We start from the raw sequence: 56,810 nt of genomic DNA, 5'->3' as shown, positions 1-56,810 counted from the left end.
GAGGGGCGCGTCCCCGCCGAGGCCCAGGGCCGCGAGGAGCGCATCGGCCGTCGCGGCGTCGAGGGTGGGCCCCGCGAACACGTCGGCGGGAAGTGATCCGAGCGCATCCGCGGCAGAAGCCGGCCCCACCCCTCGCACCAGGTCAGCCGCCTCGGCGAGAGTCCCCGCGAGGTCCGGCAGCACCGACTCCGTCACGGGCGTCACCGTCAGGTGGGTGGTGGAGGGCAGGCGCGAGCCGTTCGACTGGACGTACGAGGGCTGCGGCTGCAGGACCCATCCGAGGTCGCGCGCCTCGTCCGCCCAGTGGTGAGGATCGACGCGCCGATCCGCGGCGACGGACTCGTCGGTCGCCACCGCGAGGAGCGGTCCTGTCGGTCTGCCGACCACGCGGAGTCCCTCGATCCCCTCGATCAGGTGGACGAGTGATCCGGTGGCTCGGCGGCATCGTTCCGCGAGCCGGGCGAAGCCGTCCGGACCGAGTCGCTGCGTGATCGCCCAGGTCGCCGCGAGCGGAGCGGCCGAGCGGGAGCCCAGCATCGTGGGGTTCACGACCGGGTACCCGGGCCAGTCCGTCGTCGCGAAGAACTGTGCGGCCTGCCGGTCCCTGCCGCGGTGCAGGAGGATGGACGCGCCCTTCGGGGCGTAGCCGTACTTATGGGCGTCGGCCGAGATGCTCGTGACACCGGGGACGCGGAAGTCCCACGGCGCCACCTCGTGGCCCCACCAGGGCAGGACCCACCCGCCGATACAGGCATCGACGTGACAGGGGAGGCCGTGATCGGTGGCGATGCGTGCCACGTCAGTGACCGGATCCATCGCGGCGAACGGATAGGACGGCGCGGACACGACGACGAGCGCGGTGCGATCGTCGATGGCGTCGGCGATCGCGTCGGCCGAGACGACCCCGTCCGGACCCACGGGAACCCGCACGAGCTCGAGCCCGAAATAGTGCGCCGCCTTCCCGAACGCCGCGTGCACTGTGCTCGGCGCGACGATCGTGGGCGTTCCGGCGTGCCTGCCCGCTGCGTTCCGCAGGTCCCGTGCGGTCTTGACGGCCAGGAGACAGCTCTCGGTGCCGCCCGAGGTGACGGACCCCACGACGTCGTCGTCGCCGTGCAGCATCGTCCGCGCGAAGCCGACGACGTCCCGTTCCATCGAGGCGATGGACGGGAAGGTCGTCGGATCGAGGGCATTGAGCGACTGCACGGCCGCCGCCGCCTCGCGGGCGAGCGCGTCGAGTTCCGCGAGACCCGAGTCGTACACGTACGACAGCACGTGTCCACCGTGGGTCGGCGCATCGGAGCGCCGCAGATCCGTGAGCTTCTCGAGGACGGCGCGCGATCGCTCGTCGAGCTCGTGGTTCATCGCGCGCTCTCGTGAGGTTCGACCGTTTCGAGCTCGCCGTCGATATCGGCTCGGCGCAACGGGTAGCTGCGCAAGGTCAGGAGACTCAGCGCCACGAGGGCGGCCGGCACGATGCTGAAGGCCACGACGATGCCCGTGATCGCGGTCGCCGGCTGGTCGACGACCATGTCAGCGGTCGACTCCGCGTACCCCGTCGCGGCGAGCACCACGGTCAGGAGGATCGCGCCGAACCCCATGCCCGCCGTCTCGCCGGCGGTCCAGAGACCGCCGATCACGCCGGCATGCCCGGAACCGTGGCGACGCGCGTCGTCCGAGATGACATCGGGCAGCATCGCGAGGGGGAGCGCCTGCATCCCGGCGTACGCAGCGCCTGCGAGCGCGATCGGGGCGTACACCCACGGTCCCGGCTCCCAGAGCAGCCCGAGCAGAAGGAGCGCCGCGACGGTGAAACCGGTGCTCGCGAGCACGAACGCACGTTCCTTGCCGATCCGGCGGGCCAACCGGCCCCAGGCGGGCGCGAGGAGCACAGCCGGCGCGATGAGCGCAACGAACAGCAGGGTGACGGCGAGCTCGGAGCGGAGCACCCACGTGGCCACGAACTGCGCCCCTGCGAGCATGAGGCCCGTCGCGAGCCCTTGCAGCATGAACGTCGCGAGCAGGGAGCGGAAGGCGCGGCTCCGCCGCAGGGCGTCGATGCCGCCGGAGTAGTTCTGGGCGAGGGACGCCGTGGCCCGCACGCTCGCCCGGGGGATGTCCGTCGGGGCCACCCGCGAGGCCACGAACATTCCCACTCCGATCAGGACCCCGGCGACGGCGCCCATCAGGAGATACCCGGAGCCCTGATCGTCCGGGAGGGCTCGGAGAGCCGGCCCACCGGCGCCGAAGAGGAGGATCGCCACGGCCAGGACGACGACACGCCAGGTGAGCAGGCGCGTGCGTTCGTCGTACCGCTTCACGAGCTCGGCCGGCAGCGCCACGTATGCGACCTGGAACAGGCTGAACGCCGTCGCCGTGAGCAGGAACGCCACGAGCACCCATGCGCCGCTCGCGAGCGGGCCGAGACTCGCCGGCGCGGCGAACGTCACGGCGAACAGGATGGGGAGGGAGATGGCGCCCCACACCATGTAGCGGCGACGCGAACCGGTACGAGCGAGGCTCTGGTCGCTCCGAGCGCCGATGATGGGATCGATCAGGACGTCCCACACCTTCACGACCGTGACGATCGCGCCGGCGGCGAGGGCCGCGACGCCGAGGGTGTCGGTGAGGAAGTAGACGAGCACGAGGCCCGGAAGCGTCGCGAAGCCTCCGGTTGCGAGGGAGCCGGCGGCGTAGGCCGCGACCGTGCGGCGCTCCAGCGTCCGCGACAGGGCATCCATGGCCCGATCCTAGTCCCGGGGTGCCGCCGATTCCCCGTCGTCGGCGGACGCGAGGGCGGCGGTGATGCGCTCGAGACCGAACCGCCACGCGTCCTCGAGGTCTCCGCCGAGACGGAAGCTGCCGCCCAGTTCCATCGTGATGAATCCCGCGGTCCAAGCCGTGAGTGTGCGCGCTGCCTCGAGCGCGCGGGTGTCGCCGACGAGGTCGCGCGAGACGCGCAGGATCGATGCCGACGCCGCGACCCGGAACGGATCGCCGGCCACCGGGGTGCCGGGGCTCGGTGTCATGACGAGTTGGAACGCCGCCGGTCGACGGTGTCCGAACGCGCGCATCGTATTCGCGAGGTCGGCCGGCCCTTCGGCGTCCGCGGTGAGGCGGCCGACCTCCGTGAGCGTCGCCTCGGCGACGAGCTGAATGAGTCGCTCGCGGTTCTCCACGCGCTTGTACAGCGACGGTGGGCGTACTCCGACGCGGTCGGCCACGGCCTGCATCGTCACGCCCACGAGTCCCGTCTCCTCCAGCAGATCGGAGGCGGCGGTGACGATCGCGTCGAGGGAGGTCCGTTCGGGGGTGGGCATGCTCCGAGTATAGCTATTGACAATAGCCATGATGGCTACGTATCGTAGCCATCATGGAACTCGCCCCCTCCCTCCACCGTCTCGGCGACGACATCGTCGCCGCCTACCTCGTCGATACCGCCGAGGGTGTCACCGTCATCGACGCCGGCCTCCCCGGCCACTTCCGCGACCTCGTCGCCGAGCTGCGCACGATGGGCAGGTCGCTCGACGACGTGCGCGGGGTGATCCTCACGCACGGAGACTCCGACCACATCGGGTTCGCCGAGCGGCTCCGTCGCGATCACGGCGTACCCGTCTTCGTGCACCCGGCGGACGCCGGGCGCGCGAAGGGTGGGCCTCAGCCGAAGAACGCTCGACAGGCCCTACGCCTCGGACCCGTCCTCCGTTTCCTCGTCTCCACGATCCGCTCCGGCGGACTGCGTTCGACGCCGCTTCGGGAGACCGTCGATGTACGAGACGGCGACGTCCTCGATCTGCCGGGATCGCCGCGGATCATCGGGATGCCGGGCCATTCACCCGGCAGCGTCGCCGTGCGCGTCCCTGCCGTCGACGCCGTGTTCGTGGGCGACGCCCTCACGACGCGGGACGTCCTCACCGGACGCACCGGCCCGCGACCGGCCCCCTTCACGGACGAACCGGCCGAGGCGCTCCAGTCGCTGAAGCACCTCCTGCCGACGGGCGCCCGCTGGGTCCTGCCCGGTCACGGGGCGCCCTGGAGCGGAGGCGTCGGCGAGGCCGTACGCGCTGTCGAGGCGACGGCGGCCGACTGACCGAAGGACGACAGGCTTACTACCTGGACGCCTGCAACCAGGGGCGGATGAGCCGCGTCACCGCCGGGAGCACCCAGAAGGTCATGATCGGAGTGAGCACGAGCGTGGTGATGAGGACGCGCCAGAGAACTGCGACGTCCTCCCACCAGGGCAGGAAGAGCACGAGCAGGCTGAAGGCGAGATTCACGGGAAAGAATCCCAGCCAGATGCTCACCGCCTGCTTCCAGCGCGGCGGCACCGATGGCACGGTCGATACGGCGCCCGTCGGGGGCGTCGCCGTCGACCCGGTGTCCGGGGCGCCCACCTCCACCGTGCGGCCCACCGGCTGATCGAACCAGCCCTCGATCCCGGTGCGTCTCTCCACGCGGGACTCCGTCGCGAAGTCGCGGCCTGTACTCAGCCACCACTGCCGCTCGGGGGAGCCCTCCCAGGCGGTGAGCGTCGACTCGTCCGTGAACCGGTAGAGCATGTGCCACGTCCAGGAGTCGTCCCCCGCCCGTACCCATCCGGACCCGAGAAAACCCGGATGCTTGTTCGCGAGCTGGATGCCCGCCTGGACCCATGCGGTGGCCTCGGTGATGCGAGCGGGATCCACCGCGCGCTCGATCGAGACCGTGATCGGTTGTGCCATGCATCCAGCATCGTGCACGGACGTTTCCGCTCGGTAACGGGTCGAGCGGGTGGACCGTGTCCGGCGTGTCGAGTGTCGCCCGGGAGGCCGGCGAACCGTGCCGTTTCGGCGCGGCGCGCGCGGGGCCATACTCTGGGTTCATGACAGACGACGATGTCGATATCCGGGTTGAGGGCCGGCTCGGCCACATCACGCTCGACCGGCCGGAGAGACTCAACGCACTCACCCCCGGGATCCTCACCCGTATCTCCAATGCGCTCGCCTCGTGGCGCGACCGCGACGACGTCGAGACGGTCCTCATCGACGGAGCGGGGGACCGCGGTTTCTGCGCGGGTGGAGACGTACGGATGATCACCGAGGCCGGGCCGCAGGAGGCGCGGAGGTTCTGGGAACTCGAGTACGCGACGATCCTGGAGATCGCCCGCTACGCGAAGCCCGTCGTCGCCGTCATGGACGGCGTCACGATGGGCGGTGGCGTCGGCCTCTCGGGCCACGCGCGTCTTCGCGTCGTCACGGAGCGGTCGCGCGTCGCGATGCCCGAGGTCCGGATCGGTCTCGCTCCCGACGTCGGAGGCGCTCTGCTCCTCGCACGTGCGCCCGGTCTGCTCGGCCTCCACGTGGGCCTCACCGCCGCCACCATGACCGGTGCCGATGCCATCGCAGCGGGCTTCGCCGACTCCTACGTGCCCTCGAGCGATGTGCTGGAGCTCGTGGACGCACTCATCCTGCCCGGTGCCGAGGCCGCGGAGATCGTCGCGCGAGTGGCTCAGACGCCGCCCGAATCCGAGCTCCTCGCCGCACGGGCGTGGATCGACGCGGCGTACGACTCCGGTTCCGTGGGGGACATCCTCGCGGCGCTGCGGGCGCGACCCGAATCGGAGGCAGCGGAGGCTGCGGCCGCCATCGAGACGATGTCGCCGATGTCGCTCGCCGTCACCCTGCGTACCATCGAGCTCGCCGCGCTCGACGACGACCTCGAGCGGGTCCTCCATCGTGATCTCGCCGTATCGACGGCCCTCTTCGCGCGACCCGACTTCGCCGAGGGCGTGAGGGCCCAGGTCGTGGACAAGGACCGTTCGCCGCGATGGTCGCCTGCGCGCATCGGAGACGTCGATGCGGCCGAGGTGGAGGCGATCGCCGCCGCTCGGTGACGTGTCCTGTGCACGAAGAAGCCCCCTCGGTCGACACCGAGGGGGCTTCGTCGTGATGACGCTAGGTCAGGCGCGGCTGCCCTTGCGTCCCGTGAGGGCACCGTAGATCAGCAGCACGATGATCGCGCCACCGATCGCGAGGAGCCAGGTACCGAGGTCGAAGAACTCTTCGAGGCCGCGGCCGAAGAGCAGGCTGCCGATGAAACCACCGAGCAGCGCGCCAACGACACCGAGGACGAGCGTGATGATCCATCCGCCGCCCTGTCGTCCGGGAAGAATGAGCTTCGCGATCGCACCGGCGATCAGTCCGAGAAGGAGAAATCCGAGGAATCCCATGTGTCACACCTCCATGTAGGTGCGGCGGGCCGTCGTGGGGCACCACCGCGAGCGGCCGAACCTCGACCGCGGCACCAACGTTAGGGGTGGCTGGGAGTGAGCAGGGGGGCCTTGCGGAGTGGGTGAGAACCGAGGTAGTACGCACCCGCGTGCACGGATTCTGCTGATTCCGTGCGGTTTCGGAGCTAATGCTGTAACGTGGGCAGGTCGGTTTCTGGACGGCGCGGGACGTTCTTCCGCGTGCTTCACTGTTTGTCTAGAGGACCGGTTCCCAGCGAAAACGTTGGTGAGATCACATCGAGTGAACGGTCCCCGGCCACTGTCTCCGACAGTACCGTTTGGAACAGTACCGTTTCGAGCAGTTCTGTTCTTCAACGGATCTGTCTCCAACAGTCCTGTTCCCGACAATCAGGCGCGTGGGTATGCGAGCGCGACACCGTCGTGCCGTGAACGCTGTTTAACGCGAGTCACCCAGGAAGGCACCTGATGCCCAAGAACAACAAGCCAGGCGGCGGACGCCCGGCACGCAACTTCGACCCCGCGTACGCCCCGAAGCGCTCGTCCGGGCGACCGGGAAGCCGAAGCCCGAAGCACCGCGGATTCCGCGAGACGGAGCCGGTGGAGAAGAAGGCGAGATGGAACGCCGACGAGCGCGCCACCCGCGCAGGAGAGCGTGAAGCCCGCGGTGGAGACCGTGACGCGCGTGGCGGTCGTGACACCCGAGGCGGAGACCGCTTCTCGCGTGACGAGCGTCCTGCTCGGAACGGCCGTGAGGAGCGTCCTGCTCGTTCGGCTCGTTTCTCGCGCGATGAGCGTCCTGCTCGTTCGGACCGTTTTTCCCGTGACGAGCGTCCCGCTCGTAGTGACCGCTTCTCTCGCGACGAGCGTCCGGCGCGCAACGATCGCGACGACCGTCCCGCTCGGTTCTCCCGTGATGAGCGTCCCGCTCGGACCGATCGGTTCTCCCGTGATGAGCGTCCCGCTCGTTCGGACCGATTCTCCCGTGACGAGCGCTCGGGCCGCGACGCGCGTCCGGCTCGGACCGATCGTTTCTCTCGCGACGACCGTCCTGCCCGCGACGATCGGTTTTCGCGTGATGAGCGTCCTGCGCGCGGTGACCGGGACGACCGTCCCGCCCGGTTCTCGCGTGATGAGCGTCCGGCGCGCGGTGACCGTTTTTCTCGTGATGACCGTCCCTCTCGGAACGACCGAGACGACCGGGACGACCGACCCGCCCGGTTCTCCCGCGATGAGCGCCCGGCGCGCAGCGACCGGTTCTCGCGCGATGACCGTCCGCGCCGCGACGACCGTTCCGGCGGTCCGCGTTCCAGCGGCGGCTTCCCGCCGTCCCGTGACGCGGGGAGCCGGTACACGCCCACGGACGACGTCGTGCTCGAGCGCCTCGAGGCCGACGCCATCCAGGCGAAGGACGTCGAGGGTGTGACCTTCGGGGACCTCGGTCTCGGCGGCAACATCACGCGTGCCCTCGCGGAGCTCGGCGCCGAGAGCCCTTTCCCGATCCAGGCGGCGACGATCCCCGACGTTCTGGCCGGCCGCGACGTGCTCGGGCGAGGGCGTACGGGCAGCGGAAAGACCATCGCGTTCGGTGCGCCGCTCGTCGAGAAGCTCATGGAGAACGGCGGAGGCAAGAAGCGCCAGATGGGCCGCAAGCCCCGCGCCCTCGTCCTCGCTCCCACGCGCGAGCTCGCGTTGCAGATCGACGGCACGATCCAGCCGATCGCGCGGAGCGTCGGTCTGTTCACCACCCAGATCTACGGCGGTGTGCCGCAGGGCCGTCAGGTCGGAGCGCTGCAGCGCGGAGTGGACATCGTGATCGGCACTCCTGGCCGGATCGAGGACCTCATCGAGCAGGGGCGACTCGACCTGTCGGAGGTGGTCGTGACGGTGCTCGACGAGGCAGACCACATGTGCGACCTCGGCTTCCTCGAGCCGGTTCAGCGCATCCTGCGTAAGACGTCGGGCGGCGGGCAGAAGCTCCTCTTCTCGGCCACCCTCGACCGTGGCGTCGCGTCGCTCGTCGACGAGTTCCTGAAGAAGCCGGCCGTCCACGAGGTAGCCGGTGAGGACCAGGCATCGTCGACGATCGATCACCGCGTGCTCGTGATCGAGCACCGCGACAAGGACGAACTCATCGAGCGCCTCGCCAACCGCGATGAGAAGACGCTCATCTTCGCGCGCACTCGTGCGTACGCCGAGCGCCTCACCGATCAGCTCGAGGACGCGGGCATCCTCGCCGTCGCGCTGCACGGTGACCTCAACCAGGCCCGTCGCACCCGCAACCTCGAGAAGCTGACGTCGGGACGTGTGAACGTGCTCGTGGCGACGGATGTCGCGGCGCGAGGAATCCACGTCGACGACATCACCCTCGTCGTACAGGCCGACGCGCCGGACGAGTACAAGACGTACATGCACCGTTCCGGTCGCACCGGTCGCGCCGGGAAGGAGGGCACCGTCGTGACCCTCATCACGCGCAGCCGACAGCGTCGGATGGCCGAACTGCTGGAGCGCGCCGAGATCGACGCGGACTTCGTGGAGACGCATCCGAGCGACGACCTCGTCGTCGAGCTCGCCTCCCGCTGACCGTCCGCCGTGCTGCGGTGAACCCGCAACGGAACCGCCCCCGTCGACAGTGACGGGGGCGGTTCGCGTTCCGCGATCGTGTCAGCGCAGTCCGGCCGCGCGCTCTCGTTCCAGCTCTGCGATGGCGCGCTGGTGGGCGTGTTCGTGCGCCTCGGAGCGACCGAAGCACATGAGCAGGAAGCTCGCGATGGGCGCGAGGAAGATCGAGATGATGAACCAGTTGAGTCGCGAACGGCCGAGTGCGCCGGCCACTGCCGCGTTGAGGGAGACGATCGCGAGCCAGCTTCCGCCGGTGAGTGCCCAATCCATCTCGTCAGCCTAAGGGCCGTGTCGCCTGGAGCCCGTGTCGCCTGGAGCCCGTGTCAGAACAGTGTCGGGCCATCCGGGACCTCGAAGCGCACGACGGGCTTCGGCACGGTCTCCCGCGACGCTGGTGTCCGTCTGTCCTCGCTCGTGTGTCCGAGTGGTCGGCGCTCGCCGTCGGGCCCCCGGAACATGCCGAGTGCGCTCGATCGGATTCCGCCCGTCGCCGGATCTTCGCGCCCCTCATCGAGTCCGTGGGCGCGGATGAGGGGCCGTATCCGATTGGCCAACCACTGCCGGTACGCCTTGGGCGCATAGGAACCGGCCGAATACATCTCGCGATAGCGAGGGACGAGCTCGGGATGCGTGCGCTCGAGCCAGTGCATGAACCAGGGCTTCACGCCGGGTTTGAGGTACAGGGCCGAGTACAGCACGGAGGTGGCCCCTGCGGCTGCGATTCGGCGCATGGCCGCGTCGAGGTGCTCGGTGGTGTCGGTGAGCCAGGGAAGGACCGGCATGAGGAACACCGAGCAGTCGAAGCCGGCGTCTCGCGCGGCTGTCACGGTGCGCAGGCGCGCGTCGGCGCTCGGCGTTCCCGGCTCGATCGACTTCTGCAGCTCGTCGTCGTAGATCGCGATCGACATGGCGATATCGATCGGTACCTGCTCTGCCGCGTCTGCCAGCAGGGGGAGGTCTCGTCGGAGCAGCGTGCCTTTCGTGAGGATGGAGAGCGGAGTGCCCGAGGAGGCGAGCGCGGTGATGATTCCCGGCATGAGGGCGTACCGCCCCTCGGCTCGCTGATACGGATCCGTGTTGGTGCCGAGGGCCACTGCGTGATGCTGCCAGGTCGGCTTTGCGAGCTCCCTCTCGAGCACCTCGGCGACGTTGAGCTTGACGATCACTTGACTGTCGAAGTCGGTGCCGGCGTTGAGATCGAGGTAGGTGTGCGTGGGACGGGCGAAGCAGTAGACGCACGCGTGACTGCATCCGCGATACGGGTTGATGGTCCACCCGAAGGGCATGCCGGATCCTCGTGGCACCTTGTTGAGCGCCGACTTGGCGAGGATCTCGTGGAACGTGACACCTGCGAACTCCGGCGTGGTGACGCTGCGCACGATGGTGTTGATGCGCGCCAGGCCGGGCAGCGTCGAGGCCTCGTCCGCTCGGATCTCCTGCGTGCTCCATCTCATGTCACTCATTAGAACATATGTTCGAATGAATGACACCTGGTCTTTCGGGGATATGCGGGACGTTCTACGCCTTGGAGCCGGAGAGCGCCAAGGTTCCGCCGAGACCGATCATCATCACGCCTCCGCCCGCGGTGAGGCGCGAGAGGCGTCGGGGGCTACCGGCGAACCATGCGCGAGCCGTGCCGGCCGTGAGCGCCCACGCGCCGTCGCTTGCGAGGGCGATGGCGAAGAAGATGAGGCCGAGGGTGAGCATCTGCACGGGGATCGCGCCCGACTCGTAATGGACGAACTGGGGGAGCACCGCGACGAAGAACACGACTGTCTTCGGGTTCGTGATTCCTACGATGAACCCTTCGCGGACGAGGCGTAACGAGGATGGTCGGGTTCGAACCGTCGCTGCCCCATCGTCGCCGTGGTCGTGACGATGCCGGATGGCCTGGACGCCGAGGTAGATCACGTACGCCGCTCCGACGTACTTGATCACGGCGAAGAGGAGGACCGACTCCGCCACGATCGTTCCCACGCCGAATGCCACGAGGATGATCGCGGGCAGCATGCCGAGGGCATTGCCGAGCACGCTCAGGAAACCGCCACGTCGACCGAGCGCGAGCGATCGTCCGATCACGAAGAGCACGCTGGGCCCGGGGATGATGATGAGTGCGAAGGCGGCAAGGGCGAATGCCCCGGCGCTGGCTGCGGGAAGCATGGCGGCTCCGGTCTGCGAATGGTGGTGGATCGAATGTAGCGGTGCGCGCATGGGCGCCGCTCATCCGGTGCGGGTGAGGGGTGGTCCGGTGCGGGTTTTCGTGGTGTGGGTCCATTCGGGGTGTCCGGGTCCGCGGACGTGGGGGATCCCGTTCGGCATGGTGAGTCGCCAGGGTCCGCGGTCGATGTTCTGGTGGTGTCCCCAGCACAACAGGACTCCGTTGTCGGTGTGCGTCTGCCCGCCGTCACGCCATGGGACCACGTGGTGGACCTCGCACCATCCGGCGGAGGTGGTGCACCCGGGGATGACGCACCCGCCGTCCCGGGCGGTGATCGCCCTGCGTTGCGAGGAGGTGAAGCAGCGTTGCACCGATCCGAGGGCGAGGATGCGTCGGTGCGGGTTCATTGTGACGGTCTGGATGCCGCGGGAGTCGATCATCTTGTCGATCGCGTCGACGGAGATGGGGGTGTCGAGACCGTCGATCGACCCGACACCGTGACCGGAGTCGAGCGTGGTCTGTGTGACGGTGACGGTGATCGCGGGCGCTGCCCCGGCCAGTTCGGGGGCGTCCTTCACCCGGGTGGCGGCGCTGATGATGTCGGCGAGGGTGTCGTGGCGGCGCTGAGCGGGGGTGCGGTCATCGACGGACGAGACGAGCGCGTCCGAGTCGTCAAGCGGCCGAGTGTCCGGGTCGCTGACGGGGGTCGGAACGCCGCTGAACGCGACCCTGCGAACGTGCGCGTCGATGAGGCGCGTCAGCGACGCCCCGATCTCCAACGTCAGCAACCCGTGGACGGGAATGAGCCCATCCCGTGTCTCGGGTCCGATCGTGAACCGTCGTCTCCGTCGAGCCAGTTCTTCCCGCGGGCGGGTCCCGTCGGGGTCGATCGCTTCCACGAAGAGTTGCGCTTGTCCGCGCACGAGATCTGCGCGCAGGGGCGGGTGGTCCAGGGAGCCTTCGGCGAGGTCGACGAGAGCCTGCTCGGCCTCGGCCACGATCACGGGATCGACGCGCGGTGAGACGCCATCCAGAGCGTCGGTGAGGATGGTCGCGGCATCGATGCCAAGGTTCCCGGCGGACACGGCCTCGGCGATCAGGGGTGCGCTGACCCGGTCTCCGCGCCGGTCAGCGACACCCCGGCGTTGAGCGTCCCGCCCAGCCGGATTCTCCGTTTTGCGTCCCGATCCGCCAACCCCGTGAGCGTCGCGACAGCATCGACCGCGGACGCATACCCGAGGGCGGCAAGAGCTTCGATGGGGCCGCCGATGCGCTGCTCGGCTTCCCCGGCCAACGCGACGCGCGCCGCGTCGACGAGGCGGCCGAGACGCTCCACATCACGCAGCAACGTCACCCACTCGGGCGCCGACAACCGGCCGGGAACCAGGCCGGCGACAGGCGCGGCGAGGACTTCGGTCGCTACTGCGACCGCGTCCTGGAAAGCCGCGCCGTGGGTGGTCATGCGTCCAGTGAACACGACACCACCGACACTGACGACGGTATCCGTAAAAGGAGTCAGAAACTCCCGCAGATACTCCCTGTGGACGACAGGTCACGAACCGCGGACCGGCCCCTCGACAGGCTCGGCGACCGTGAGCGGGGTGCGCTCCGGAGAACGGGGAGCAACGACGGGGGGAGCGACCGTCGGCAGGCTCAGGGACCGCGCGGGGCGCTTTGCGGCTAGCGTTGTGGGGGACAGACCGGAGGACACCATGCGCGTAGCGCTCGCCCAGATCGTGAGCACCGACGACGTCGCTGCCAACCTGCGGATCGTCACGGAGACGGCCGAGCGGGCCGCCGGGCTGGGAGCCGAGCTCGTCGTGTTCCCCGAGGCGACGATGCGCGCCTTCGGCCACCCCCTGAGCGACATCGCGGAGCCGATCGACGGACCGTGGGCGTCGGAGGTCGCGTCGACGGCGAGCCGTCTCGGCCTCACGATCATCGTGGGGATGTTCACGCCGGGGGAGGGCGGACGCGTGCGCAACACGCTGCTCGTGACCGGACCGGACGGCACCACGTCCTACGACAAGGTCCACCTCTTCGATGCCTTCGGCTTCACCGAGTCGCGCACGGTACAGCCGGGCGATGGGGTGGTCACGGCCTCGGTCGCCGGTACGACGGTCGGACTCGCGACCTGCTACGACATCCGCTTCCCCGACCTCTTCGTCGCCTCGGCCCGGGCGGGTGCCGTCGTGCAGGTGGTCGCGGCATCGTGGGGCGCCGGCCCCGGCAAGGCCGAGCAGTGGGACCTCCTCGCCCGCGCGCGGGCCCTCGACTCGACGAGTTTCGTCCTCGCGGTGGGGCAGGGCGATCCGGAGGCAGCCGGCGTCGAGGCGCCCGCGGATGCTCCCACCGGCATCGGCCGCAGCGTCGTGGTCTCGCCGATGGGTGACGTGCTCCATCGGCTGGGGGCGGAACCCGATCTCCTTGTCGTCGACCTCGCTCTCGATGCGGTCGATCGGGCGCGGGGTGCCGTCCCCGTGCTCACCAACCGCGTCGCCGGTCTCGTCTGATCCCGTGTCCCGTCGTCGACGGCCCGGACAGGGCCGAGCGCGTTAGGGCGACAAGCCCTCTCGACGGACGGTGCGGTGACCGTGTCCGCTCGCTCAGGACGCGAGTCCCACAACCACGAGTACCACAGCAGTCGCCGCCCAGAAGGCAGCGACGAAGAAGCCGTCGCGAACACGCAGAGGGACGATGTGGCGCTCCGTCCGGGTGGGATGCGCACCGAACGCCCGTGCGTCCATCGCGAGAGCCACGCGTTCCGCATGTCGGATCGCCCCGGCGAGGAGGGGAACGATCGACCCCGTGAACCGGCCGACCGCGGCGCCGGGCCCGCGGCGCCCGCCGGTTCCGCGCACACGGTGCGCTTGGCGGATCAGGTCGATGTCGCGCCGGAACCGGGGTACGAAGCGGTAGGCGGCGAGCGCCGTGTAGCCGATCCGGTACGGCACGCGGAGGTACTGCACGGTCGAGCGGACGAAGTCGGCGCCGTCCGTCGTGAGTCCCGCGATGAGGGCGAGGGTGAGTAGCGCGGCGAGCCGCAGGGACGCCGCGAGGCCGACGGCGAGCGAGCCGAGGTAGAACCTGTAGGCACCGAGCTCGACGAGGATGACCGACCGATCGACCGCCGCAGGATTCGACCAGGCGCCGAAGCCGAGCGCGCCAACGACGACCGCGAGTGGCAGGCCCAGAACGAGGATCAGCGTCATCCGAGCAGACGGGCGAGCGCCCACGACGAGCACGAGGAGCGTGAGCACCACGACGGCGAGAGGCGTCGCCGGATCCCGGGAGACGAGGACACCGATCATCGCCGGAAGGGGCGCCGCGACCTTCACAAGCGGATTGAGTCCGTGGAGAAACCCCCGCGCTCGTCCGCTGGCGGCGCTCACGAGCCGTCCCCTCCGGGTACCTGCGACATCCGAGTGACTCCTCGCCAATCCGGGTGCCGCTCGAGACCACGGAGCGCTCGCCGGAGCGGCGGCGTCCGCAGTCCCGCCCTCGCGAGGAGGTCGTCGTCCGTAAGCACGGCGTCGGCCGGACGGTGGGCGAGGAGCCGCCCGTCGTCGAGCACCGCGATGCTCGTCGACGCCTCGGCCACGAGCTGCATGTCGTGCGTCACGACCACGATGGTGGTTCCCGCGCGGTGCAGATCGGCGAGGATGCTCACGAGCTCGTCGGCGCGTGCACGGTCCTGACCGAACGTCGGCTCGTCGAGGATGAGGATGTCGGCTCCGCCGATGAGCGCCGTCCCCACCGAGAGGCGCCGCTTCTGGCCGCCCGAGAGGAGGAACGGGTTCACGTCCCGCGAATCGGAGAGACCGAAACGGTCGAGGAGTTCGTCGACCCGGGAGCGGATGGCTGCTTCGTCCGCGCCGTTCGAGCGCGGACCGTGCGCGAGCTCGTCGAACACCGTGTGAGTCACGAACTGGTGCTCCGGGTTCTGGAAGACGAAACCGATGCGTTCCGAGATGGCGGGGGCGGACGCTGTGGCGGGGTCCAATCCACCGACGGTGATCGTCCCTCTCGGTGGCCGGATCAGTCCGGCGATGGCGTGAACGAGGGTCGTCTTGCCCGCGCCGTTCGTCCCGACGATCGACAGGAATTCGCCGGAGCCGACGGTCAGGTCGATGCCGTCCACGACGGTGCGGCGACGGCGTCCGCGACCGCGCGCGATCGTGAGCGAGCGGACGACGATGGCGGGAGGTGCGCTCGACACGAGCGCGAGATCCGCTCGCGCGGACGGGGACGGGAGCCCCGGGACGGCGTCGAGGGTCGCGGCGAGGTCGCCGGAGGTGACGGGCAGACGGTCGAAGGAGATGCCCGCGCGCTTCAGTCGCAACGCCACGATCGTGGCCGTCGGCAGCCAGACGCCCAGGCGTTCGAGGTCGGCAGCACGGTCTCCGAACACGACGGAGGGAGGACCGTCGAGCACGGATGCGCCCCGATGGTCGAGGACGACGACGCGGTCGACGAGGGAGACGGCCGCGTCGAGATTGTGTTCGATGAGGACGACGGATCGCGAGCCGTCGGCGACGATCTCGCTCAATGCGGCGTACACGTCGTCCAATCCCGCGGCGTCGAGGTTCGCCGTCGGCTCGTCGAGCACGAGGACGTCGGAGCTCGACGCGAGCGCCGCGGCGATGGCGAGGCGCTGCTTGCCTCCGCCGGACAGCACGTCCGGATCCTCGTCGCGTCGCTCCCAGAGACCGACCCGGCGCAGCGCCGACTCGGCCCCCGCGAGGACGGCGTCGACGGGGACGAGCCGGTTCTCCGCCGCGAAGCAGACCTCGTCGAGAACGCTGCCCGTCACGATCTGCGCGTCCGGATCCTGGAACACCATCGCCACACGCTCGCTCAGCTCCGCGACCGGGTGGAGCCGGGTGTCGAGACCCGCGACTCGCACGGACCCCTCGACGTCGGCCGCCACGACATGTGGGACGAGCCCGTCGAGCGCGAGGGCGAGGGTCGATTTTCCCGATCCGCTCGGCCCCAGGACGAGGACCACCTCGCCTCGGGCGACGGAGAACGTCACTCCGTCGGGCGTCCACGCCTGCCGATCCTGGTGTCGGATGCGGAGGGTATCCACGTCGAGGGCGGGAGGGACAGCCGTTCCGTCCTCGACCGTCATTCCGTCGGGTGGAGAACGCCGGCGCCGGTCACGCGGTCGCCATCGCGAGCGGGCCGGTGCGCTCGCGCGGTCGCCGTCGGTCGATCTCTCCCTGGACGCCGCGAGCTGCGCCCGTCGAGTCGACGCCGCGCGCGACGAGGCGCGCGAGCCACGTGACGAGGAGCGGGGTCAGCACGAAGAGGGCGATGTAGAGGATCTCGGCGGCGGGTGGGAAGTAGCCGGGGCCCCAGATGAGGAGAACCGACCCGCCCATCACGAGGCCGGCGACGATCGCTGCGAGCGCGAACACCCAGCCCTTCCAGTAGCGGTAGCGGGTGAGGAGGAACGGCAGCTCCTGGAGAGCGCCGATGAGCAGTCCGACTCCGACGTGCCGCCACAGATTCACGGGGTCGATGGCCGAGGCTGCGAGACCCGCGATGGTGCCCGTGAGCAGTGCGACGCCGCCTCGCCGCAGGAGACTCTGGGCGACCACGCCGGGGAAGAAGTACACCCCGATCAGTGCGCCGTAGAACACGGGCGCGGTGAGGAGCACGATCGGGTGCAGGTAGCCGACGACACCGAACACCATCCCGCCGGCGACGCCGATGGCTGCGCAGGTGAGGAGCAGACGGGTGCTGAGGGAGGTCATACCGGGACGCCTTCTTGGGTCGTTGTGGAGTGGGGGCTGTGGAACACGACGCCCTCCCGAGTTTAGTAAGGCATACCTTAGAACGCGAGCCGAATGCGTCGCCCGGTACGGGCCTCCTCCTATGCTGACGTCCATGAGCAACGTCGCAGGAACCGGAACCTCCCGATCCCGGTCGAGCGCCGCGAGCAGCGCAGCGTCGATCGACCTCTCGAAGCGGGACCTCACTCTCGACCTGGCGCGGGTGTTCTGCGTACTGCTCGTCGTCGTCATCCATCTGCTGATGGTCGGCACGGGGACGGACGCCGACGGCGCCATCGTGGTCTCGAGACCGCTCGAGGAGCAGCCGTGGTTCGCTCCCGTCACGTGGATCGGTCAGATCATGCCGCTGTTCTTCGTGGTCGGAGGGTTCGCGTCGCTCACAGCGTGGCGCAGCCTCGTGCGTCGGGGCGGAACCGCGGCCGACTACGTCCGCAATCGCGTGCTCCGGCTCGCGCAACCGGCGCTTCCGCTCTTCGTGTTCTACGTGGCCGTGATCGGGGGTGCGCGCCTCCTCGGCGTCGATCCAGAGCTCATCGACGTCGCCGTCGTCGGCGCCGCGTCGCCCCTCTGGTTCCTCGCGGCCTACACACTGTGCCAGGCACTCGTGCCCACGATGGCGGGCTGGCACGCTCGCGCGCCGCGGGCGACGCTCGTCGTCCTCCTGGCGGGCGCCATCGCGGTGGACGCCGCCCGCTTCTCGACCGGTGTCGAGCAGATCGGCCTCGTCAACCTCCTCTTCGTCTGGCTCCTCGTCCAGCAGATCGGCTTCTGGTACGCCGACGGCTGGTTCGCCGCGCGACGGTGGTGGACCCTCATCGTCCTGGCCGCTGTCGCCTACGCGTCACTCGTCCCGATGACAGCGTGGGGTCCCTACTGGGTCGACATGCTCGGCAACCTCAACCCGCCGACCCTTCCTCTCGTGGCCCTCGCCGTGGGGCAGGCGTGCGTCCTGCGGCTGTTGCGCCCCGCCCTCGCGCGTCTCATGAACACGCACGCTGCGCGGGCCGCCGTCTTCGTCGTCGGCACGAGGCTCATGACGATCTACCTCTGGCATCTCCCGGTCATCCTGCTGGTGTCGGGAGCCGCCCTCCTCGTCCCCGGCTTGAGCCCCGCTCCCGCGAGTCCTGCCTGGTGGTGGTCGCGGCCGATCATGTTCGTGCTCGTCCTCGCCGCGGTGTTCGCGCTGTCGTTCCTCGTCGGGCGGTGGGAGGCGCCACGCATGGTCGGGGCGACGCCGAGACCGGCCGTGGTCGCGATCGCGACGGTGCTCGCATTCGTGCCGCCGTTCGTCGTCATGGAGTGGTACATGGACCTCCCGACGGCTGTGGTGGGCAGCGCGCTCCTCTCCGCGGCGATCCTCCTCCTCGGGCGGGGTGCGCCCGACCCGGCCGGGCGGCTCAGTCCCGGCGGCGCCGACGCGGCGTGAGCCGCACGGTCGGAAGGGGAGGGGCCGGGATGCGATCGTCGCCGTGTCCCTGAACGACGCCGAACCGGGGGCTGCGTGCCTCCCAGTCGGCTCGGGCCGCGACGATCTCGTCGTGGTCGCGACCGACGAAGTTCCACCACATGACGAGGTCGTCCTCGAAGGGCTCGCCGCCCAACAGCACGAGGCGCGCCCCGTCCGCGCTCGTCACGGAGAGGTCGCCCCGTCCCGTCCCGAGATAGAGCAGCGGACCGGAGTCGAGGGTCTCGCCCGCGATCGTGACGGATCCCGTCAGCACGAGGACGGCGTGCTCGAACGACGGATCGAGGGGGAGCGTCGTATCGGTGCCCGCGTCCACGACGACGTCGGCGCCGAGGAGGGGGGAGAAGACGGTGGCCGGCGAGGTCGCGTCACCGAGGGTGCCGAGCAGCACCGTGGCCTCGAGGCCCGGAGCACTGTAGACGGGAAGGGCGGTGTGCTGCTCGAAGAAGGGAGCGACGCCGGCTGAGGCCGCGGGAAGCGCCGTCCACAGCTGGAGTCCGTGCATCTCCGCCGGCTCCTCCGGCATCGACAGCTCCGAGTGGGAGATGCCGTGGCCCGCCGTCATCATGTTGAGCTGACCGGGCGCGACGATCACATCGCTGCCCACGCTGTCTCGATGCCGGATGTCGCCGTCGACGGGCCACGTCACCGTCTGTAGGCCGATGTGGGGGTGGGGGAGCACGCGCATCACGGCGCTCTCATGATCGAAGCGGTCGAGGAAGCACCACGCGCCCACCATCGGCAGCGCGCGCTGGGGGAGCGTGCGGTGCACCGTGATGCCACGCACGCCACCGAGCGGCACCTCGCGCGCGTCGAGCAGCTCGAGCACCGGCCCGGGTGCGCCGTCGCGGTGGAGCGACGCGTCGTGCGCTTCGGCGTCGAGGCGGGTCATGGGTGCTCCGGCCGATCGGTGTCGGTGGCGGCGTTGTCGTGGAGTTGCGTGCTTCTCGAGCCTGGTGTGGTCATGGGTGTTCGGGCCAGTCGATGTCCGTGGCGGCGTCCGGGTGTTTGTTGAGCCACGCCGCGATGAACGGGCACCGCGGCACGATCGTCTCGCCGCGCGACACCGCGTCGTCGATCACTCCGCGAGCGAGGATGCTGCCATAGCCGTGACCTTCGTGGGCCGGATCCACGACGGTATGCGTGAAGACGACCCGACCGGCCTCGCGGCGGTAGGCGGAGAAACCGACGCGATCGTCACCGACCCAGAGCTCGTAGCGTCTGGCGTGCTCGTCGTCGACGACGCGCGGTTCCGGGTTCTCCGTCTTGGTGTCGGTGCCGTCTGTGCTCACGTCGTCCTCGTCTCCCGGGTCAGCTCCCGGATCGTCGTGGTCCGATTCTGGCACCGGACCTCGACACACGGAACGCTCACGCGACGGCGAGGATTCCCGCCGAGGCGAGGGCGAGGGCGAGTCCCGCCCATTGCACGGGGGCGATGCGCTCCCGGAGCACCACGGCGGCGAGGAGGATTGTGCCGGCCGGGTACATCGCCACGAGGACGCTCATCACGCTGAGGTCGCCGATCCGCAGGCCGATGAGGATGACGGCGTTCGCCGTGGCGTCGAGGCCTCCGCACGCGATCGCGAGTACGAGTCCACGACGCATCGTCGTGCGGGCTCCCGCATCTCGCGAGGCCCCGCCACGCCGGGAGCGCAATCGAGCCACGACGACGGCCGCCACGAACGCCGTCCACATGAGGACAGCGCTGACCGTCCGGTTGGCCACGAGGGGGAGCAGCCCGGAGGCGTCGGGTGTGTGATCGATGAGCACGAGGAAGGTGCCGATGAGGACGCCTGATCCGATCGCCATCGACAGCCCGGCCATGGTGGGACGCACGGCTCCCTTCTCGGGGACGAAACCGACGAGTACGACGGCGACGAGGGCGAGGCCGATGGCGCCGATGGCGAGCGGACCGAGGCGTTCGCCACCGATGAGTCCCCACGTGACGGGCACGATCGCCGACACGACCGCGGTCAACGGGGACAGGATGCTCATCGGGCCGATCGCGAGGCACGCGTAGAGCAGCGCGACCGCGGCGGAACCGGCGACTCCGGAGAGCGCACCCCAGAGGATCGCCTCCGCCGACCAGGCGCCAGGGACGACGACCGAGAAGACGACGAGCACGACGAGGCCCGACGCGGCGGCGAGTGCCGTCGCGAGCAGGATGGTGAGGCGGCGCGCGGCGAGTCCGCCCAGGAAGTCGGCGGCCCCGTACACGAGGGCGCCGATGAGCCCGACGAGAACCGTCATCACGTTCCGAGCCTAGGCCTGAGCGTCACGATCGTCGTCACAGCGCGGTGTGGAGAGCGGGGAGAGCTCAGATCGCGCCCCGCGGTGGGCGCGTGTCGGTGGGGGCGGGTAGGGTGCAGGGCGTGGAGACGACGATCATGGCCGAGGCTGAATCGGCCCGCGAGGTCCTGCACCGAGTATTCGGCTACGAGTCGTTCCGCGGCGATCAGCAGGCCATCGTGCAGCACGTGAGCGTGGGCGGCGACGCGATCGTCCTCATGCCGACGGGTGGGGGCAAGAGCCTCTGTTACCAGATCCCGTCGCTCCTCCGGCCCGGCACCGGCATCGTGGTGTCGCCCCTCATCGCGCTGATGCACGATCAGGTCGAGGCTCTTCGGGCGGTCGGCGTCCGGGCGGAGTTCCTCAATTCCACCCAGAGTCGCGAGGAGCGCGACGCGGTCGAGCGCGCGTACCTCGCCGGCGAGCTCGACCTCCTCTACGTCGCTCCGGAGCGGCTGTCGTCCGAGCAGACGAAGCGTTTCCTCGAACGCGGGACCATCGCGCTCTTCGCGATCGACGAGGCGCACTGCGTCTCCCAGTGGGGGCACGACTTCCGCCCCGACTACCTCTCGCTCGGCGAGCTCGCCGAGCGCTGGCCGGACGTGCCGCGTATCGCCCTCACGGCCACGGCGACCGCGGCGACTCACCGGGAGATCGCGGAGCGATTGTCGCTGCGTGGCGCCCGCAACTTCGTGTCGAGCTTCGACCGCCCCAACATCCAGTACCGCATCGTGTCGAAGAACGAGGTGCGCAAGCAGCTCCTCGAGTTCATCCGCACGGAGGGTCGGCACGGCTCCGGCGGTCAGGGTTCGGCGGGAATCGTCTATGCGCTCAGCCGCAACACGGTCGAGAAGACGGCGGAGTTCCTGCGCGCCAACGGCATCGACGCGCTCGCCTACCACGCGGGGCTCGAGGCTTCGGAGCGGGCGCGGGTCCAATCACGGTTCCTGCGGGAGGACGGCGTCGTGATCGTGGCGACGATCGCGTTCGGCATGGGCATCGACAAGCCGGACGTGCGCTTCGTCGCCCACATCGACCTCCCGAAATCGGTCGAGGGCTACTACCAGGAGACGGGTCGCGCCGGGCGCGACGGCGAGCCGTCCGTCGCGTGGCTCGCCTACGGGCTCAACGACGTGGTGCAGCAGCGCCGCATGATCGACGAGTCGCCGGGAGACCTGGCCCACCGCCGACGCCTCTCCGCTCACCTCGACGCCATGCTCGCGCTGTGCGAGACCGTGGGATGCCGCCGCGTCGACCTCTTGCGCTACTTCGGCGAGGAGTCGACGCCGTGCGGCAACTGCGACACGTGCATCGTGCCGCCGGAGGTCTGGGACGGCACCGTACCGGCCCAGAAGCTCCTCTCCACCGTCGTCCGGCTGAAGCGGGAACGCAACCAGCAGTTCGGGGCCGGCCACCTCATCGACATCCTCCGAGGCAACGAGACCGCTCGTGTGCGGCAGTACGGCCACGACACCCTCGCCACGTGGGGAATCGGGGCCGACCTCACCGACCAGCAGTGGAGGGGCGTCATCCGTCAGCTCCTCGCCACGGGGCTCCTCGCCACGCACGGCGAGTACGGCACCCTCGTGATCACCGAGGCCAGCGGCGACGTGCTCTCGGGTGGGCGCACGGTGTCGCTCCGCACGGAGACCGGGCGGGTCGCGCGCGTCAAGGCGGCCAGGCCGGCGGCCGCCGATCTCGATGTGGCCGACGCCGAGCTGTTCGAGGCGCTGCGCGCCTGGCGGGCGGAGGAGGCGAAGTCTGCTGGAGTCCCGGCGTACATCGTCTTCGGTGACGCCACTCTGCGCGCGATCGCGGTCGCGAAACCGTCGACCGTCGCCGATCTCGACGGCATCACGGGCATCGGCGAGAAGAAGAGGGCGAGCTACGGCGAGGCTGTCGTGGGTGTGGTCGCCGCCCACACATCCGGCTCCGCCTGATTCGAGAGTGTTGTAGAGGTTCGCACGCGCGATCGGCATGCGTTTGTAGCTTCACACAGCAGCATCCGGCTGCGGAGCGCCGCCGTTTGTGGGCGGTGAACGGCCGGTTTCGACAAGCCGAGCGGCGTTCGTACCGTGGATCATGCACACGGTGACCGCGGTGCGCCCCGACGATCTCGGCGGGTGCCTCCGCTCACGATGCAGGAGCGAAGGAGTATCGATGTCGAACACAGTCGACCGCACGAACGCCCACACGACGAACGACGAGGTGGCCGGGGTCGCCGGCGTGACCGAGCGGGTCGATACCGGTCCCATCGATGTGCAGAGCGCGACGACGCGGATCGACATCGACGCTGTCCGACGTCTCCTCCTAGGCTCGTGGCCGGAGGAGCGTCTGGCCTCGCGCGAGCTCGCGGCGCGACCCGAGATGCAGAAGATCGAGGGACTCCCGTACCCGGAGCACCGTGAGCGAGCCCTCGAGCAGCTGCGCATCCTCGTGGCGGACGGTCAGGTGCACCGGGCCTTCCCCAAACGTCTCGGCGGGGACGACGATCACGGCGGCAACATCGCGGGCTTCGAGGAGCTCGTCGTAGGCGACCCGTCGCACCAGATCAAGTCGGGCGTGCAGTGGGGGCTCTTCGGTGCCGCGGTCCTGCACCTCGGCACCGAGAAGCACCACGACGCGTGGCTCCCGGCGATCATGTCGCTCGAGGTGCCCGGGATCTTCGCGATGACGGAGACCGGTCACGGATCCGACGTCGCCTCGATCGGCACCACGGCGACGTACGACGAGGCCACGGAGGAGTTCGTCATCGACACGCCCTTCCGCGGTGCGTGGAAGGACTACCTCGGGAACGCAGCGGTGCACGGAACCGCCGCCGTCGTGTTCGCCCAGCTCATCACGAAGAACGTCAACCACGGCGTCCACGCCCTCTACGTGCCGATCCGTGGCGAGGATGGGCAGTTCCTTCCGGGCATCGGCGGTGAGGACGACGGGCTGAAGGGCGGGCTCAACGGCATCGACAACGGCCGTCTGCATTTCACCGGCGTGCGCGTCCCGCGCGAGAATCTGCTCAACCGCTACGGCGACGTCGCCGCCGACGGTACCTATTCGTCACCCATCGCGAGCCCTGGTCGACGCTTCTTCACCATGCTCGGCACGCTCGTGCAGGGGCGTGTCTCGCTCGACGGCGCGGCGACGGCAGCCTCGGCCATCGCCCTGCAGATCGCGATCGAGTACGGATCGCAGCGCCGGCAGTTCACGGCGGCGTCGGACACCGACGAGGAGGTGCTCCTCGACTACCAGCGACACCAGCGACGGTTGCTTCCTCGGCTCGCCCAGACGTACGCGCACACGTTCGCGCACGACAAGCTGCTCGTGACGTTCGACCGCGTCTTCAGCGGCGAGGCCGACTCCGACACCGATCGCCAGGACCTCGAGACCCTCGCAGCCGCGCTCAAGCCGCTCTCCACGTGGGCTGCGCTCGACACGATCCAGGAGGCGCGCGAGGCGTGCGGCGGTGCGGGCTTCCTCTCCGAGAACCGTCTCGTGGGGCTCCGCGCCGACCTCGACGTGTACGTCACGTTCGAGGGCGACAACAACGTGCTCCTGCAGCTCGTCGCGAAGCGCCTCCTCTCCGACTACTCGAAGCGGTTCCGTGGCGCGGACGCCGGGGCCCTCGCGCGCTACGTCGTCGAGCAGGCTGCCGGGAAGGCATACCACGGCTCGGGACTGCGCTCCCTCGGTCAGACGCTCAAAGACTTCGGGAACGTGCGCCGCTCGGTCGGCCAGCTCCGAGAGACCGCCGTTCAGCGCGAGCTGCTCACGGACCGCGTGGAGACGATGGTCGCCGACGTCGCCCAGCGCCTCCGTCCCGCGACGAAGCTCGGCAAGGCCGAGGCGGCTGCGCTGTTCAACGCGCAGCAGAACGAGCTCATCGAGGCGGCCAGAGCCCACGGCGAGCTGCTCGAGTGGGAGGCGTTCACCGAGGCGCTCGAGAAGACGGAGGACGCGGGTTCGCGCCAGGTGCTCACGTGGCTGCGTGACCTCTTCGGTCTGTCCCTCATCGAGAAGCACCTCTCGTGGTACCTCATCCACGGCCGCTTGTCGCCTCAGCGTGCTCAGGCAATCGACGCCTACATCAACCGTCTTGTGGCGCGACTTCGACCGCACGCGCTCGACCTCGTCCACGCCTTCGGCTACGAGCAGCGCCACGTGCGCGCTGCGATCACGTCGGGGGCTGAGCAGGAGCGTCAGGACGAGGCCCGCGCCTACCACCGCGATCTGCGCGCGTCCGGGTCGGCGCCTGTCGACGAGAAGTCCCTCGCGAAGCCCGACCGCCCCTCCCTCACCTCCTGATCCCTGACCCCCACCCCCTCACACCAAAAAGATCGCGATACAGCATCAAACTCGATGCTGTATCGCGATCTTTTTGGTGTGGGGGGGTGGGGGCTAGGGGGTGGGGACCGCCGTCGGGGCGGGGAGGTCGAGGGCGGTCGGAGTGGGGCGCTTGGCGCCGTCGAGGCGGACGAGGATCACGCCGGCCACAATGAGCGCGCCACCCATGGCCTGGACGACACTCGGAACCTCGCCGAGGAGCAGCCACGCGATCAACACGGCAAAAAGCACCTCCGACAGCCCGACGAACGAGGCGAGTCGCTCGCCCATGCGTCCTGCCGCGACGATCCCGGCCACGTACGCGAAGGCCGTCGCGACGAGGACGATGACGCCGAGTGGGACCCACCAGGGCACGACGGAGCCGAGAAGCTCGACGTCCACGAGGGGAGCGGATGCCGGGAGGACGCCGACGAGGAGGGCCGAGCCGAGCGCGAGCGACGCGACGAGCAAGCCGCCGGCGGCGAGCGCCACCGGAGGAAGATCCGTCGGCCGCGCGGAGAGCACGAAGTACCCCCCGAGGCACACCGCCGCGCCGAGGGCGAAGAGCACGCCGAGCAGGTCGGGCGTCGCGCCCGCGATGTCGATCACGAGCACGAGCCCGCCGATGCTGAGCGCCGAGCCGGCGATCGTGCGGCTCCTCGGTGCTCGCCGGGTGCGTCCCCACGCGGCGAGCACGAGCAGTACCGGTGCGAGGTATTCGATGAGCAGGGAGATGCCCACGGGCATGCGCGATACGGCGGCGAAGTAGCAGAGCTGGGCGCCGGCGACGGCGACCAGGCCGAAGCCGACGACGAGGCGCCACTCGCGCCGCAGGATGGCGAATCGCCCACGAAGAGCCCACACGCCGAGGGGCGCAAGGACGATCGTCGCGCCGAGTGTACGGAGGAACACCGCGGACGCCGGCGACCATCCCGCCTCCAGCAGGGTCTTCACGAACGGTCCGCTCGCTCCGAAGGCGAGGGCCGAGACCAGCCCGATGAGGATGCCGGAGGCTGCGGAGGGCGTGGCGCGCATGGGCGGATCCTGTCATGAGTCAACGGGTAGGATGATCATGACACTACGACCGGCGATGTCAGGAGTCAATATGCTCTTCACCCATGACACCGAGGTGTCGCTCATCGCCGCGGCGATCCTCGTCAATACCGCGCCGGGGGCATCACGGTCGCGGGACGACGAGCTCGCGACGACGGCCGATCTCGTCGCGTTCCTCGACTCCCAGGAGTTCACGGGCGCGCGCCTCGGGACCGTCGATGAGCTCGAGGCCGTCCGCGCTCTGCGTCCGCGCCTTCGCGCCATCTGGCTCGCCGAGCGGGACGATGCGGTGGACGGTGTCAACGCGCTGCTACGCGAAGGAGCGGCACTCCCGCAGCTGCAGCGGCACGACGGCTTCGACTGGCATATCCACGCGACGGAATCGGATGCGCCTGTCGTCACGCGGCTTCAGGTGGAGGCCGCCATGGCATTCGTCGACGTCTTGCGCTCCGACGAGTGGCAGCGGATGCGGGAGTGCGAGGCCCCCGACTGCGAGGCTGTGCTCGTCGACCTGTCGCGGAATCGATCGAAGCGCTATTGCGACGTGGGCAACTGCGGCAACCGGATGAACGTCAACGCGTACCGGGAGCGGAGGTCGGGCTCCGCCTGACGGGGCGTCCTCTCCGACTCAGAGGAGACCGAGGGATCGCGTCTGCTCCCGCTCGTCGATGAGCTCGGCGACCGACGCGTCGATGCGCGCGCGTGAGAACTCATCGAGCTCGATCCCGTCGACGATCCGCCACTCGCCGTCGACCGAGCGCACCGGGAACGACGAGACGAGCCCTTCCGGCACGCCGTACGAGCCGTCGGACACGATGGCTGCGGACGTCCACGACGTGCCGGGGGTTCCGTCCACCCAGTCGTGCAGGTGGTCGATGGCCGCCGATGCGGCGGAGCCGACGGAGGAGGATCCGCGGACCGAGATGATCTCGGCGCCACGCCCGGCGACCCGGGGGATGAACCTCTCCCTGATCCACTCGGCATCCACGAGATCGATGGCCGACGCGCCCCCGACGGTCGCTCGCGTGATGTCCGGATACTGCGTCGCGGAATGGTTGCCCCAGATGGTCACGCCGTCGATGTCGGACACGGGTACGGCGAGGTGGGCGGCGAGGATGCCGCTCGCGCGGTTGTGATCGAGGCGGGTCATCGCGCTGAAGCGCCCGGGCGGAACACCGTCAGCGTGGGCCGCGGCGATGAGGGCGTTCGTGTTGGCGGGGTTGCCCACGACCACGACGCGCACGTCGGGCCCGGCCGACCGTGCGATCGCAGCTCCTTGCGGTCCGAAGATCGCGGCATTCGCCTCGAGGAGGTCGCCCCGCTCCATTCCGGCCGACCGCGGGCGGGCACCCACGAGGAGCGCGGCATCCGCTCCGGCGAACGCGGTGTCGGCGTCATCGGACACCTCGACGGAGCGGAGGAGAGGGAACGCGCAGTCGGTGAGTTCGAGGGCTGCGCCCTCGGCTGAGCGCAGACCGGCGGGGATCTCGAGCAGGCGGAGGGAGACGGGCGTGTCCTGCCCGTAGATCGCGCCGGAGGCGATCCGGAAGAGGAGGGCGTAGCCGATCTGCCCGCCGGCTCCTGTGACGGTGATGGTCCGGGGAGGCTGGCTCATGGCGTCAGCCTAGGCGCATCGCCCGGAAAATCCTCGGGTTGCGGTGCTGTCCGTTGCGGTGCCGAAGAGACGATCTGCCGGACGAATGGATACGGCTGGGTCAGCCGCGAGCGGCGGCGGGCTCGGAGACGGTGGCGCCGGCCTCGAGGGAGGCCAGGGCCCGGCGGAGGGCCGTGCTCGACGTCGACATCGTGTACGGGAAGTAGACGACCTCGACGCCGACCTCGGAGAACTGCTGCTCGAGGGCGAGGCCCTGAGGGGTGCCGCGCCAGTCGTCGCCCTTGAAGAAGGTGGTGAAGCGCAGTCGCTCCCACATCTCCATCTTGGACGGCAGGTCCTCGGCGACGACCTGGTCGACGTAGCGGATGTTGCCGACGATCTCCATGCGCTCCGCGAGTGGGATGACCGGCGTGACCTTCTTGCGCGAGATGAGGAGCTCGTCGCTGACGACGCCCGCGATGAGGTAGTCGCACGCGCTCTTGGCGTGCTTCAGGATGTTGAGGTGTCCGACGTGGAAGAGATCGAACGCTCCGGCGGCGTATCCGATTCGGATCATGGGGCACCCCTCAGCTCTCATGGTCGTGGTGGACGGGGCTGAGCCGCCGTCGTGAAGTCGAGTCATCCTCAGGTGAGGATCTCTCACGATCATAACGACGACCGTGGTCCATGGGGAAGAAACCCCGTGAACTGGGGGGAGTACGAAATGAGGGATCCTCGTTATTCGTCTTCTGCCTTCTGTAACGTTGAATCGGCCGCACATCGATCGCGAGTGCGACCGGATCCGAACGAGGAGTGAGAATGACGACCACCGAGCGTCCCATCGAGGGTTATCGCGCCACTGTCGCGCGGCTCGCGTCGGCCCAGAAGGGCGCTGCCAAGGGCGCGCCGGCCTACTCCATCTACGTCAACCGCAAGCTCGGTCGGTTCATCGCGGCCGCTGCGTACCGCGCCGGCCTCACCCCGAATGCGGTGACGGCTGTGAGCGCGGCCTTCACGTTCTCGGGGATCATCCTCCTCGCGACGGTGCCCCCGGTCTGGTGGTCCGGAGTGCTCATCTGGCTCCTCCTCGCCGTGGGCTACGCGTTCGACTCCGCCGACGGCCAGGTGGCGAGGTTGCGCGGCGGGGGATCGGCCGCGGGGGAGTGGCTCGATCATGTCGTCGACGCGCTCAAGATCTCGAGCCTGCACATCGCGGTGCTCATCTCGGCCTACAGATTCTTCGACCTGCCGTCCGACGCGTGGCTCCTGGTCCCGATCGGCTACTCGATCGTCGCGAACGTCACGTTCTTCGCGATGATCCTGAACGATCAGCTGAAGCACGTGCGCGGTCGCAAGGGGACGGCGGAAGCCGGTGGCGGATCGCGTCTGCGATCGTTCCTCGTGATCCCGACCGATTACGGCCTGCTGTGCTTCGTCTTCGTCCTGCTGGGTGCGCCGCTGGTGTTCTTCGTGGTCTACGGACTGCTCTTCCTGGCCAACGCCGGGTTCCTGCTGCTTGCGGCGGTCAAATGGTTCAGAGACATGGTGGCGCTCGACGCGCCGGAAAGTGAGGGGGCACGATGAGTGAGGACACGCCGGACGAGGAGACCACTCCCGTCGAATCGGAGACGACGACGGATCCCGAGGCGCACGCGAGACGGCGAGGACTGCTGATCCTCGTGATCGTCGTCGTCGTGGCCGTCGTGGCCGCACTCGTCATCTGGTCGGTCAATTCCAGCGCACCGTCGCCCGCCGCCACCACGTCGGCGAGCTCGACGCCTCTCCCCAGCGCGTCGACGCCGAGCGACGGTTCCTCCGCCTCGGCCGATCCGTCCGCATCGGCGGAGCCGGGTGCCGGCGGAGAGGTCGTCGACGACATCCGCGATTTCGACGAGCCCGCGCCCATCGACGGCGGCGTGACCGTCGCCCTCGACGACCTCGAGGCGGTCGAGGGCGAGGCGTCGATGCCTGGCGAGATCGCCGGACCGTCCCTTCGTTTCACCGTCACGTTCACGAACGACAGCGACGAGGCCTACTCCCTCCTCGGTGCCGTGACGAACGTGTACTACGGAGCGGATCAGATCCCGGCGATCGAACTGGCCGAGCCCGGGGGAGAGCCGTTCCCGCAAGAGGTGGCTGCCGGCAAGAGCGTCACGGGGACGTTCGTCTACAACGTGCCGACCGATCAGCGTGATCAGGTCCGGATCACGGTCGACTACGAGGCGGCTGAGCCCGCCCTGGTGTTCGAGGGCGCTGCGCCCCAGTAGATCCGCGATCGTCACCGCAACGGGCGGGGGTGCCGAATCATTTCGGCGTCCCCGCCCGTTGCGCGTTCCTGCCTCTCTCGTATCCCTGCCGTCCCGTGTCCGGCCCGTCGAGGGTCTGACACGATGCGTCTTCGCACGATTCGGCTCGTCGAGAAGGGGGTCGTCGTCACCCCGAAAGGGGGGTGGAATGTGGCCCGAATGGGGGACACGGAGAAAACGTGAGGAAAGCTACGATTTAGCATCACCCGATGTGAGTGGCCCTCAGGTTCACTGAGACACCGCCCGGCAGGTCGGTGCATACACATCCCCCCAGAGACGGCGAGACCCCCCATGACCACAACGTTGTCGGTACCCGAAGCCGCAACATCCGAACCCCGCACGCGGAGGGGAGCGCGACTCGTCGCTCTCGTCGGCGTCACCGTGTCCGCGATCGTGTTGAGCATGCTCTCCCTGCAGCCCGCGGCCGCCGACACCATGCCGGAGGCCGGACAGCCGGAGACCGTGTCATCCGACCCACTGGCCGCCCCACAGATCGACGGTGTCGTCTGGGATCAGTACGTCGTGGGCAACACGGTGTACGTGGGAGGCGACTTCACGACGGCGCGTCCCGCCGGTTCGGCCGCCGGCACCAACACGGTGACCCGCAGCAACTTCCTCGCATACAACCTCACGACGGGTGCCCTTCTCCCGTTCGCGCCAGCGTTCAATGCGCAGGTCCGCTCCATCACGGCATCGCCGGACAAGACACGTCTCTACGTCGCCGGCCAGTTCACGACGGCGGCCGGCTCGACGCGCTATCGCGTCGCCGCGTTCGACGTCGCAACGGGGAGCCTCATCGCGGGCTTCGCCCCGACTATCAACTCTCGCGTCAACACCGTCGTCGCGACGAACACGACCGTCTACATCGGTGGTCAGTTCACATCGGCCGGCAACGAGACCCGTCTGCGGACCGCGGCCTTCTCCGCGTCCAACGGTGCACTCACCGCGTGGGCACCCAACGTCCCCGACGGCAACGTCTCCTCGATGGTGATGTCGGCTGCGCAGGACAAGATCGTCTTCGGCGGCAACTTCACACAGGTGAACGGATCGAACAACCCCGGCTACGGACTCGCCTCGGTCGACACGACCGCCGGCGCGTCGAACTCGTGGGCGATCAACTCCCTCATCCGCAACGGAGGCACCGACGCCTCCATCAACTCGCTCGCCACGGACGGCACCTACGTCTACGGGACCGGATACGTCTTCGGAGCCGGCGGAAACCTCGAGGGAACGTTCAAGGCGAACTGGAACAGCGGCGAGCTCGAATGGGTCGAGGACTGCCACGGTGACAGCTACTCGGTAGCCCCCGGAACCGACGTCGTGTACACGGCCGGCCACGCGCACTACTGCGGCAACGTCGGCGGATTCCCCCAGACGGAGCCGTGGACCTTCTATCGTGCCGTCGCCTTCACGAAGGCCACCACGGGTACTCTGACGGCGGACCCGTACGGCTACTACAACTTCAACGGCACCCCCTCGCCCTCCCTCGTCAACTGGTTCCCCTCCTTCAACACCGGCAAGGCCAGCGGATCGGGCCAGGGCCCGTGGGATGTCGTGGTCGCGGGTGACTACGTGCTCTACGGCGGAGAGTTCACGACCGTGAACGGCAAGGGACAGCAGGGTCTCGTTCGCTTCGCGAAGAAGGAGATCGCCCCGAACGACGATGGTCCGCGTCTCACCGGGACGAACTTCGTGCCGAGCCTCGCCTCCTTCAGCACGGGCACTGTGCGTGTCGCCTGGCAGGCCAACCACGACCGTGACAACTCCCTCCTGACCTACGACGTGATCCGCAACAACCAGACGGCGACCCCCGTCTACACGACGCAGGCGAGCTCGACGTTCTACAAGCGACCTCTCATGTCGTTCCTCGACACGGGTCTCACTCCAGGACAGACGTACACCTATCGCATCCGTGCGACCGACCCGTTCGGCAACTCGACGATGGGCACGCAGGTGAGCGTCACGGTCTCGGCCGATGGACAGATCAGCGCGTACACGCAGAGGGTCCTCGACGACAACCCCACGTCGTTCTGGCCGCTCGGTGAGGCCTCCGGCACCATCGCCTACGACTGGAACGCCGGCGACGACATGAAGCTCTCGAGCGGAGTGACCCGCGGGACCACCGGTCAGGAGGCGAGCTCGACGAACACCGCATCGACCTTCCCTGGATCGATCGACAACATCGGAGTGTCGACCGCGTCGAAGCCCGCCTCGAACACCTTCACGGCCGAGGCATGGATCAAGACAGGGACGACCTCTGGTGGAAAGATCATCGGATTCGGCAACAGCGCCTCCGGCAACTCGGGCTCGTACGACCGGCACGTCTACATGGACAACTCGGGTCACCTGACCTTCGGCGTCTACACCGGCAACACGCAGACGATCACGAGCGCCGCGAGCTACAACGACAACCAGTGGCACCACGTCGTGGCCACGCTCGGATCGAACGGCATGCAGCTCTACGTCGACAGCAAGAAGGTGGCGAGCCGTGCCGACACGACGGCGGGCCAGGCGTTCTCCGGCTACTGGCGCATCGGCGGTGACAACCTCGGCGGTTGGCCGAACCGCGGCAGCAGCGACTACTTCGCCGGCGCCATCGACGACGTGGCGGTCTACCCGACCGTGCTGAGCCGTCAGTCGATCGACGCCCACTTCGTCGCATCGGGTCGCACGTCGACCATTCCCGTCGCCCCCGCCGACGCATACGGAGCCGCGGTCTTCTCCCTCGAGCCGACCTCCTACTGGCGGCTCGGCGAGTCGAGCGGCACCGTGGCGGCGGACTCCGGTCCGTTCGGGAACCCCGGCACCTACACCGGCCTCGTGAACAAGGGCGCGACGGGCGCACTCAACGGAGTCCCCGACAAGGCGGCGACGTTCGCCCCCACCGAGGAATGGTGGGGCTGGAACGAAGCCGGCGTGGCGAGCGCTAGCCCGATCAACAACCCCACGACGTACGCGGTCGAGGCGTGGTTCAAGACCACGACGACCCGCGGCGGGAAGATCGTCGGCTTCGGAGCGAGCCCAACGGGCGGTTCCGGTGGCTACGACCGCCATGTCTACATGGAGAACGACGGACGGCTCACCTTCGGAACGTGGACGGGACAGACGAACACGATCACGTCGGGTTCCGCGTACAACGACGGCCAGTGGCACCACGTCGTGGCGCAGCAGTCCTCCGCCGGCATGAACATGTTCATCGACGGGAACTCCGTCGGCACCAACCCGCAGACCGCTGCGCAGAACTACACGGGCTACTGGCGGGTCGGTGGCGACACGACATGGGGCGGGACCGCTCCGTACTTCGCCGGAACCATCGACGAGGTCGCGATCTACTCGACGCCCCTCACCGCCGCCCAGGTGGAGCAGCACAACGGTCTCGGCCGTGGAGTGGTGGCCAACGTGCCTCCGACCGCGTCGTTCACGGCGGCCTCTTCCGATCTCGCCGCATCCTTCGACGCGACGGCATCCGCGGACTCCGACGGCACGATCGTGTCCTACGCCTGGGACTTCGGTGACGGGCAGACCGGCACGGGCGTCACGGCGAACCGCACGTACGCCGCCGCCGGCACGTACGCCGTGAAGCTCACGGTCACCGACAACCGCGGTGGGACGGCGACGTCGACGCAGAACGTCACGGTCACGGCACCCAACGCCGTCCCGACGGCGTCCTTCACGGACCAGGTCACGAACCTCTCCGCCGCGTTCGACGCGTCGGCCTCCGCCGACAGCGACGGGACCATCTCGAGCTACGCCTGGAACTTCGGTGACGGGGCGACGGCGACGGGGGTCACGACGAGTCACGCGTACGAGACGCCGGGCAACTACCTCGTCACGCTCACGGTGACGGACGACAGGGGTGCGACGGCAACGGCGACCCGGGTCGTCGCGGCGGCACTGCCGGCGAACCAGAACCCCACGGCGAGCTTCACGGCGACCCCGTCGGGACTGGGAGTCGCGCTCGACGGTTCGGCCTCGACCGACCCGGACGGGACGATCGCGTCCTACGCATGGAACTTCGGCGACGGTGAATCGGGTTCGGGAGCGACGACGAGTCACACCTACGGCTCCGCCGGCACGTACACGGTGACGCTCGCGGTGACCGACAACCGCGGCGCGACGATCCAGACGCAGAAGGAGGTCACCGTCACGGCGCCTCCGGCCGCGGAGACCATCGCTGCCGACACGTTCGAGCGCACCGCGACGAACGCGTGGGGCTCCGCACAGCCGGGCGGACTCTGGACAGTGGGAGGCGGCAACAGCAGCTTCTCGGTCGCGGGCGGCGCCGGCGTCATCTCGCTCCCCGCCGGCGGAACGCGGACCAGCCGACTCAGCACCGTCTCCGTGACGGACGCGAACATCAACACTCGCGTGGCGGCGTCCGACATCGCGAACGGCGGCGGCGTCTACGCCTCCGTCATCGGCCGACAGGTCGGGACGACGAGCTACTCGGCTCGGGTGTGGATCCAGGCATCGGGCGCGGTGCGCATCCAGCTGCTGCGCGGCTCGACGGCGCTCCAGGCGTACACGGTCCCCGGACTCACGTACACGCCCGGAACCGATCTGCAGATCTCCCTCGAGATCAGCGGCACGTCCCCGACGACGCTCAAGGCGAAGGTCTGGGCGGCTGCGGGAGCGGAGCCCGGCGCGTGGCAGGTCAGCGCGACCGATTCGACGGAGGGCCTCCAGGCCGCCGGAGCGATCGGCCTCGGAGGCTACATGCCGAGCACCGTCACGAACGGTCCGGTCTCGGTCCGGTTCGACGCCTTCTCAGCCGTCGCCCTCGGCGCCGTCACACCGACGCCGAACGTCGCACCGGCCGCGTCCTTCACGGCGACGCCCACCGACCTGTCGGTGGCACTCGACGCCTCCGCGTCGACGGACTCGGACGGCACGATCGCCTCGTACGCCTGGCAGTACGGCGACGGGACGACGGGCACGGGCTCGACGTCCTCGCACGCCTACGGAGCCGCCGGGACCTACACGGTGAGCCTCACCGTGACGGATGACGACGGTGCGACGAACACGACGACGCGTTCCGTCACGGTGACGGCGCCGCCCGAGCCCGGAACCCCGGCGGTTCTCGCCGCCGACGCCTTCGGTCGCACGGCGTCCTCCTCCTGGGGCAACGCGACGACGGGCGGGCCGTGGACGGTCGCGGGTGGGAACTCCTCCTTCTCGGTGAACGGATCGGCCGGCGTGATCGACGTGGCCGCCGGCCAGACGCGGTCGGCTCGACTGGGAGCCGTCTCCGCGACGGAGACCGACTCGACCGTCACGATCACGGTCCCGTCGGCTTCGACGGGAGGCGTCCAGTACGCCTCGGTCATCGCCAGGCAGGTCGGGTCCGACAGCTACTCCGCACGGCTCGTCGTGCAGGAGAACGGCTCGCTGCGCATCCACCTGATGCGCAACACCGTCGTCCTCCAGTCGGTCGCGTTGCCGATCACGGGCTACACGGCGGGCACGGCGATCACCGTCCGCGTCCAGGCGTTCGGAACCGCCCCGACCACGATCCGGGCGAAGGCCTGGGTCGCCGGTCAGACCGAGCCGGCCGCGTGGCAGGCGCAGGTGACCGACTCGACGGCGGCCCTTCAGACGGCCGGTTCGGTCGGTCTCTCCGCCTACATGGCGAGTTCGATCACGTCCGGCCCCGTCTCCGTCCGGTTCACGGACTACAAGGTCACCGCGATCTAAGCGGTCACGACCTGGCCGGGCGCATCCTCCTCTCGAGGATGCGCCCGGCTTTTCGTGGTCAGGGCGCAGATCGTCGTATACGGCGCCGAGCGCACGGTGCCGTCGAGTCGACGTCGTGGGGTGCGCGTCCTAGGCGTGGCCGCGGGTGCGGCGCACACGCTTCCCGATGCGGCGTCCGTCGCGCACCCCTCGCAGTCCCGCGCGCAGGGGGGCGAGCGAGCTCAGGAACTGCCGTCGGCCGCCCTGGAGGAGGATCTCCCACGAGACGGTCGGGGTGTGCCTCAGCCAGGCGCGGTACTCCTCGTCGGAGAGGTGCAGCGCGGCGAACAGGATGCGGTTGCGGATGTTGTAGTAGTAGTACGTCGTGGACTTCGCCTGGCCGGAGGATGCAAGGCCCTCGGCCTGAGTGCCGCCCTCGGCGTGGATCGCGACGGCGTCGTCGAGGGAGACGAGGCGTCCGCCCGACGCGACGACCTTGTGGGAGAGGTCCACGTCCTCCCAGTAGAGGAAGTACTCGTCGGAGAAGCCGTCGATGCGTGACCAGAGCTGCCAGGACACCGCGAGGCATGCGCCGGTGAGCCACGGTTCGATGCGGGAGGCGTCGACGTCGCTGAGGCGACGGCGCAGCGATCGGATGCGTCCGTCGTCGAGGTAGAGGTCCGAACCGGCGAACCAGACACTGCCGTCCGGACGCAGGATCCGCGGGGCGACGAGCGCGTCGGGGTCGGCGACGACGGCCGAGAGCAGCCGTGCGGCTGACCCCGGGTCGATGCTCGCGTCGGGGTTGAGGATGAGGAATCGATCAGCGCCGCGTTCGCGCGCTCGGGCGATGCCGCGGTTGACGCCGGCGCCGAAGCCGATGTTGCTCTCCGGCTCGACCAGCTCCCACCCTTCGGCGGCAGAGAGATGCCGCATCGACTCGCGCTCGAGCGCCGTCGTGAAGTTGTCGACGGTCACGGCGAGAAGACCGGGTGCATTCCTCGTGAGTTCCGTCAGATTCGCCTCGAGGAGATCGCTCGACCCGTAGTTCACGACCACGACGGCCGCTCCGGCGAAATCGGGTCCGGAGATCGCGTCGGATCTCACGTCGTTCGTGCTCACAGGGTGCTCCCGTCGTCGGCGGGACCGGCGTCCCCTGGCTCAATGGGTGGCGTCGTCTTGGAGCGGCGCGCGGTGCGCACGATCTCGAGCAGGACGAGGACGTCGCGTCGTATCGGGCGGACGATGAGCGCGAGGAGCCCGTAGGCCATCACCTCGGCGACCACGGCGGCGAGGATCTGTACGACCGCGCCGGCCGGGGCGGCCAGCACCGTCGCCCCGAACGCCGCCGCTCCGGCGATGATCGCTGCGGCGGAGATCCTCACGACACCGACGAGGAGCGTCCTGATGGGGATCGGTGTGGCGCGGTTGAGCCACCACAGCGACAGGGGCCAGGAGAGCACCGGCTCGAGCGCGAAGCCCGCGGCGACGCCGACGATGCCCCACTGCGACCCGATGAGGACGAACGTGATCTTCATCCCGGCGCTCATGAGGGTGAATCGGAAGAGGTGTCCGGTGAGTCCGCGCGAGACGTACACCCAGTAGCCGACGAGCGCGAGGGTCTGGAACGCCCCCGCGACGGCCAGCAGACGGAGGACCGGCGGGACCTCGCCCCACTTGGGTCCGAGGAAGACGTCGACGAGAGGCTGAGCGGCACCGGCGACGAGGGCCAGCCCGGCCACGAGCGTGTAGCCGAGAGCGATCTGCCCACGGGTGACATAGCTGTTGAAGCGCAGGCGCTCGTGCTCGGCCTGCATGCGTGAGAGCACCGGGATCGCGACACGCGTGATGGGAGCGCGGAGCTGATTGAGGGGGTTCATCAACAGCTGGAAGCCTCGGCTGTACACGCCGAGTGGTCCGGGGCCGAAGCGGAGACCGAGCACGAGCGAATCGGTGTTGCTCGCCGCGTAGCCGATGAGCTGGGTCGACACCATGTTCCATCCGAAACGGTAGAAGCCCGTCATGTCGGTGCCACGACGCGGCAGACGGGGCAGCCAACGCGACGCCGCCATCACCAGGACGAGGCTGATGAGGGCGAGCGAGACCATCTGCCACGCGAGGGACCAATAGCTGGCGCCGGACACGGCGAGCACGATGGCGATCGCTAGCGCACCGACGGAGGCGACCACGTCGATGAGCGCGAGAGCCCCGAACCGGAGGTCGCGGCTGAGACTCGCTCGGTGCTGGGTCGCGATGCCGTTCAACACGAAGGTGAGGGCCATGAACTGCGCAAGGGGAATGAGCTCAGGACGTCCGTAGAGGGCACCGATGAGATAGGCGACCCCGAAGAGGATCACGCCGAGGGCCACGCCGATTCCCGCGTTCGCCCAGAACAGCACGTCGCGCTGACGTGAACTGAGACTCGGTGCCTGGATGGCGGCGTTCGACAGCCCGAAGTCGCGGAAGACCTCCGACACCCCGACGATCACCATGACCATCGTGAACAGTCCGTATTCGTCGGGTGAGAGCAACCGCGACAGCACGACGACCGAGACGAACTGGATGAGGATGCGGACGAGCTGGCCACCCATGGTCACGGCGGCGCCGCGAGCAGCGTTCCGGCCGAAGTCGCCGTTCGAGGACGCCGTCGGAGCCTTGGTGCTCATCGTCGTGCCCCCGTCGGCGGCATAATGTGGGAGGACGTGAGCCGATGCGCCGTCGGGGCCGGCGCGTCGGGGGAGAGGCAGAACATGACGACCACTTCGGGAGCTGTGCACCCTCGCGCGGCAGAGGCTCGCGCGCTCGCCGTAGCCGTGCTCACGTACAAGCGTCCGGCGGACATCGCCGAGGCCCTTCCGCAACTCGCCGCCCAGGCAGTGTCCGTCTCGTCGCGATTCGACCGTGTGGAGGTCATCGTGGTCGACAACGATCCGGCGGAGAGTGCCCGCGAGCTCGTCGAGTCGTTCGCCCTGACCGCAGAGGTGCCGGTGCGGTACTGCCCCGAGCCGGTGTCCGGCATCACGGCGGCGCGCAACCGCGCGCTGGCCGAGGGGGCGGGCTCGGACATCCTCGTCTTCATCGACGACGACGAGAGGCCGAGCCCGGAGTGGCTCGTCGACCTCGTCGCCACCTTCGATCGCGGCGATGCCGTGGCCGTCGTGGGTCCCGTCATCTCCCGGTTCGACGTGCAGCCGGACCCCTGGATCGAAGCGGGGGAGTTCTTCCGCCGCCGCCGCATGCCCACGGGGACCCCCGTGTCGGTGGCCGCCACGAACAACCTGCTCCTCGATCTCCGGACGGTCCGCCGCATCGGTCTCGTCTTCGACCCGGTGTTCGGGCACGCCGGAGGGGAGGACACGATGTTCACCCGGACGCTGCACGAGAGGGGTGGGCGGCTCGTCTGGTGCGACGAGGCGATCGTCTGGGACGTCGTGCCGGCCGAGCGCACGACGCGGTCATGGGTCGTGAGGCGCGCGTTCAGCAGCGGGAACAGTTGGAGTCTCACCTCGATAGCGCTCGCCGACGGCCCGCTCGCTCGCGTGCGTGCGCGGCTCACCGGCATCGCCAAGGGCGGCGTCCGGGCGGCGGGCGGAGCGTTGCGGCTCGTGGGAGGGGTGCTCACCCGATCGGTGCGCCATCGCGCGAAGGGGACCAGGACGCTCGCGAGGGGCGCCGGCATGGTGTCCGGTGTCTTCGGGTACTCGTACGAGGAGTACCGCAGGTCGTCGTGATCGTCCGTCGCGGTCATCGCGATGTCCTCGTCGCCCGCGGGCGTGCGAGAGCCGCGCGGTAGGCCGCGAGGTGGAGGGTCCCGGCCACGTCCCAGTCTCGTCGCGACAGATCGGGACGTTCAGACCTCGGCTCCTCGTGCAGCACGCGGAGGGTGGAGAGGAGATGCTCGGCGCTCAGCTCTCCGTCGTACTGGTGAACCCACCCGGGCCCGACCTCGTCGGAGAGGCGGGCGTTGACCTCGTTCGCCGGCACGAGCACCGGCCGGTCGACCGAGAGCGCCGCGAGGGCTCCGCCCGAGTTGTGCATCTCCCGATACGGAAGCACCACGAGCTCGCCTTGACGTGCGACGTCCACGAGTTCGGCGTCGCTCAAGAACGCGAGGCTGAGCTCGACGCGCTCGTCGGCGGCCGCGAGGCGGCTGAGCTCATCGGCGAGGTCGGCTGACGACGGCTTACCGGCCACACGCAGGCTGACATCGCCGGCAACGGATGCGAAGGCGGTCAGGAGTCGATCGACTCCCTTGTAGCGGCGGATCAGTCCGAAGTAGCTGAAGCGGCCGGTGACGGCGGGGCGCTGCGGGTACGGCGCGAACCACTCGCGGTAGTGTCCGTGCGGGATCACGGTCGATCGGGTGCCGTCCGGGAGGGCGGTCGACTCGTTGAGCACGATCACGAAGGCCGTGCGGCGTTCGAAGAGAGCGAGGAGGGCGTTCTCGACGCGGCTGATTCCGCTCGGGCGGTGCAGGTTGTGCAGTGTGCGCACGATCGGTGTCCTCGTGATCGCGAGCTTCGCGAGGAGTGCGACCGTCAGCGCCTGACGAACGGCCTTCTTGAGCGGCGAGTGGCCCGAGACGAGGATCTCCGGCCAGTGGGCGTGGAAGACGTCGTAGCGGCCGAGGAGTGCTCGTCGCCAGGTGAACGTCCGGACGTCGACCCCCGGGGTCGCTGCGAGGTTGTCCCGCAGCATGTGGATGTAGGGGTTCGTGGTCTCGCGCGGCTCCGGAAAGGACTGTTGCACAGCCACGGTCGGCTCTGGCTTGTTCACACTTCTGCTTTCCATAGGGAGTCGGTTCCAGGGGTCTGAATCGTGTCGGGACGAGAGCCCGTCCGCCATTCGAATGAGACGCCGTCTGAGGGTATCCGGACCTGCCGCCCGGTCGTCGAGCCGACCGCACAGCACCGACCGCCGCCTGGTGACGACGGTCTGTGCTCCGGGGGTCCGAGGCGGCTGACGCGTCGTTCGCTTACAATCGGAGCGACAGCGACGAGCGGAATGAGGCCGACCAGATGTCCCGATTGCGCGCGGTACGCAAGCACTTCTGGAGCTATGTGCGGGGAGTCCTTCGAGGACACCCGGGGGCCCGGATCGAGTCGGGCGTGAAGCTGAGCGGTCCCGGCCGTTACGACCTCCGTCGCGGAAGCACCGTCTCGAAGGGTGCCCAGATGTGGGTGGGCGATGGTGCGACGCTCGTGCTCTCCAAGGGGGCGAAGATCGGCGCGCGCACGATCGTCAACGTCGAGAGCGGGATCACCATCGGTGCGGATGTGCGGATCTCCTGGGAGGTGCAACTGCTCGACACCGACTTCCACTGGACGTCGTCGACCTCTGGTCGTGTTCGTCCGCACACGTCGCCGATCGTGATCGAGGAGAAGGTGCTCGTCGGAACCCGGAGCCTCGTGCTCAAGGGGGTCACGATCGGACGCGGATCCGTTGTCGGAGCCGGTTCCGTCGTGCGCCGTGACGTCCCGCCTGGCACGATCGTCGCAGGCAACCCCGCCGAACCCGTCGGGGAGGTCGCCGACTGGGGCAGCGCGGTCAGCTGACACGAGCGACTCCCCGCCCCGGCGGTCGGTAGAGCAGCGCGAGCGGCGGCTTCTGAGCGGCGTTGCTGAGGAGCAGGGAGACGGTGATCGCGAACGCCGCCACGATCGGGGGCAGCAGCCAGGCGGTGGCGCCGAACGGGACAACGGTGGCCAGGAGGGAGACCGCATACGCCGTGAGGATGATCACGGGTGTGTGCGCGAGATAGATCGGCATGGTGTTCGAACCGATACTCACGAGCCGCGGGACGCCCGCGAGCGCTCTGCTCGCCATGATGCCGGTGAACACGCCGAGCAGGCAGTCCACGAAGTAGAGGCCGGGAACCCAGCGGAGGGAGAAGATCGCGATCACGGTGGACAGCCCGACCCATGTCGCGACGGCGAGGATCGCCACGGGGCCGATCCGCATCCGTCCGATGGAGAGGATCGTCTGGCGCAGGTACAGCCCGGCGAGGAAGAAGAAGAAGTACTTGATCGAACCGCTCCACCCGACGTTGGCGGTCTCCCAACCGCTCAGGGCGATGGCGGACGCGAGACCCGCGACGGCGAGCTGAATCCTCCAGTCGACGCGTCGGAGGAGCTTCGCGACGATGAAGAAGAGCGCCAGCGCCCAGATGAACCACAATTCGAATCGCGGCGCGAACGGCGAGAGCAGGAGATCTCTGGCAGCGCCGAGCACGTCGATCCCGTTGCCCTTCATCCGCAGTCCGATCATGTAGACCACGGACCCGATGGCTTCCCAGACGATGAACACCCACGCGAAGAGACGGATCTTGGAGCGCCACAGGTCGCCCCATGACGAGACGAGCCATTTGGCGGCGAAGAGCCCGGCGAGCACGAAGAAGAGGGGCATCCGGAGTGCCGAGAGAGCCTCGTTGATCTGGCGCCACGTATCGATGGGGAAGCCGGCGCCGAGCAGCCAGCTCGCGGAATGGTAGAGGGCCACGAGGACGATGGCGATGCCGCGCCCGGAGTCGACCCACGTGAGCCGGGAGGAGGGCGCGCGTCGCGGCTCGTCGGGGCTCGACGAGGTCGGGCCGCTCTGCATCGGGCGGCTCACGAGGTGATCCGCCGTTTCGATCGTTTCGGCAGGTCCGGTGGGCCCGAGGGGAGGGGACTCTCCTTCGCAGGCAGGAGTCCGACGGCGAGGAAGAGCATGATCAGGGGGACGGATGTGCCGATCGGACTGAAGAGCACGTTCCAGATCATTCGCACAGCGAGCCAGACGACGAGGGCGCTGGCGGCACGCCGAGCGAGCATGTCGGCGATCGTTCGGAACGTCAGGACGAGGAGCAGGACGGTGAACGCTGCACCGATCAGCCCGAAGCGGATCCAGAGGTCTCCCAGAACGGAGTGGACCTCGAAGCCCACCCCGAACATGTAGTTCTCGACGTACCCGTTGTTCGGGAGGTAGCCGATGGACGACATCCCGGTCTTCGCCACGAGGATGTCCGACAGGGTCGCGAGCGTGCCGGAGCCGTAGCCGAACGGATTCTCCGAGATGAGCGACGTCGTGGCGGCCGCCTCGGGACGCCCTCCGAGGATGAGCGACCCCGACGTGTCGATCTGTGCTTGCGTGCGCTCCTGGGTCCTCTCGCCGAGCAGGCCCCCGAGGATCACTGCCTGAGCGATGGTGTACACCGCGGAACCGAGCACGACGAACCCGAGGAGCGTGCGCACGGTGGAGCCGCGCCGGCCCGCAGCCTTCGGTCGGAGCTGCCACGCGACGAGGGCGGCGCTCATGAGAAGCATCGCGCTACCCGAGCGAGCGTCGTTCAGCGATGAGATCCCGCCGACGACGAGGATGAAGACGATCTCGAGCGGTCGGCTCTTCCACTTCCACGCGAGTGCGAGGAGGAGGACGGTGATGGGCAAGGAGATCCCGAATCGCCAGGGATTGTCGCTGTCGATACCGCTCCCGAGCGGGATGGCCGCGACCATTCCGGCTCCGAACCAGACGGCACTCATCGGCGCGCCCACGATGTGTCGCGACCAGAGCAGAGCCCCCGTCCCCGAGACGAGGCCGAGCATGATGATCGTGTTGTCGAGAAGCAACGAGGACGAGATGGCGTGATCCGCGGCGGCGAAGCCCGTGAGGACGAAGCCGGACACGACGGCGGCGACTCCGAGGATGACATACAACCGCGCGCCGCGATACCGGGGGAGGATCGATACCCACACGGGCAGGAGCAGAACGGCGGCGACATAGCCGTACTTGACTCCGTAGGGCAGGCTGATGCCCGCGCCGAGCAGGAGTGGGACGGCTGAGGCGATGACGCGCTCGATGAGGGTTCGCTGCGTGGCCAGCGAATCCAGCACGATCGACCTCGTGGACACGCCCTGCTTCTCCGTACGCACCGCCACCATCACCTCCATCTCGGCTCTGCCCGGGAGGCGTGGAACTGCTACGCGGCCCCCCTGGTCTTCCGCAATTCTAATCGACGTGAATAATCCTCATGTTCCCCCCTTTCGCGGGTGGAAAGGGGGGAACACGAGGATCGGGGTGTCACGGGCGGGAGCCCGAGATGCAGCGCTATCGGGTCAGAGTCGAACCCACCGCGCTCGGCGTCTTGCCGAGGAGCTGCCCGATGAGAGCGGCGATACTCGACGGGAGTCCGCGCGGAACGACCGTCGCGACGGCGGACTTGCCGGCCGAGGTCAGCGACAGGTTCGCGTTGAAGAGGTCACGACCCTCACTGAGAGCCGACGCCTTGTCGTGGCCCGTGGCCGCGGTGAACTCCGCCAGATCGCTGAACGTCTTCGCCTTGGCTTTCCCCTGGCCCCAGCGCACGAGCGTCGTCGGCGAGTACTCCGACTCCCTCTCGTACAGGTTGCCGTTGAGGGAGATGCCCATGGCTTCGGCCGTCATCTGCTTGGTGTTGTCGTCGACGCACACGATGCATCCACCGCCGTTCGCGGAGATGATGTTGTTCGAGACGGTCACATTGCTGATGATCCACGGCACGGTCATGTCGGGCAGCTTCTGCCGACGATCGTGGCCGGCCTGGCTCAGGTTGGTCTGACGGCGCTTGTCCATCGAGAACTGCAGCGGGGCCATGGCGTTGTCGGTGATGGTGTTGTTCCACACCTGCACGTTGCCGGTGTTCCCGATCCACAGACCGTAACGACCGTTGCCCGAGATGAGGTTGTTCGCGACCTTCATCGTGTCCGAGATCTCCAGGATGATGCCCGTCGATCCGTTGTCGAGCGAGCGGTTTCCGGTGACGACGCCGTTGTAGACGGACTCGTCGAGCCAGAGGCCGGCCGTCATGTTGCCGATGAAGTCGTTGTTGGTGAACGTCACGTTGCGTGAGCGCGTCACCTTGAACCCGCCGGACACCGGCATCCTGTTGAATCGCTCGGTGTTGTTCTGTCCGACGTAGGAGTTCGTCATCGAGAAGTTGTCGGCTGCGTTGGTGCCTCCGCCGAGCATTCCGTTCTTCGTGAGCGTGACCTTGTTATAGGTGACGCCCGTGCCCCACGACGAGATGCCGTTGGTCGCATTGTCGGTGATGACCACGTTCTCGAGGAGCACGTTGTCCGCCTGTGCGGTCACGGCGCCGTTCTGCCAGACGGAGGTCCCGTACTTGGTGAAGCCGATGCCGCGCACGACGCTGCCGTCGCCCGTGATCTTCATCGCCTTCTGAAGCGTGCTGGACGTGACGGTCTTCCCAGACGGATCCGAGCCGATGACGAGCCGGTCGCGGCCCTTGTCGACGAAGAACGTGCCAGCCTTGACCGCCGACTCGGATCCGACCTGCGTGAGCTCGGTTCCACCGATCCAGACCTGGTCGGGGTGAGCGGCCAGGGGATAGGCGGGATCCAGGAAGCGGATCGCCGTCGCGTCGTTGTCCGGCGCACCCTCGGACTGGATGCCCGAGTCGAGGTCGACGTCATAGCCCGTCGACGTCCATCCGGTCGAACTCTTCGACCACTTGGAGACCTGCTCGCTTCCGTCGAACCACACGGCCTCGCCCGGGTACGACTGGACGGTGAGTCGCTTGCTCGAGGGGATCTCGACGGTCTCGTGGTACGACCCTCCGCGAATCACGATCGTCGCTCCACTCGGGGCGGCCGCGATCGCGCGCTCGACCGAGGAATACGGCGACGACTTCGATCCGTTCCCGGAGGACGTCGCCGAAGACGACACGAAGATCGCGCCAGAGGGAACGCTGTAGTTGGTGGTGCCGATCGGTGCCGCTCCACGATCACCCGTGGACGGCGACGTGGGAGTCGGCGCCGGTGTGGTGGGAGTCGGCGCCGGCGTGGTCGGCGCGGTCGTGGGGGTCGGAGTCGTGGTGGGGGTGGAGGTCGGACTCGGGGTCGGGGAAGCGGATGTCGTGGGGGTCGACGTCGGCTGTGTCGTCGGCGCCGGCGCGGTCTGCGGAACCAGTCGGCTGGCGCTCAGCCCGTCGAGGCGGACCGTGTAGGGCTTCGAAAGGCCGGACAGGTAGGTCCACAGGCCGATTCCACCCGACGCGATGCGCTTGGAGGAGGTGTCGGTCGCGGTGCGCTGCCAGGCCGGGGTGCTCGACCCGTCGACCCAGGCGCGAGAGGCGACCTCGACGCTCGTCGTGCCATGCACGCGGAGAGCGAGGGTGATGCGCGAGCCCGCCTTGAGGCCGGTCGCGACGATCTTCTCGGACGCGAGGCCCACTTGCGATGCCGTCGAACCATTTGCGCGGGACAGGCTCAGGCCGGCTGAGCCGGACGGTGTGATCCTGAGGGTCGTCCGGTAGAAGGATTTGCCGTCCGACCGGGCCTGGAGGGCGACGTAGACGCCGTTGCCCCCGCTCGGCAGGCTCGGCACGACCACGGTGACCCGCGATTCCACATCGGGTGTCGACACGCTCGTGAGGAGCGCGTTGCGGGCTGCGCCTTGCGGAAGGGCGAACGCGGCTGCGCCGTCCTTCACCGAGAGTCCGGAGGTGGTTGCGGAGGTGTACGCCCCACCGGCGTCGGCGGTGCCGAGGCCCTTGGACACGGTCCGCGAGAAGTCGTCGGCGGCGATGCGATCGCCCGTGACCCACGTGGCCGCTGAGGCGTCCGAGGTGGTCGCGGCCAGGTCGGTGACGGCCAGCGCGCCGACGGCGGCCATGGCCGTGATGGCGAGTGCGGCGCGATACGTGCGTGCCTTCGTCCGGCGCAAGCGACGTGCGTCGGAACGGGTGGTGGTTGACGGGATGTTGGGATCGATGAAAGAAGTACGTCGAAGAGTCACTGCTGTCCTCACGGGTTGCCGAGGGTGTCAGCCGGATGGCTATACATCGGGAAACGGGATCAATAGCGGAAAACGGCCCTCATGTAAATGGGTTCGTTGTCCCCCAAACGCGGTACGTCGTTCCGGAAAGGCTAGCAAGTCCTCCATCTCCGTTCCACCCGGAGTCGAGGATCTTTCATGGATGCACATTAGGGCATGAAAGAAACGCCCCGTCAGCCCCGCGAAGTGGGGTGATGGGGCGATGGTCTGGCCCCCATCCGAGGGGGATTCGACTGGGCGTGTCGCGGCTCGGTCGTCAGGGAGCTTTCCGCGTCCACGCCGGGATCGGAAAGGAGAAGATCCCGGGGAAACGACCGAGGAGTCGATTGGCGAGGAGCGCGATGGCGAGGGATGCGACGGTGAGCGCCGGGGGGAGCGCCAGGAGGACGGGCTGGGGGAGTTGCTGGCCCGACTGGAGCAGGACGCCGGCCACGGCGATCATCGGGAAGGTGTGGACGAGGTAGACGGGCAGGGTGCGCGAGCCGAGTCTCTCGAATACGGACAGCCATCCCACTCGCGAGACGACGACCGAGAGGGCGATGCCCGCCGTCACGGCGACGAGCCCCGAGGCGATCAGCACGAAGGGGACGTGACGCACAGGCGTGAAGACGAGGATCGCGACCACGCAGGCGTACACGGCGAACAGGGCGACGACATGAACGACTCGAGCGCGGGGTGCGAGCCGCCGGACGAGCGGGGCGATGTGCACGGCGAGGAGGAAGAAGAAGAGGTACCGGCCGGTCTTGTCCCACGGAACGCCCAGGATCGAGAGCGCGCCGGTGCCGAACACCGCCGACACGGCGGCGGCCCCACCCAGCTGCACGGCGACGGGCGCGCGGCGAACGAGCCAGGCGATCGTGAGGTAGATCGGGAGGGCGTAGATGAACCACAGGTTGGGGTGCGGCGAGATGAAGATCGTGAGGACGGACCACCACGACTCCGGGTCCGCCGGGTCGCTGATGGGCGGCATCAGGATGCCGTACGTCGTCTGGATCGTGCTCCACAGGACGTAGAGGTAAAGGAGCGCGAGGATGCGGCGCCGGAACAGGTCGCGATAGCCGAGGCGCAGGGCCGACGGCGCGAGCAGTCCGGACATGAAGAAGAACAGCGGCATCCGGAACGTGTCGAGCGGGGTGCTCGCGTAGGTCCACGGTCCAGCGATGCCGGCCTCGCCCAGGTACATCACGGCGTGGAAGAGCACGACGAGCACGATCGCGATCCCGCGAGCCGTGTCGATCCACGGCTCGCGGGTCTTCTCGATCGGTGCCGGCCCCGTGCTCGTCCGGCGAGACGTCGCCGAACTCATGACGAGTGCTGCGCCGCCTCGTTCGAGGCGCCACCGGTACCCAGGCGTCGCACGCCGGGGATCGCGACAGCCGAGTCCTTCTCCGTCTCGGTGTAGTACGTGAGTCGCTCGTGCTTCTTCACGTCGTTCGCGACGACGCCGAGCACGCGGGCGCCCACGGAGCCGAGTGTCGCCATCGCCTTCGAGAGCTCCGGGCGACGGGTCTTCATGTTGCGAGCGACCACGATTGCGCCGTCGGTCTCGTGGACGAGCCACAGCGGGTCGGTCACGGGGATCAGCGGGGACGTGTCGATCACCACGAAGTCGTAACGCTTCTTGAGCTCGGTGAGGGTGGCGCGCATGGTGTCCGATGCGAGCAACTGGTTGGGGTTCGGCGGGATGGTCCCGGCGACGAGGATGTCGAGGTTGCTCGTGCCCCACGACTGCACGGCCTCGTCGATCGTCGCCGATCCGAGGAGCACGCTCGTCAGTCCGACGCTTCCGTCGAGGCCCGTGTGGTCGGCGATCGACGGCTTGCGCAGGTCGGCGTCGACGAGGAGCACGCGGCCCATGCTCTCGGCGAGGGAGAGTGCGAGACCGAGCGAGACCGAGCTCTTGCCCTCAGCAGGCATGGCCGAGGTCACGACGACGGCCGAGACGGGCTTGTCGACGTCGGCGAAGGCGAGACTCATGCAGAGACCGCGGAACGCTTCAGCCGTCGGCCCGTTCGGAGTGGTGCGGATCGTCTGGGCGAGCCCCTTGTCCCGCGCGCCGCGCCCGATCTCGGCGAGGATCGGCGAGTCCGTGACGGCCTCGATGTCCTTCTGCGACCGGATGCGCGTGTCGATGAGCTCACGGAGCACCGCCCAGGCGAGGCCGAGGAGCAGGCCGATGGCGCCTCCGATGGCGACGATCATCCTCGTGTCGGGCGAGAACGGAGCGCTCGGTGCGGTGGCGGGCGAGATGATGGTCAGCTCGACCGGTGACGTCGCCTCGTTGCCCCGTGACGAGATGTCGGCGACGGCGGTCGCGAGGCTCCGGGTGACCTCGGAGGTGATCTGTTGCGCCCGGATCGGGTCGCTGCTCACGACGGTGACGTCGATGATGACGGTGTTGAGAGGGGTGTCGACCGAGATGGACCGCTCGAGGTCCTTCGTGCTCATGTCGAGGTCGAGCTTGTCGATGACCGGCTGGAGGACGATCGGCGTCTTCGCCATCGTCGCGTACGACTGGACGAGGCCCTGGACGTAGGTCGATCCCTGCACGAGCTCGCTCGTCGTCTCGCCCATGACGGTGGACGCGTAGGCGCTCGCCGTCGAGCGGTACATGTCCGGCATGGTCTGGGCGTAGCCGTAGCCGGCTCCGGCGCCGAGGAGGGCGAGAACGGCGACGACGAGCCAGTTCTTCCTGATCGAGCCGATGTATTCGTGGATGTTCATGAAAGTCCCCCTCGGATGTGTCGACCGGTTGTGGGGCCGGTCGCCCCGTGCATGGTGTCTCTGTTCGGCCCACTAAGATTGGGCGGAACCGAGAGGAGAGCGGTCCTGGACGAACATCGTGGCCTGAACCTGTTGGTGGTGTGTGCCGCGAACGTCTGCCGATCGCCTCTTGCCGAGTATCTCCTGGCCAAGGGCGTGGAGTCACTACCCGAATTCGAGGGACACTCAGTTTCCAGCGCCGGGGGGACCGCACAAGCCGGATCCGGGATCTGCGTCCGCGTCGGGGAGAGGCTCGGCGTCGACGGCGCGGACTTCGCGGCCGCCCACCGGTCCCGGATGTTGACGATCGACGAGGTGAGACGCTCCGGCCTCGTGCTGACGGCGTCCAAGGCCGAGCGTGCCGCCGTTGCGCGGCTCGATCCGTCCGCGCGCTCGCGCACGTTCACGCTCCGCGAGGCCGCTTCGCTGGCTGCCGCGGGACCTGTCGGCATTCCGGACCCGACGATCGATCGTCCGTTGGAGGCTTTCGCCGCCGTCATCCACGCGCGACGCGGGCTGACCGCGCCCCCGCCGCGAGAGGCGAAACAGGGGTTCTTCCGTCGGTCGAAGCGGACGCCTGTCGGCGATCCACTCGACATCGCGGACGGACACGTGCTCGGCACCCGGCCGCACCTGCACACGCTCGACGAGGTGGCGGAAGCGGTCGATGTCCTCATCGGCGCCCTGCGCGCGTCGCAGGAGTGACGGTCCGACCGTCGTCCGGTGCGCGTCCGTGTCAGTGGCTCACACATGTGTCAGCGGCTCACGCATGCGACCTGACGCCGAATCGGCGACCCACGCCCACTCCGACGGCTGTCGCAGCCTCCGAGATGCGCCGCCGGTAGGTCTCGACGGAGTGGCGCTCCCGCGCGACGTTCTCGTCCGCAAGCGCCTCAGAACGGAATCGGGCCCAGTCTGACCACACGCGCTGGAGAGCGTCGGCGATGTCGCGGGCATCCCCTGGTTCGACCTGCTGGGCCGACCGATACCCCCACGCGGCCTCACGGAGACCGGAGGTATCGCTCACGACCACGGGACGAGCGGCGAGGACGCTCTCGACGGCGGTGTTGCCGAACGGCTCGTCGAGGCGGGACGGGACCACCATGACATCGCTCGCGGCGAGGAACGGCCACGGGGCGTTCTGGAATCCGCGGAGGTGCACCCGGTCGCCGAGATCGAGCGTCGAGATGGATGTGCGCAACTCGTCCTCGAACCACTCGTAGCCGGGGAAGACGGCGCCGACGAGGTCGAGTCTGGCCGGAATGCCCCTGTCTCGGAGCTCTGCGATCGCTTCGACGATGAGGTCGGGGCCCTTGCGGGGCGACAGGCGTCCGACATACAGCACGCGCAGTTCGTCGTCGATCGATTCGCGAGGCGCCGTGACGGCCTCGGGGCCGGCGACGCCGTTGTAGACGACGGTGCACCGGTCACCCAGACGGGCGAACGAGTCGCGGAGGACTCCGGCGCTGTAGTTGCTGTTCGCGACCAACTGATCGGCGAACAGCAGCGGGAAGGCGAGCGTGCGCATCACGGCCCTCGAGGCGGACCCCTCGGCCTCGTGGACGTGCACGATCGACGTGACCCGGAACAGCCGGGCGAGGAGCGTCCACAGGGGGATGGTGATGGTGTTGGTCCAGACCAGCGTCGGACGAACCTCGCGCATGAGCCGTCGTCCGGCGCGGAGGCCCGACAACGTCTGGGTGACGAGAGAGAACAGCCCGCGCGGCGTCATGAGACTCTTCCGCAGGACCAGGGTGGGGGCGAGGACGACGCGCGCGCCACGCTCCTCGAGGAGGGGGACGAGAGGCCCGTCCTCCGGCACGGTGACCGTGACGGTCGCGCCGGACTCGACGAACCCGGAGACCGATTCGAGGAGGACGCGGTCGGACCCGTACATGTCAGCGCTCGGGTGCGCGACGAGATAGGACGCTCGGGAGGTCCGCTGGCCGGCGTCGCGAGCGACGTCGGTGGTGGGGCGTCCCACGGTGATGCCGCTCACGAGACGGGGGACGCGACGGGCGTGCCCGTCCGGCCGGAGGCGGAGCGACGTGCAGCCTTCGCGATGGGGCGGATCGAGTAGCCGGCTGCGAGACGGATGGCGAGCTGTTCGTAGCCCGTCGTCACGAGATCCCAGTCGTACGTCGATGCCGCGCGCTCGCGCAGACGGTCGCCCGTCGAGAGGGTGCCCGTGACGTCGGCCTCCGCCGACTCGAGCAGGGGCGCGAGGGCGTCGGCGGAACCGAAGTAGCGACCGTTCTCGACGGTGACCTCACGGTTGAAGGCGACATCCCATGCGAGCACGGCCGTTCCGGCGCCGATGGCGCGCAGGAGCGAGGGGTTCGTGCCGCCGACGGAGTGCCCGTGCACGTAGGTGAGGGCGTTCGCGTAGAGCTCGTCGAGCAGATCCTGGTCCCACACGCCGCCGAGCATCTGGATGCGCGGGTCGCGTGCGGCGATGGTCTCGATCGCTGTCGTGTACTCAGCCGAGTATGGTGCGGAACCCACGACGACGAGGGGGAGCTTCGCGTCGCTCGCCGAGTAACCCTCGACGATCTCCCGCACGTGGTTCTCCGGCTCGAAGCGCGCGACGACGAGGTGGAAACCGCCGGGCGTCAGGCCGATCTCGGCGATCTTGTGCGACGTGGGAGCGTCGATGATCGTCGCGCCGTAGCTGATGAGCTCCGTCGGCACGCCGAATTCGTCGTCGTAGTAGTCGGCGATGCCCTGGGCGTCGGCGATGAGCGCGTCGGAGGTACGGACAGCGGCCGTCTCGGCGGCGCGGTAGTAGCGCTTCCCCGCGCCTCCCCACTTGTCGCGCTTCCATTCGAGTCCGTCGACGTGCACGGCCGTGGGGATGCCCTTGGCGCGCAGGATCGGCACGAAGGGGGCGTTCGCTGCGTTGAACACGAAGGCGGCGTCCGGGGCGCGGTGGACGAGGGCGTGGAGCGTCGACAGCGCCGTGTGGCTCAGGGTCTCCGCGACCTTGACGTGCAGGGCCGGCAGGTGGACGAGGGACATCCCGAGGTGCTCCGCCGGCTTCTCCCCGTCCTTCGAACGGCAGTAGACCGTGACGGAGTGACCGCGCTCGACGAGGCGTCTGCCGATCTCCTCGATCGCCGTCTCGAATCCTCCGTAGGCTGCGGGCACGCCACGGGTTCCGATCATCGCGATCGAGAGCGGCGCGGTGGTCTTGGCGGCGTTCATCAGTAGGCTCCGGTCGGGCGTGTGACGACCTTGACGGTCTGCCACAGGATCATGAGGTCGCCGACGAGCGACCAGTTCTCGACGTAGTAGAGGTCGAGCCTGACGCTCTCCTCCCAGCTGAGGTCGCTCCGGCCGCCCACCTGCCACATGCCGGTGAGGCCGGGCTTGATGTAGAGACGGCGGCGGACGTGGCTCTCGTAGTCGATGACCTCGCGCGGGAGCGGCGGGCGCGGACCGACGAGGCTCATGTCGCCGACGAAGACGTTCCAGAGCTGCGGCAGCTCGTCGAGTGAGTACTTGCGCAGCACACGGCCGATACGCGTCACGCGGGGATCGTTCTTCATCTTGAAGAGCAGGCCGTTGCCCTCGTTCTCGACGAGGAGCGCGGCCAGGTCCTGTTCGGCCGTCGCCACCATCGTGCGGAACTTGAGCATCGTGAAGCTGCGCTCCCCCCGGCCGACACGCTCCTGACGGAACAGGACGCCTCCGGGGCTGTCGAGGTGGACGAGGATCGCGATGATGCCGAAGAGAGGGGCGAGGATCAGGAGACCGATGCCGGACGCGACGACGTCGAACGAGCGCTTCAAAGCGTGCTTCATGCCGTCGAACTGCGGGATCTCCACGTGCATGAGCGGAAGGCCGTCGACAGGGCGGAAGTGGATACGGGGGCCCGCCACATCGGTGAGCTGGGCGGCGAGCACGAGCTCCGTTCCCGTGCCTTCGAGGTCCCAGCTGAGGCTGCGGATGAAGGACGGGTTGCGGCTCGCAGCGCCCGCGACGATGACCGTGTCGGCCTGGAGGTTGCGTGCGATCGTCGAGACCGAGTTCGGCTCACCCACGATCGGGACACGACGGTCTCCGACCTCGATGTGGGTCGTGGTCGCGTCAGAGACGGTGGCGGCGACGACGTTGTAGCTGGCCCGAGACTTCTCGTTGATCTGACGGACGACGTACTCCGCCTCGTCCGTGCCGCCGACGACGATGGCGCGGGAGAGGAAGCGGTCGCGAGCGGGCTGACGGATGAGCCAGTGGCGCCACATCCAACGGGTCGACACGAGGCCGAGCGTGCCGATTCCCATGGCGGTGAAGAAGAACGCGCGGGACACCTCGGCCTGCACGGCGAAGAGGAGAACGCCGAGGATCGCGAAAGCGACCATGCTCGCGTTGATGACGCGCTTGTACTCGCCTGCCCCGATCCCGATGACGCGGATGTCGCGGGTGCGGTGGGCTCCGAGGGCGGCGATCCAGGTGACGAGGATGATGACGGAGGCGACGGCGTAGGTCGTGACCCACGTGGCTCCGGTGGAAGCCGTCTCGACGAGCGAGCGGATGACATAGGCCAGGCCGAGCGACGAGCCGATGACGGCGAGATCGTTGACGAGGAGACGGGTGCGATGCCCCTGCGCCCATTGGCGCTCCGATGTGGTGGGGGCGCCCCGGCGCGTCGTCCAGGAGGTCGGGAGGAAGTGCGAGAGCTCTTCACCCGGAAGGTGGTGCTTCAGCTCGGTCATGACTGAACCTTCCCTGGAGTGATGTGGGGCGACGTGGCCCCGTGTCGGATGAACGAACGCAAGATCGTCTACCCCCAATGTCGACGATGAAAGGATGGCCTCCCGCCCGGTCCGTTTCGGGTCGGGTGCGGGCGGGAGACGTCCGTGTGTGGAATGTGAGGTGCCCTCAATTCCGTAATCTGAGATTAGCTCAGTTACGGAAACGGGAACAGTATCCACATCACCCCCATTGCGGGGGGTGAGGTGTCCTCATGTTCTCCGATGGACCCTCCGGCCCCGTGTTCACAAGGGTGTGAGACGGTCGGCGGGAGTCCGTTACGGTGTGCCCATGACGTTCAACGAGGGTGCCGACATCCGGGGTGGAAAGGTCAGCCGTCGACGCGGCCGTACGACCGGAGTGGCCGTCGGAGGAGGCGGCGGAATCCTGGTCCTGCTGCTCGTGATCTTCGGTCCGCAGATCGGGATCGACCCGAGCGCGTTCCTCGGGGGCTCGGCGACCGGAGGGGGCCAGGTGACCGACTCGCCGCTCGATCAGTGCCTCACGGGCGAGGATGCGAACGAGCAGCTGGACTGCCGGATGCAGGCGGCCGCGACGTCGCTCGACACGTACTGGTCGAGCGAGGTGGACGGGTACCCGCAGCCGTCGATGGTCCTCTTCGACGGGGCCGTCGACACCGGGTGCGGGAGTGCGACGAGCGCCGTCGGTCCGTTCTACTGCCCGCCCGACCAGACGGTGTACATCGATACGGCATTCTTCGACGAGCTGCGCACCCGCTTCGGTTCCTCAGGGGGCTCGCTCGCCCAGCTCTACATCGTCGCCCATGAGTGGGGTCACCACATCCAGAACGTCTCCGGCACGATGGACGGCCTCGACACGTCGCAGACCGGTCCGGAGTCGGACGGCGTCCGCCTCGAACTCCAGGCCGACTGCTACGCCGGCGCGTGGGTTCGTGCGGCGCAGGAGACCACGGACGCGGACGGCGACGTCTTCCTCGAACCGGTGACGAGCGCTCAGCTCGCCGACGCCCTCAGCGCTGCCGAGGCGGTCGGGGACGATCGCATCCAGGAATCCGCCGGTGGTGGCGTCAATCCGGAGACCTGGACGCACGGGGCGAGCGAGCAGCGTCAGGAGTGGTTCACGACCGGGCTCGAGAACGGCCCGCAGTCCTGCGACACCTTCTCGGCCGCAACGCTCTGACGGCGAGGACGTCGGCGCTCAGGCGTCGGCGCTCAGACGTCGGCGCTCAGACGTCGGCGCTCAGACGTCGGCGCTCAGACGTCGGCGCTCAGGCGCCGGGGACATGCCGCTCGTCAGGCCCGTCGTAGGCGGACAGCGGTCGGATGAGAGCGTTCGCCGCGAGCTGCTCGCGGATGTGGGCCGTCCAGCCCACCACGCGAGCGGCGACGAACAGGGGGGTGAAGGCCTCCGTCGAGAAGCCCATGAGGTGGTAGGCCGGTCCGGACGGGTAGTCGAGGTTGGGCTTGATGTTCTTCCGCTCGCCCATCGCGGTCTCGAGCTCCTCGTAGAGGGCGAGCACCTCCGGTCGGTCGTAGTACTCGACCAACCGCACGAGCGAGTCGCGCATCGTCGGAACGCGCGAGTCGCCGTTCTTGTAGACGCGGTGGCCGAACCCCATGATCTTGCGCTTCTCGGCCAGGGCGGTGTCGAGCCAGGCGGCAGCGCGGCCGTCGGGGGCCTCGTCCATGCCGATCTCCACGAACGTGTGGAGGACGGCCTCGTTGGCGCCTCCGTGGAGCTGTCCCTTGAGCGCACCGATCGCGCCGGTGACCGCCGAATAGACGTCGGAGAGGGTCGACGTGATCACACGGGCCGTGAAGGTCGAGGCGTTGAAGGAGTGCTCGGCGTACAGCACGAGCGAGACCCGGAAGGCCTCGACCACGACGTCGTCAGGCACCTCGCCGAAGGTCATCCACAGGAAGTTGCGGGCGTAGTCGAGGTCGTCGCGCGGCTCCACGATGTCCTTGCCCTGCCGCCGCCGCTCGTCGAACGCGACGATCGCGGGGATGGCGGCGAACAGCCGCACGGACTTCTCGAGAGTGCCGTCCGGCGAGCGGTCGTCTGCGTCCGGGTCGAGGGCACCGAGCACGCTCACGGCGGTGCGCACGACGTCCATCGGGTGGGCCGTCGTGGGCAGCAGCTCGATCGCCGCGCGGATCTCCGGCGCGAGAGCACGCTGCGAGCGCTCCGCCTGCTCGAACGCGGCGAGCTCGTCGACCGTCGGGAGCTCGCCGTTCCACAGGAGCCACGCCACGGCCTCGAACGACTGGGTCGCGGCGAGTTCCTGCACGGGGTATCCGCGGTACAGCAGCGAATTGGTCTCGGGGTTCACCTTCGACACGGCCGTCGTGTCGACGACGACCCCGGCGAGGCCCTTCCGGATCTCCTGGTCGGACTCTGACATCGTGTCTCCTTCGTCGGCGAGGTCGTGCGGTGGGAGGTCGTTCGGTGGGAGGTCGTGCGGTTCGAGAGGCGAGCGGTATCAGCCGCGGTTGTCGTCGAGGGTGAAGTCGAAGACGCCGGCGTCGAAGCTCGAGTAGGACTCGTAGTCGAGGAGCTCGTACAGCTCGGCGCGCGTCTGCATGTTCGGCACCTCCGCGCTGAGCGAGCCGTCGTCCTTGAGCGTGTCGAGCGCACGCATCGCGGCGCCCATCGCGAGGCGCAGCAGCGAGACCGGGTAGATCACGAGGTTGACGCCCACGTCGCGCAACTGCGCGGTGGTGAAGAGGTCGCTCTTTCCGAACTCCGTCATGTTGGCGAGCACCGGCACGTCGACGGCCGCGCGGATCGCTTCGAACTCGGCCAGGTCGCGCATCGCCTCGGGGAAGATCGCGTCGGCGCCGGCGTCCACGAACTCCTTCGCCCGGTCGACGGCGGCGTCGAGGCCCTCGATCGCCCGCACGTCCGTACGGGCCATGATGAGGAGATCCGGGTCGCGGCGCGCATCGGCGGCGGCCCGGATGCGCTTTGTCGCCGTGCTGCGGTCGACGACGGCTTTGC

At 68.8% G+C, this 56,810-nt stretch carries 47 protein-coding genes (2 of these 47 only partly in view); 15 read left to right on the top strand and 32 right to left on the bottom strand.

Annotation, left to right across the window (positions count from 1 at the left end):
- The 3 genes in view from CLV49_RS02625 to CLV49_RS02615 are tightly spaced (at most 9 nt apart) and all read right to left on the bottom strand, a layout consistent with a single transcriptional unit that may run on beyond the window.
- On the bottom strand, nt 1–1,365 hold the 5' portion of the coding sequence (locus tag CLV49_RS02625) for a pyridoxal phosphate-dependent decarboxylase family protein (protein WP_106562146.1). It extends 102 nt beyond the left edge of the window; 1,365 of the gene's 1,467 nt are visible here — the first part of the coding sequence; the start codon lies at nt 1,363–1,365; its stop codon lies off the left edge, out of view.
- The gene (locus CLV49_RS02620; protein ID WP_106562145.1) at nt 1,362–2,741 is read right to left on the bottom strand and encodes an MFS transporter; all 1,380 of its coding nucleotides are present in this window, start codon (nt 2,739–2,741) and stop codon (nt 1,362–1,364) included. Before CLV49_RS02620 ends, CLV49_RS02625 begins: the two co-directional genes overlap by 4 nt.
- Before the next feature lie 9 nt (nt 2,742–2,750).
- Nucleotides 2,751–3,320 (bottom strand): TetR/AcrR family transcriptional regulator, encoded by a 570-nt coding sequence (locus CLV49_RS02615; RefSeq protein ID WP_106562144.1) that lies wholly within the window; start codon nt 3,318–3,320, stop codon nt 2,751–2,753.
- 53 nt (nt 3,321–3,373) lie between these two features.
- Here CLV49_RS02615 and CLV49_RS02610 point away from each other — a divergent pair, with 53 nt between their 5' ends.
- Nucleotides 3,374–4,090, top strand: a complete 717-nt coding sequence (locus CLV49_RS02610) for an MBL fold metallo-hydrolase (RefSeq protein WP_106562143.1) — start codon at nt 3,374–3,376, stop codon at nt 4,088–4,090.
- A gap of 19 nt (nt 4,091–4,109) precedes the next feature.
- On the opposite strand, the gene CLV49_RS02605 is transcribed toward CLV49_RS02610, so the two are convergent.
- A complete protein-coding gene (locus CLV49_RS02605) occupies nt 4,110–4,721 on the bottom strand; it encodes an antibiotic biosynthesis monooxygenase (protein ID WP_106562142.1) in 612 nt (203 codons plus the stop codon).
- A 140-nt stretch (nt 4,722–4,861) separates the two neighbouring features.
- Here CLV49_RS02605 and CLV49_RS02600 point away from each other — a divergent pair, with 140 nt between their 5' ends.
- Nucleotides 4,862–5,872 carry a 3-hydroxyisobutyryl-CoA hydrolase gene (locus CLV49_RS02600; RefSeq protein ID WP_106564835.1) on the top strand — a complete coding sequence of 337 codons (1,011 nt, stop codon included), beginning with the start codon at nt 4,862–4,864 and terminating at the stop codon, nt 5,870–5,872.
- Nucleotides 5,873–5,938: 66 nt separating this feature from the next.
- On the opposite strand, the gene CLV49_RS02595 is transcribed toward CLV49_RS02600, so the two are convergent.
- Nucleotides 5,939–6,208 (bottom strand): GlsB/YeaQ/YmgE family stress response membrane protein, encoded by a 270-nt coding sequence (locus CLV49_RS02595; protein WP_106562141.1) that lies wholly within the window; start codon nt 6,206–6,208, stop codon nt 5,939–5,941.
- A 486-nt stretch (nt 6,209–6,694) separates the two neighbouring features.
- Here CLV49_RS02595 and CLV49_RS02590 point away from each other — a divergent pair, with 486 nt between their 5' ends.
- Complete coding sequence (locus CLV49_RS02590) at nt 6,695–8,809, top strand: DEAD/DEAH box helicase (protein WP_106562140.1); 2,115 nt, start codon at nt 6,695–6,697, stop codon at nt 8,807–8,809.
- Nucleotides 8,810–8,890: 81 nt separating this feature from the next.
- Here CLV49_RS02590 and CLV49_RS02585 read toward each other — a convergent pair whose 3' ends face one another.
- The 5 genes from CLV49_RS02585 to CLV49_RS02565 form a co-directional block, all read right to left on the bottom strand.
- Complete coding sequence (locus CLV49_RS02585) at nt 8,891–9,118, bottom strand: hypothetical protein (RefSeq protein WP_106562139.1); 228 nt, start codon at nt 9,116–9,118, stop codon at nt 8,891–8,893.
- A gap of 53 nt (nt 9,119–9,171) precedes the next feature.
- Nucleotides 9,172–10,302, bottom strand: a complete 1,131-nt coding sequence (locus tag CLV49_RS02580; RefSeq protein ID WP_106562138.1) for an Rv2578c family radical SAM protein — start codon at nt 10,300–10,302, stop codon at nt 9,172–9,174.
- Nucleotides 10,303–10,366: 64 nt separating this feature from the next.
- Entirely contained in the window at nt 10,367–11,008 is a 642-nt protein-coding gene (locus CLV49_RS02575) for a LysE family translocator (RefSeq protein WP_106562137.1), read from the bottom strand.
- A gap of 60 nt (nt 11,009–11,068) precedes the next feature.
- Nucleotides 11,069–12,091, bottom strand: a complete 1,023-nt coding sequence (locus CLV49_RS02570; protein ID WP_106562136.1) for an HNH endonuclease signature motif containing protein — start codon at nt 12,089–12,091, stop codon at nt 11,069–11,071.
- A gap of 11 nt (nt 12,092–12,102) precedes the next feature.
- The gene (locus tag CLV49_RS02565) at nt 12,103–12,468 is read right to left on the bottom strand and encodes a hypothetical protein (RefSeq protein ID WP_106562135.1); all 366 of its coding nucleotides are present in this window, start codon (nt 12,466–12,468) and stop codon (nt 12,103–12,105) included.
- 250 nt (nt 12,469–12,718) lie between these two features.
- Here CLV49_RS02565 and CLV49_RS02560 point away from each other — a divergent pair, with 250 nt between their 5' ends.
- The gene (locus CLV49_RS02560; protein WP_106562134.1) at nt 12,719–13,519 is read left to right on the top strand and encodes a carbon-nitrogen hydrolase family protein; all 801 of its coding nucleotides are present in this window, start codon (nt 12,719–12,721) and stop codon (nt 13,517–13,519) included.
- Nucleotides 13,520–13,612: 93 nt separating this feature from the next.
- Here CLV49_RS02560 and CLV49_RS02555 read toward each other — a convergent pair whose 3' ends face one another.
- Genes CLV49_RS02555 through CLV49_RS02545 form a run of 3 tightly spaced genes read right to left on the bottom strand, consistent with a single transcriptional unit; the run spans nt 13,613 to nt 16,765 of the window.
- Nucleotides 13,613–14,398, bottom strand: a complete 786-nt coding sequence (locus CLV49_RS02555) for an energy-coupling factor transporter transmembrane component T family protein (RefSeq protein ID WP_106562133.1) — start codon at nt 14,396–14,398, stop codon at nt 13,613–13,615.
- Nucleotides 14,395–16,137, bottom strand: a complete 1,743-nt coding sequence (locus CLV49_RS02550) for an ABC transporter ATP-binding protein (RefSeq protein ID WP_106562132.1) — start codon at nt 16,135–16,137, stop codon at nt 14,395–14,397. The genes CLV49_RS02555 and CLV49_RS02550 overlap by 4 nt, the downstream gene beginning before the upstream one ends.
- A gap of 28 nt (nt 16,138–16,165) precedes the next feature.
- Nucleotides 16,166–16,765, bottom strand: coding sequence for an ECF transporter S component (locus CLV49_RS02545; RefSeq protein WP_158261884.1), 600 nt, complete (start codon nt 16,763–16,765; stop codon nt 16,166–16,168).
- 133 nt (nt 16,766–16,898) lie between these two features.
- On the opposite strand from CLV49_RS02545, the gene CLV49_RS02540 reads away from it, so the two are divergent.
- A complete protein-coding gene (locus tag CLV49_RS02540; RefSeq protein WP_106562130.1) occupies nt 16,899–18,230 on the top strand; it encodes an acyltransferase family protein in 1,332 nt (443 codons plus the stop codon).
- On the opposite strand, the gene CLV49_RS02535 is transcribed toward CLV49_RS02540, so the two are convergent.
- The 3 genes from CLV49_RS02535 to CLV49_RS02525 form a co-directional block, all read right to left on the bottom strand.
- Nucleotides 18,202–19,161 carry a pirin family protein gene (locus CLV49_RS02535; protein WP_106562129.1) on the bottom strand — a complete coding sequence of 320 codons (960 nt, stop codon included), beginning with the start codon at nt 19,159–19,161 and terminating at the stop codon, nt 18,202–18,204. The two genes, CLV49_RS02540 and CLV49_RS02535, sit on opposite strands and share 29 nt — an antisense overlap.
- A 70-nt stretch (nt 19,162–19,231) precedes the next feature.
- Nucleotides 19,232–19,561: a GNAT family N-acetyltransferase gene (locus CLV49_RS02530; RefSeq protein ID WP_106564834.1), complete on the bottom strand. Its 330-nt coding sequence runs from the start codon at nt 19,559–19,561 to the stop codon at nt 19,232–19,234.
- Between the two features lie 76 nt (nt 19,562–19,637).
- The gene (locus CLV49_RS02525) at nt 19,638–20,519 is read right to left on the bottom strand and encodes an EamA family transporter (RefSeq protein ID WP_243696773.1); all 882 of its coding nucleotides are present in this window, start codon (nt 20,517–20,519) and stop codon (nt 19,638–19,640) included.
- 47 nt (nt 20,520–20,566) lie between these two features.
- On the opposite strand from CLV49_RS02525, the gene recQ reads away from it, so the two are divergent.
- Both recQ and CLV49_RS02515 read left to right on the top strand, forming a co-directional pair.
- Nucleotides 20,567–22,498 carry a DNA helicase RecQ gene (gene recQ / locus CLV49_RS02520; protein WP_424978976.1) on the top strand — a complete coding sequence of 644 codons (1,932 nt, stop codon included), beginning with the start codon at nt 20,567–20,569 and terminating at the stop codon, nt 22,496–22,498.
- Nucleotides 22,499–22,718: 220 nt separating this feature from the next.
- Complete coding sequence (locus CLV49_RS02515; protein ID WP_106562126.1) at nt 22,719–24,857, top strand: acyl-CoA dehydrogenase family protein; 2,139 nt, start codon at nt 22,719–22,721, stop codon at nt 24,855–24,857.
- Between the two features lie 93 nt (nt 24,858–24,950).
- Here the strand turns inward: CLV49_RS02515 and CLV49_RS02510 are convergent, their stop codons facing one another.
- On the bottom strand, nt 24,951–25,910 hold the full coding sequence (locus CLV49_RS02510; protein ID WP_106562125.1) for an EamA family transporter: 960 nt from the start codon (nt 25,908–25,910) through the stop codon (nt 24,951–24,953).
- 70 nt (nt 25,911–25,980) lie between these two features.
- Here CLV49_RS02510 and CLV49_RS02505 point away from each other — a divergent pair, with 70 nt between their 5' ends.
- Entirely contained in the window at nt 25,981–26,538 is a 558-nt protein-coding gene (locus CLV49_RS02505) for a CGNR zinc finger domain-containing protein (protein WP_106562124.1), read from the top strand.
- A gap of 18 nt (nt 26,539–26,556) precedes the next feature.
- On the opposite strand, the gene CLV49_RS02500 is transcribed toward CLV49_RS02505, so the two are convergent.
- Nucleotides 26,557–27,543, bottom strand: coding sequence for a malate dehydrogenase (locus tag CLV49_RS02500; RefSeq protein ID WP_106562123.1), 987 nt, complete (start codon nt 27,541–27,543; stop codon nt 26,557–26,559).
- A gap of 100 nt (nt 27,544–27,643) precedes the next feature.
- A complete protein-coding gene (locus CLV49_RS02495; protein WP_106562122.1) occupies nt 27,644–28,099 on the bottom strand; it encodes an FAD synthase family protein in 456 nt (151 codons plus the stop codon).
- A 242-nt stretch (nt 28,100–28,341) separates the two neighbouring features.
- Between CLV49_RS02495 and CLV49_RS02490 the strand changes: the two genes are divergently transcribed.
- The 3 genes from CLV49_RS02490 (at nt 28,342) to CLV49_RS02480 (ending at nt 35,522) form a co-directional block, all read left to right on the top strand.
- Nucleotides 28,342–29,106 carry a CDP-alcohol phosphatidyltransferase family protein gene (locus CLV49_RS02490; protein ID WP_106562121.1) on the top strand — a complete coding sequence of 255 codons (765 nt, stop codon included), beginning with the start codon at nt 28,342–28,344 and terminating at the stop codon, nt 29,104–29,106.
- The gene (locus tag CLV49_RS02485) at nt 29,103–29,789 is read left to right on the top strand and encodes a hypothetical protein (protein WP_106562120.1); all 687 of its coding nucleotides are present in this window, start codon (nt 29,103–29,105) and stop codon (nt 29,787–29,789) included. Before CLV49_RS02490 ends, CLV49_RS02485 begins: the two co-directional genes overlap by 4 nt.
- Nucleotides 29,790–30,119: 330 nt before the next feature.
- A complete protein-coding gene (locus CLV49_RS02480; RefSeq protein ID WP_106562119.1) occupies nt 30,120–35,522 on the top strand; it encodes a PKD domain-containing protein in 5,403 nt (1,800 codons plus the stop codon).
- Nucleotides 35,523–35,651: 129 nt separating this feature from the next.
- On the opposite strand, the gene CLV49_RS02475 is transcribed toward CLV49_RS02480, so the two are convergent.
- Nucleotides 35,652–36,623, bottom strand: a complete 972-nt coding sequence (locus CLV49_RS02475) for a glycosyltransferase family protein (protein WP_243696765.1) — start codon at nt 36,621–36,623, stop codon at nt 35,652–35,654.
- Nucleotides 36,620–38,167 (bottom strand): lipopolysaccharide biosynthesis protein, encoded by a 1,548-nt coding sequence (locus CLV49_RS02470; protein WP_106562118.1) that lies wholly within the window; start codon nt 38,165–38,167, stop codon nt 36,620–36,622. Before CLV49_RS02470 ends, CLV49_RS02475 begins: the two co-directional genes overlap by 4 nt.
- 84 nt (nt 38,168–38,251) lie before the next feature.
- Here CLV49_RS02470 and CLV49_RS02465 point away from each other — a divergent pair, with 84 nt between their 5' ends.
- Nucleotides 38,252–39,232 carry a glycosyltransferase family 2 protein gene (locus tag CLV49_RS02465; protein ID WP_106564832.1) on the top strand — a complete coding sequence of 327 codons (981 nt, stop codon included), beginning with the start codon at nt 38,252–38,254 and terminating at the stop codon, nt 39,230–39,232.
- A gap of 13 nt (nt 39,233–39,245) precedes the next feature.
- Here CLV49_RS02465 and CLV49_RS02460 read toward each other — a convergent pair whose 3' ends face one another.
- Entirely contained in the window at nt 39,246–40,292 is a 1,047-nt protein-coding gene (locus CLV49_RS02460; RefSeq protein WP_243696764.1) for a glycosyltransferase family protein, read from the bottom strand.
- 227 nt (nt 40,293–40,519) lie between these two features.
- Here CLV49_RS02460 and CLV49_RS02455 point away from each other — a divergent pair, with 227 nt between their 5' ends.
- Entirely contained in the window at nt 40,520–41,056 is a 537-nt protein-coding gene (locus tag CLV49_RS02455) for an acyltransferase (RefSeq protein WP_106564831.1), read from the top strand.
- Here CLV49_RS02455 and CLV49_RS02450 read toward each other — a convergent pair.
- The 5 genes from CLV49_RS02450 to CLV49_RS02430 all read right to left on the bottom strand — a co-directional run bounded on the left by CLV49_RS02450 (nt 41,049) and on the right by CLV49_RS02430 (nt 49,037).
- Nucleotides 41,049–42,113, bottom strand: a complete 1,065-nt coding sequence (locus CLV49_RS02450; RefSeq protein WP_127054516.1) for an acyltransferase family protein — start codon at nt 42,111–42,113, stop codon at nt 41,049–41,051. The genes CLV49_RS02455 and CLV49_RS02450 overlap by 8 nt on opposite strands.
- Complete coding sequence (locus CLV49_RS02445; RefSeq protein WP_127054514.1) at nt 42,110–43,390, bottom strand: hypothetical protein; 1,281 nt, start codon at nt 43,388–43,390, stop codon at nt 42,110–42,112. The genes CLV49_RS02450 and CLV49_RS02445 overlap by 4 nt, the downstream gene beginning before the upstream one ends.
- Nucleotides 43,391–43,586: 196 nt before the next feature.
- Nucleotides 43,587–46,202 (bottom strand): right-handed parallel beta-helix repeat-containing protein, encoded by a 2,616-nt coding sequence (locus CLV49_RS02440; protein ID WP_106562114.1) that lies wholly within the window; start codon nt 46,200–46,202, stop codon nt 43,587–43,589.
- A 367-nt stretch (nt 46,203–46,569) separates the two neighbouring features.
- Nucleotides 46,570–47,619 carry an acyltransferase family protein gene (locus CLV49_RS02435; protein ID WP_106562113.1) on the bottom strand — a complete coding sequence of 350 codons (1,050 nt, stop codon included), beginning with the start codon at nt 47,617–47,619 and terminating at the stop codon, nt 46,570–46,572.
- Nucleotides 47,616–49,037 carry a tyrosine-protein kinase domain-containing protein gene (locus CLV49_RS02430; protein WP_106562112.1) on the bottom strand — a complete coding sequence of 474 codons (1,422 nt, stop codon included), beginning with the start codon at nt 49,035–49,037 and terminating at the stop codon, nt 47,616–47,618. Before CLV49_RS02430 ends, CLV49_RS02435 begins: the two co-directional genes overlap by 4 nt.
- Nucleotides 49,038–49,052: 15 nt before the next feature.
- Between CLV49_RS02430 and CLV49_RS02425 the strand changes: the two genes are divergently transcribed.
- Complete coding sequence (locus tag CLV49_RS02425) at nt 49,053–49,781, top strand: arsenate reductase/protein-tyrosine-phosphatase family protein (RefSeq protein ID WP_106562111.1); 729 nt, start codon at nt 49,053–49,055, stop codon at nt 49,779–49,781.
- Nucleotides 49,782–49,839: 58 nt separating this feature from the next.
- On the opposite strand, the gene CLV49_RS02420 is transcribed toward CLV49_RS02425, so the two are convergent.
- Genes CLV49_RS02420 through CLV49_RS02410 form a run of 3 tightly spaced genes read right to left on the bottom strand, consistent with a single transcriptional unit; the run spans nt 49,840 to nt 53,791 of the window.
- The gene (locus CLV49_RS02420) at nt 49,840–51,075 is read right to left on the bottom strand and encodes a glycosyltransferase (protein WP_243696763.1); all 1,236 of its coding nucleotides are present in this window, start codon (nt 51,073–51,075) and stop codon (nt 49,840–49,842) included.
- Nucleotides 51,072–52,280 (bottom strand): DUF1972 domain-containing protein, encoded by a 1,209-nt coding sequence (locus CLV49_RS02415; RefSeq protein ID WP_106562110.1) that lies wholly within the window; start codon nt 52,278–52,280, stop codon nt 51,072–51,074. The genes CLV49_RS02420 and CLV49_RS02415 overlap by 4 nt, the downstream gene beginning before the upstream one ends.
- Nucleotides 52,280–53,791 carry a sugar transferase gene (locus tag CLV49_RS02410; RefSeq protein WP_106562109.1) on the bottom strand — a complete coding sequence of 504 codons (1,512 nt, stop codon included), beginning with the start codon at nt 53,789–53,791 and terminating at the stop codon, nt 52,280–52,282. The genes CLV49_RS02415 and CLV49_RS02410 overlap by 1 nt, the downstream gene beginning before the upstream one ends.
- 328 nt (nt 53,792–54,119) lie before the next feature.
- Between CLV49_RS02410 and ypfJ the strand changes: the two genes are divergently transcribed.
- Nucleotides 54,120–54,989, top strand: coding sequence for a KPN_02809 family neutral zinc metallopeptidase (gene ypfJ, locus CLV49_RS02405; RefSeq protein WP_106562108.1), 870 nt, complete (start codon nt 54,120–54,122; stop codon nt 54,987–54,989).
- 88 nt (nt 54,990–55,077) lie between these two features.
- On the opposite strand, the gene CLV49_RS02400 is transcribed toward ypfJ, so the two are convergent.
- Nucleotides 55,078–56,214, bottom strand: coding sequence for a bifunctional 2-methylcitrate synthase/citrate synthase (locus CLV49_RS02400; RefSeq protein WP_106562107.1), 1,137 nt, complete (start codon nt 56,212–56,214; stop codon nt 55,078–55,080).
- Between the two features lie 78 nt (nt 56,215–56,292).
- On the bottom strand, nt 56,293–56,810 hold the 3' portion of the coding sequence (gene prpB, locus CLV49_RS02395) for a methylisocitrate lyase (RefSeq protein ID WP_106562106.1). 391 nt of this gene lie beyond the right edge of the window; 518 of the gene's 909 nt are visible here — the last part of the coding sequence; its start codon lies beyond the right edge, outside the window; the stop codon is at nt 56,293–56,295.

This window comes from Labedella gwakjiensis, from assembly GCF_003014675.1.
Classification (GTDB): Bacteria; Actinomycetota; Actinomycetes; order Actinomycetales; family Microbacteriaceae; genus Labedella; species Labedella gwakjiensis.
This window is presented reverse-complemented; position numbering and strand designations above follow the sequence as displayed.

What these genes read in the sequence shown, in the direction of transcription:
- CLV49_RS02620 (WP_106562145.1), bottom strand. Translation starts at nt 2,741, where the DNA reads ATGGATGCCCTGTCGCGGACGCTGGAGCGCCGCACGGTCGCGGCCTAC.
- CLV49_RS02615 (WP_106562144.1), bottom strand. Translation starts at nt 3,320, where the DNA reads ATGCCCACCCCCGAACGGACCTCCCTCGACGCGATCGTCACCGCCGCC.
- CLV49_RS02610 (WP_106562143.1), top strand. Translation starts at nt 3,374, where the DNA reads ATGGAACTCGCCCCCTCCCTCCACCGTCTCGGCGACGACATCGTCGCC.
- CLV49_RS02605 (WP_106562142.1), bottom strand. Translation starts at nt 4,721, where the DNA reads ATGGCACAACCGATCACGGTCTCGATCGAGCGCGCGGTGGATCCCGCT.
- CLV49_RS02600 (WP_106564835.1), top strand. Translation starts at nt 4,862, where the DNA reads ATGACAGACGACGATGTCGATATCCGGGTTGAGGGCCGGCTCGGCCAC.
- CLV49_RS02595 (WP_106562141.1), bottom strand. Translation starts at nt 6,208, where the DNA reads ATGGGATTCCTCGGATTTCTCCTTCTCGGACTGATCGCCGGTGCGATC.
- CLV49_RS02590 (WP_106562140.1), top strand. Translation starts at nt 6,695, where the DNA reads ATGCCCAAGAACAACAAGCCAGGCGGCGGACGCCCGGCACGCAACTTC.
- CLV49_RS02585 (WP_106562139.1), bottom strand. Translation starts at nt 9,118, where the DNA reads ATGGATTGGGCACTCACCGGCGGAAGCTGGCTCGCGATCGTCTCCCTC.
- CLV49_RS02580 (WP_106562138.1), bottom strand. Translation starts at nt 10,302, where the DNA reads ATGAGATGGAGCACGCAGGAGATCCGAGCGGACGAGGCCTCGACGCTG.
- CLV49_RS02575 (WP_106562137.1), bottom strand. Translation starts at nt 11,008, where the DNA reads ATGCTTCCCGCAGCCAGCGCCGGGGCATTCGCCCTTGCCGCCTTCGCA.
- CLV49_RS02565 (WP_106562135.1), bottom strand. Translation starts at nt 12,468, where the DNA reads ATGACCACCCACGGCGCGGCTTTCCAGGACGCGGTCGCAGTAGCGACC.
- CLV49_RS02560 (WP_106562134.1), top strand. Translation starts at nt 12,719, where the DNA reads ATGCGCGTAGCGCTCGCCCAGATCGTGAGCACCGACGACGTCGCTGCC.
- CLV49_RS02550 (WP_106562132.1), bottom strand. Translation starts at nt 16,137, where the DNA reads ATGACGGTCGAGGACGGAACGGCTGTCCCTCCCGCCCTCGACGTGGAT.
- CLV49_RS02545 (WP_158261884.1), bottom strand. Translation starts at nt 16,765, where the DNA reads ATGACCTCCCTCAGCACCCGTCTGCTCCTCACCTGCGCAGCCATCGGC.
- CLV49_RS02540 (WP_106562130.1), top strand. Translation starts at nt 16,899, where the DNA reads ATGAGCAACGTCGCAGGAACCGGAACCTCCCGATCCCGGTCGAGCGCC.
- CLV49_RS02535 (WP_106562129.1), bottom strand. Translation starts at nt 19,161, where the DNA reads ATGACCCGCCTCGACGCCGAAGCGCACGACGCGTCGCTCCACCGCGAC.
- CLV49_RS02525 (WP_243696773.1), bottom strand. Translation starts at nt 20,519, where the DNA reads ATGACGGTTCTCGTCGGGCTCATCGGCGCCCTCGTGTACGGGGCCGCC.
- CLV49_RS02515 (WP_106562126.1), top strand. Translation starts at nt 22,719, where the DNA reads ATGTCGAACACAGTCGACCGCACGAACGCCCACACGACGAACGACGAG.
- CLV49_RS02510 (WP_106562125.1), bottom strand. Translation starts at nt 25,910, where the DNA reads ATGCGCGCCACGCCCTCCGCAGCCTCCGGCATCCTCATCGGGCTGGTC.
- CLV49_RS02505 (WP_106562124.1), top strand. Translation starts at nt 25,981, where the DNA reads ATGCTCTTCACCCATGACACCGAGGTGTCGCTCATCGCCGCGGCGATC.
- CLV49_RS02500 (WP_106562123.1), bottom strand. Translation starts at nt 27,543, where the DNA reads ATGAGCCAGCCTCCCCGGACCATCACCGTCACAGGAGCCGGCGGGCAG.
- CLV49_RS02495 (WP_106562122.1), bottom strand. Translation starts at nt 28,099, where the DNA reads ATGATCCGAATCGGATACGCCGCCGGAGCGTTCGATCTCTTCCACGTC.
- CLV49_RS02490 (WP_106562121.1), top strand. Translation starts at nt 28,342, where the DNA reads ATGACGACCACCGAGCGTCCCATCGAGGGTTATCGCGCCACTGTCGCG.
- CLV49_RS02485 (WP_106562120.1), top strand. Translation starts at nt 29,103, where the DNA reads ATGAGTGAGGACACGCCGGACGAGGAGACCACTCCCGTCGAATCGGAG.
- CLV49_RS02480 (WP_106562119.1), top strand. Translation starts at nt 30,120, where the DNA reads ATGACCACAACGTTGTCGGTACCCGAAGCCGCAACATCCGAACCCCGC.
- CLV49_RS02470 (WP_106562118.1), bottom strand. Translation starts at nt 38,167, where the DNA reads ATGAGCACCAAGGCTCCGACGGCGTCCTCGAACGGCGACTTCGGCCGG.
- CLV49_RS02465 (WP_106564832.1), top strand. Translation starts at nt 38,252, where the DNA reads ATGACGACCACTTCGGGAGCTGTGCACCCTCGCGCGGCAGAGGCTCGC.
- CLV49_RS02460 (WP_243696764.1), bottom strand. Translation starts at nt 40,292, where the DNA reads ATGGAAAGCAGAAGTGTGAACAAGCCAGAGCCGACCGTGGCTGTGCAA.
- CLV49_RS02455 (WP_106564831.1), top strand. Translation starts at nt 40,520, where the DNA reads ATGTCCCGATTGCGCGCGGTACGCAAGCACTTCTGGAGCTATGTGCGG.
- CLV49_RS02435 (WP_106562113.1), bottom strand. Translation starts at nt 47,619, where the DNA reads ATGAGTTCGGCGACGTCTCGCCGGACGAGCACGGGGCCGGCACCGATC.
- CLV49_RS02430 (WP_106562112.1), bottom strand. Translation starts at nt 49,037, where the DNA reads ATGAACATCCACGAATACATCGGCTCGATCAGGAAGAACTGGCTCGTC.
- CLV49_RS02425 (WP_106562111.1), top strand. Translation starts at nt 49,053, where the DNA reads ATGTGTCGACCGGTTGTGGGGCCGGTCGCCCCGTGCATGGTGTCTCTG.
- CLV49_RS02415 (WP_106562110.1), bottom strand. Translation starts at nt 52,280, where the DNA reads ATGAACGCCGCCAAGACCACCGCGCCGCTCTCGATCGCGATGATCGGA.
- CLV49_RS02410 (WP_106562109.1), bottom strand. Translation starts at nt 53,791, where the DNA reads ATGACCGAGCTGAAGCACCACCTTCCGGGTGAAGAGCTCTCGCACTTC.
- ypfJ (WP_106562108.1), top strand. Translation starts at nt 54,120, where the DNA reads ATGACGTTCAACGAGGGTGCCGACATCCGGGGTGGAAAGGTCAGCCGT.
- CLV49_RS02400 (WP_106562107.1), bottom strand. Translation starts at nt 56,214, where the DNA reads ATGTCAGAGTCCGACCAGGAGATCCGGAAGGGCCTCGCCGGGGTCGTC.